At 42.1% G+C, this 41,025-nt stretch carries 40 protein-coding genes, 1 tRNA gene and 3 pseudogenes; 24 read left to right on the top strand and 20 right to left on the bottom strand.

The window, feature by feature from the left end; all coding sequences use genetic code 11:
- Window positions 1-118 (top strand): annotated as a pseudogene (locus RMY32_RS29685) (IS630 family transposase); the annotation flags it as partial.
- A gap of 347 nt (window positions 119-465) precedes the next feature.
- Here RMY32_RS29685 and RMY32_RS29680 read toward each other — a convergent pair.
- From RMY32_RS29680 to aspS, 7 genes and pseudogenes are all read right to left on the bottom strand, one after another.
- A complete protein-coding gene (locus RMY32_RS29680; RefSeq protein WP_322692410.1) occupies window positions 466-1,104 on the bottom strand; it encodes a histidine phosphatase family protein in 639 nt (212 codons plus the stop codon).
- Window positions 1,105-1,234: 130 nt separating this feature from the next.
- Window positions 1,235-2,119 carry a fructosamine kinase family protein gene (locus RMY32_RS29675; RefSeq protein ID WP_322713209.1) on the bottom strand — a complete coding sequence of 295 codons (885 nt, stop codon included), beginning with the start codon at window positions 2,117-2,119 and terminating at the stop codon, window positions 1,235-1,237.
- 122 nt (window positions 2,120-2,241) lie between these two features.
- Window positions 2,242-3,543: a pitrilysin family protein gene (locus RMY32_RS29670; RefSeq protein ID WP_322713208.1), complete on the bottom strand. Its 1,302-nt coding sequence runs from the start codon at window positions 3,541-3,543 to the stop codon at window positions 2,242-2,244.
- 334 nt (window positions 3,544-3,877) lie between these two features.
- Window positions 3,878-4,054, bottom strand: a complete 177-nt coding sequence (locus RMY32_RS29665; RefSeq protein ID WP_322713207.1) for a hypothetical protein — start codon at window positions 4,052-4,054, stop codon at window positions 3,878-3,880.
- A gap of 4 nt (window positions 4,055-4,058) precedes the next feature.
- A pseudogene (locus RMY32_RS29660) lies at window positions 4,059-4,289 on the bottom strand (DUF3011 domain-containing protein); the annotation flags it as partial.
- 576 nt (window positions 4,290-4,865) lie between these two features.
- A pseudogene (locus RMY32_RS29655) lies at window positions 4,866-5,926 on the bottom strand (IS630 family transposase).
- 293 nt (window positions 5,927-6,219) lie between these two features.
- Entirely contained in the window at window positions 6,220-8,007 is a 1,788-nt protein-coding gene (gene aspS / locus RMY32_RS29650; RefSeq protein ID WP_322713206.1) for an aspartate--tRNA ligase, read from the bottom strand.
- Window positions 8,008-8,235: 228 nt separating this feature from the next.
- Here aspS and RMY32_RS29645 point away from each other — a divergent pair, with 228 nt between their 5' ends.
- Window positions 8,236-9,699: an APC family permease gene (locus RMY32_RS29645; protein ID WP_322713205.1), complete on the top strand. Its 1,464-nt coding sequence runs from the start codon at window positions 8,236-8,238 to the stop codon at window positions 9,697-9,699.
- A gap of 319 nt (window positions 9,700-10,018) precedes the next feature.
- Here RMY32_RS29645 and RMY32_RS29640 read toward each other — a convergent pair whose 3' ends face one another.
- The 3 genes from RMY32_RS29640 to RMY32_RS29630 all read right to left on the bottom strand — a co-directional run bounded on the left by RMY32_RS29640 (window position 10,019) and on the right by RMY32_RS29630 (window position 11,898).
- A complete protein-coding gene (locus RMY32_RS29640; protein ID WP_322713204.1) occupies window positions 10,019-10,669 on the bottom strand; it encodes a hypothetical protein in 651 nt (216 codons plus the stop codon).
- Between the two features lie 125 nt (window positions 10,670-10,794).
- The gene (locus RMY32_RS29635) at window positions 10,795-11,553 is read right to left on the bottom strand and encodes an intradiol ring-cleavage dioxygenase (RefSeq protein WP_322713203.1); all 759 of its coding nucleotides are present in this window, start codon (window positions 11,551-11,553) and stop codon (window positions 10,795-10,797) included.
- A gap of 75 nt (window positions 11,554-11,628) precedes the next feature.
- Entirely contained in the window at window positions 11,629-11,898 is a 270-nt protein-coding gene (locus RMY32_RS29630) for a hypothetical protein (protein ID WP_322713202.1), read from the bottom strand.
- 149 nt (window positions 11,899-12,047) lie between these two features.
- Here RMY32_RS29630 and RMY32_RS29625 point away from each other — a divergent pair, with 149 nt between their 5' ends.
- The gene (locus RMY32_RS29625) at window positions 12,048-12,731 is read left to right on the top strand and encodes a response regulator transcription factor (protein WP_322713201.1); all 684 of its coding nucleotides are present in this window, start codon (window positions 12,048-12,050) and stop codon (window positions 12,729-12,731) included.
- A complete protein-coding gene (locus RMY32_RS29620) occupies window positions 12,728-14,242 on the top strand; it encodes an ATP-binding protein (protein WP_322713200.1) in 1,515 nt (504 codons plus the stop codon). Before RMY32_RS29625 ends, RMY32_RS29620 begins: the two co-directional genes overlap by 4 nt.
- A 221-nt stretch (window positions 14,243-14,463) precedes the next feature.
- Here the strand turns inward: RMY32_RS29620 and RMY32_RS29615 are convergent, their stop codons facing one another.
- Both RMY32_RS29615 and pyrE read right to left on the bottom strand, forming a co-directional pair.
- On the bottom strand, window positions 14,464-14,793 hold the full coding sequence (locus RMY32_RS29615) for a hypothetical protein (protein ID WP_322692398.1): 330 nt from the start codon (window positions 14,791-14,793) through the stop codon (window positions 14,464-14,466).
- A 16-nt stretch (window positions 14,794-14,809) separates the two neighbouring features.
- Window positions 14,810-15,433 (bottom strand): orotate phosphoribosyltransferase, encoded by a 624-nt coding sequence (pyrE, locus tag RMY32_RS29610; RefSeq protein WP_322674736.1) that lies wholly within the window; start codon window positions 15,431-15,433, stop codon window positions 14,810-14,812.
- Window positions 15,434-15,539: 106 nt separating this feature from the next.
- Here pyrE and RMY32_RS29605 point away from each other — a divergent pair, with 106 nt between their 5' ends.
- Window positions 15,540-15,974 (top strand): hypothetical protein, encoded by a 435-nt coding sequence (locus tag RMY32_RS29605; protein ID WP_322713199.1) that lies wholly within the window; start codon window positions 15,540-15,542, stop codon window positions 15,972-15,974.
- Between the two features lie 131 nt (window positions 15,975-16,105).
- Here RMY32_RS29605 and RMY32_RS29600 read toward each other — a convergent pair.
- Window positions 16,106-16,178, bottom strand: a tRNA-Ile gene (locus RMY32_RS29600).
- 296 nt (window positions 16,179-16,474) lie between these two features.
- Between RMY32_RS29600 and RMY32_RS29595 the strand changes: the two genes are divergently transcribed.
- Complete coding sequence (locus tag RMY32_RS29595; protein WP_322713198.1) at window positions 16,475-17,176, top strand: hypothetical protein; 702 nt, start codon at window positions 16,475-16,477, stop codon at window positions 17,174-17,176.
- Window positions 17,177-17,337: 161 nt separating this feature from the next.
- Window positions 17,338-18,759, top strand: a complete 1,422-nt coding sequence (locus RMY32_RS29590) for a hemolysin family protein (RefSeq protein WP_322713197.1) — start codon at window positions 17,338-17,340, stop codon at window positions 18,757-18,759.
- A 91-nt stretch (window positions 18,760-18,850) separates the two neighbouring features.
- Here the strand turns inward: RMY32_RS29590 and queC are convergent, their stop codons facing one another.
- Complete coding sequence (gene queC / locus RMY32_RS29585; protein ID WP_322713196.1) at window positions 18,851-19,525, bottom strand: 7-cyano-7-deazaguanine synthase QueC; 675 nt, start codon at window positions 19,523-19,525, stop codon at window positions 18,851-18,853.
- A 338-nt stretch (window positions 19,526-19,863) separates the two neighbouring features.
- On the opposite strand from queC, the gene RMY32_RS29580 reads away from it, so the two are divergent.
- From RMY32_RS29580 to rdgB, 10 genes are all read left to right on the top strand, one after another.
- On the top strand, window positions 19,864-20,946 hold the full coding sequence (locus RMY32_RS29580) for a Gfo/Idh/MocA family protein (protein WP_094347283.1): 1,083 nt from the start codon (window positions 19,864-19,866) through the stop codon (window positions 20,944-20,946).
- Between the two features lie 465 nt (window positions 20,947-21,411).
- Complete coding sequence (locus RMY32_RS29575; RefSeq protein WP_322673702.1) at window positions 21,412-22,044, top strand: DedA family protein; 633 nt, start codon at window positions 21,412-21,414, stop codon at window positions 22,042-22,044.
- 239 nt (window positions 22,045-22,283) lie between these two features.
- On the top strand, window positions 22,284-23,447 hold the full coding sequence (locus tag RMY32_RS29570; protein ID WP_322673703.1) for a ParM/StbA family protein: 1,164 nt from the start codon (window positions 22,284-22,286) through the stop codon (window positions 23,445-23,447).
- Between the two features lie 5 nt (window positions 23,448-23,452).
- Window positions 23,453-23,932 (top strand): plasmid segregation centromere-binding protein ParR, encoded by a 480-nt coding sequence (locus RMY32_RS29565; protein WP_322713195.1) that lies wholly within the window; start codon window positions 23,453-23,455, stop codon window positions 23,930-23,932.
- 97 nt (window positions 23,933-24,029) lie between these two features.
- Entirely contained in the window at window positions 24,030-24,170 is a 141-nt protein-coding gene (locus RMY32_RS29560) for a hypothetical protein (protein ID WP_322713194.1), read from the top strand.
- 231 nt (window positions 24,171-24,401) lie between these two features.
- Window positions 24,402-24,998 (top strand): J domain-containing protein, encoded by a 597-nt coding sequence (locus tag RMY32_RS29555; protein WP_322713193.1) that lies wholly within the window; start codon window positions 24,402-24,404, stop codon window positions 24,996-24,998.
- Window positions 24,986-25,423 carry a hypothetical protein gene (locus RMY32_RS29550; RefSeq protein ID WP_322713192.1) on the top strand — a complete coding sequence of 146 codons (438 nt, stop codon included), beginning with the start codon at window positions 24,986-24,988 and terminating at the stop codon, window positions 25,421-25,423. Before RMY32_RS29555 ends, RMY32_RS29550 begins: the two co-directional genes overlap by 13 nt.
- Window positions 25,393-25,635, top strand: a complete 243-nt coding sequence (locus RMY32_RS29545) for a hypothetical protein (protein ID WP_322713191.1) — start codon at window positions 25,393-25,395, stop codon at window positions 25,633-25,635. Before RMY32_RS29550 ends, RMY32_RS29545 begins: the two co-directional genes overlap by 31 nt.
- 135 nt (window positions 25,636-25,770) lie before the next feature.
- Window positions 25,771-27,207 (top strand): phosphoglucomutase/phosphomannomutase family protein, encoded by a 1,437-nt coding sequence (locus RMY32_RS29540; RefSeq protein WP_322713190.1) that lies wholly within the window; start codon window positions 25,771-25,773, stop codon window positions 27,205-27,207.
- Between the two features lie 86 nt (window positions 27,208-27,293).
- On the top strand, window positions 27,294-27,878 hold the full coding sequence (gene rdgB, locus RMY32_RS29535) for an RdgB/HAM1 family non-canonical purine NTP pyrophosphatase (protein WP_322713189.1): 585 nt from the start codon (window positions 27,294-27,296) through the stop codon (window positions 27,876-27,878).
- A 125-nt stretch (window positions 27,879-28,003) separates the two neighbouring features.
- On the opposite strand, the gene RMY32_RS29530 is transcribed toward rdgB, so the two are convergent.
- The 3 genes from RMY32_RS29530 to thiD form a co-directional block, all read right to left on the bottom strand.
- The gene (locus RMY32_RS29530) at window positions 28,004-28,342 is read right to left on the bottom strand and encodes a P-II family nitrogen regulator (protein WP_012410794.1); all 339 of its coding nucleotides are present in this window, start codon (window positions 28,340-28,342) and stop codon (window positions 28,004-28,006) included.
- A 363-nt stretch (window positions 28,343-28,705) separates the two neighbouring features.
- Window positions 28,706-29,311 (bottom strand): hypothetical protein, encoded by a 606-nt coding sequence (locus RMY32_RS29525; RefSeq protein ID WP_322713188.1) that lies wholly within the window; start codon window positions 29,309-29,311, stop codon window positions 28,706-28,708.
- Window positions 29,312-29,510: 199 nt separating this feature from the next.
- On the bottom strand, window positions 29,511-30,344 hold the full coding sequence (thiD, locus tag RMY32_RS29520; protein WP_322713187.1) for a bifunctional hydroxymethylpyrimidine kinase/phosphomethylpyrimidine kinase: 834 nt from the start codon (window positions 30,342-30,344) through the stop codon (window positions 29,511-29,513).
- A 514-nt stretch (window positions 30,345-30,858) separates the two neighbouring features.
- Between thiD and RMY32_RS29515 the strand changes: the two genes are divergently transcribed.
- Both RMY32_RS29515 and RMY32_RS29510 read left to right on the top strand, forming a co-directional pair.
- Window positions 30,859-31,020 carry a hypothetical protein gene (locus tag RMY32_RS29515; protein WP_322713186.1) on the top strand — a complete coding sequence of 54 codons (162 nt, stop codon included), beginning with the start codon at window positions 30,859-30,861 and terminating at the stop codon, window positions 31,018-31,020.
- A gap of 231 nt (window positions 31,021-31,251) precedes the next feature.
- Entirely contained in the window at window positions 31,252-34,137 is a 2,886-nt protein-coding gene (locus tag RMY32_RS29510) for a choice-of-anchor D domain-containing protein (protein WP_322713185.1), read from the top strand.
- Between the two features lie 336 nt (window positions 34,138-34,473).
- Here RMY32_RS29510 and RMY32_RS29505 read toward each other — a convergent pair whose 3' ends face one another.
- Complete coding sequence (locus RMY32_RS29505; RefSeq protein WP_322713184.1) at window positions 34,474-34,902, bottom strand: hypothetical protein; 429 nt, start codon at window positions 34,900-34,902, stop codon at window positions 34,474-34,476.
- A 119-nt stretch (window positions 34,903-35,021) separates the two neighbouring features.
- Here RMY32_RS29505 and RMY32_RS29500 point away from each other — a divergent pair, with 119 nt between their 5' ends.
- Window positions 35,022-36,872 (top strand): S8 family peptidase, encoded by a 1,851-nt coding sequence (locus RMY32_RS29500; RefSeq protein WP_322713183.1) that lies wholly within the window; start codon window positions 35,022-35,024, stop codon window positions 36,870-36,872.
- Window positions 36,873-36,999: 127 nt separating this feature from the next.
- Window positions 37,000-37,233, top strand: coding sequence for a hypothetical protein (locus RMY32_RS29495; protein ID WP_289796246.1), 234 nt, complete (start codon window positions 37,000-37,002; stop codon window positions 37,231-37,233).
- Here the strand turns inward: RMY32_RS29495 and RMY32_RS29490 are convergent.
- Both RMY32_RS29490 and recA read right to left on the bottom strand, forming a co-directional pair.
- Complete coding sequence (locus tag RMY32_RS29490; protein ID WP_322713182.1) at window positions 37,220-37,543, bottom strand: thioredoxin family protein; 324 nt, start codon at window positions 37,541-37,543, stop codon at window positions 37,220-37,222. The two genes, RMY32_RS29495 and RMY32_RS29490, sit on opposite strands and share 14 nt — an antisense overlap.
- Before the next feature lie 206 nt (window positions 37,544-37,749).
- On the bottom strand, window positions 37,750-38,829 hold the full coding sequence (recA, locus tag RMY32_RS29485) for a recombinase RecA (RefSeq protein WP_322713181.1): 1,080 nt from the start codon (window positions 38,827-38,829) through the stop codon (window positions 37,750-37,752).
- Window positions 38,830-39,319: 490 nt separating this feature from the next.
- Between recA and RMY32_RS29480 the strand changes: the two genes are divergently transcribed.
- The 3 genes from RMY32_RS29480 to RMY32_RS29470 are packed head-to-tail and all read left to right on the top strand — an operon-like array spanning window position 39,320 to window position 40,767.
- Window positions 39,320-39,853 carry a hypothetical protein gene (locus RMY32_RS29480; RefSeq protein ID WP_322713180.1) on the top strand — a complete coding sequence of 178 codons (534 nt, stop codon included), beginning with the start codon at window positions 39,320-39,322 and terminating at the stop codon, window positions 39,851-39,853.
- A gap of 12 nt (window positions 39,854-39,865) precedes the next feature.
- Window positions 39,866-40,306 carry a hypothetical protein gene (locus RMY32_RS29475; protein WP_322713179.1) on the top strand — a complete coding sequence of 147 codons (441 nt, stop codon included), beginning with the start codon at window positions 39,866-39,868 and terminating at the stop codon, window positions 40,304-40,306.
- An 8-nt stretch (window positions 40,307-40,314) separates the two neighbouring features.
- A complete protein-coding gene (locus RMY32_RS29470) occupies window positions 40,315-40,767 on the top strand; it encodes an HNH endonuclease signature motif containing protein (RefSeq protein WP_322713178.1) in 453 nt (150 codons plus the stop codon).
- Window positions 40,768-41,025: the final 258 nt, after the last annotated feature.

Raw genomic sequence — 41,025 nt, 5'->3', positions numbered from 1 at the left:
CGAGCTTAACAAAATTGAGCGATGTTGGTCATGGTTAAAAAGCCGAATTCGTAAGCAAATAATTCAATTTGGCTGTCTGAGAGATGCGATGGAAGCTGTGCTTCACACAGCGGCTTAACCGCCTTGGCGGTTGCTATAGCTGATTGCCATACCCATATCTGATCGCTACAAGCAAGCGTTCATTCCAAAGCTTATGGTGTACTTCAGTTTGCAGATATTGAATACGGAATTTCTCACTTCCATCAAGTTTTGTCGAAGTACTAATTTGTCATCAATTGCAACCAGAAATTATTTATTTTTTATCCCAACGCCTACGGCGGGCGGTTACGCCATCGCTCTGAAGGCGGGCAAAACAGTGCCTTCCAGTTAAAAAAATATCCAATTGTAGGGGTGTAAAACCTTGTGCCCCTACAAATCTAGAAATCATTTGGGATAATTTATTTTTTGCAAATCCCTAAGAGACTATTATGTTCCCGGACGAGAGCGAATACGATCGGGTATATGATGGCGATCGCCTAATATTTCTAATAAGGGACCATTAACGTCAAATTTAACCATACTTACCGAGGCGACCAAAATATTCACCCGATAGCGATAGCGTCCCAAATCAATTCCCAGTAAACTGCAAAGCATAATCCGAATCGTGGCTTTATGAGAAACTACTAAAACATTACCTTGGGGATGTTTTTCTTGAATTTCAGCAATTACAGGCATAGAACGGTTAGCAATATCTACCGCAGTTTCTCCACCTAGTGGTGCATTCCAAGCTGGTTCTGTCACCCATTTTAGATAATTCTCTGCGTAATTCTCTTGAGCAAACGATTTACTCTTAGTTTCCCATTCGCCGTAACTACCTTCTCTAAGTCCGTCACGCAACTGCATATCTATACCGATAGCATCACAAAATGGCTTGGCAGTTGCAATTGTGCGTTTCATTGGGCTAACATAAACCCCTTCCCACTTCAATTGTTGATAAACATCGGCAAAAGCGGATGCCATCTCCATCCCCTCTGTTGTCAACTCCGCATCAGTTTCACCGCAGAAATTACCACTTTGACTAAAAGTAGTTTCTCCATGTCGCAGTAAATATAAATTGAGTGTCATAACTTGTATCGCGATTGGGATAAAGGAGTTTGTGCAAAGATAAACTACCATCATCTCGCAATCGAGTCTGTGACACCAGGACAAAGTAATCAACCCAAAAAAAAAGTCAATCAACCACAATCCCCATCCCTTATCGTAAAATCTGGTCAATCATCCTATTGGCTTGCGAATCGTAACTACCCCCAAATAAATTGAAGTGATTCAAAATGTGATACAGGTTATAAAGTGTTTTTCTCTGCTCATAGCCTAAATCTAACGGAAACACCTCGTTGTAACCTTTATAAAATGCTGCTGGGAACCCACCAAATAATTCTGTCATGGCGATATCAACTTCGCGATCGCCAAAATAAGTTGCTGGATCAAATATCACTGGTTCCCCCGATGCAGTACACCCAGCATTTCCACCCCATAAATCGCCGTGTACTAACGAAGGTTGCACCTGATGATTTGCCAATAGTTCCGGGATAGCTGTTAGTAACTTGTCTTGCTGGGGAAAATTACCTCCCCGCCGCCTTGCCAACTGAAATTGATAACCCAGGCGATGTTTAATATAAAATTCTGTCCAGTCTGCTGTCCAAGTATTGATTTGCGGCGTGGAACCAATAGTATTGTTAATTTTCCAACCAAAACCTTGACTGCTGCTCACTTTATGCATCGCTGCTAACTTGCGCCCCATTTCTTGCCATCGCGGAGCGTCTCGTAGAGAAGAATTGCTGTTACCGCTACCAAGTTCCAACCATTCCAGGACGATGTAGCTAGAATTCTCAGCAGTACCCCAGCAAATTGGTTTGGGGATGCGAATACTAGCTGTTGCGATCATTTGCTCTAAACCCAACGCCTCAGCTTCAAACATTGCAACTTGGGATGCAAGATTTTGTTTGACGAAGTAGGTTATCTCACCATTAGAGACAGCATAACCTTGGTTGATGCACCCGCCACCAACCGATCGCCTTTGCTGACTTTGAAATTTTTCGCCAGTCACCTGGCTAATATGGGTGTCGATTTGAGTCCACATGATTAAATAAAAGTTAGGAGTTATGAGTTATGAGTTAGAAGTAAGAAGCTAAATAAAAGTTAGGAGTCAGGAGTCACAATCATGGCTTTTTACTCATAACTCCTCACTCTTAACTCCTAACTCTAAAAGGGCTTGACAAAAACTACACCATAAGCATCTGGAGATAGATAATCTTTGGCTGCTTGCATCAAGTCTGTTGCATCTTGGCTCTGAATGATCGCTGGGTAGTTAAAGGCGGGTTCCAAATCTCCTACCAAAGATTGATAATAACCATACAACCCAGAGCGATCGCTTGGTGTTTCGTTGCCAAATATAAATTTGTTAGCTACTCGCCGCCGTATACGGGCAATTTCTGATTCTGTTATCAACTCTGTCTGTAGTTTGCTAATGTGTTGAGCGATCGCATTTTCTACAACTGGTAAATTTTCTACTGCGCATTTAGCGGAAATATAAAATACCCCTTGTAGCTCGTTGCTCATGTCGCTCACAGAAATTGAAGAAACTAATCCCCGTTCCTCCCGTAAATCCCTCACTAATCTTGATGTCCGTCCGTGTCCCAAAATTCCGGCTAAAACATCCAATCCATAGGTACGATCTAACTGAGTCATTCCGGGAACCCGCCAAACCATTACTAGTCTTGCTTGTTGCAGACTTTCATCAATAAATTCTTGACGAACAATTTCTGTAAATGGTGATTCAGGATTCAGTGACGAGTGGCTAGAGACGCGATTAATTGCGTCTGTAGTGGGCAATGGAGAGTTGCGAGTAACTTTTGTAAATCCTTCCGCAACTGTTGCAATTAATTCTTCCACGGGCAAATTGCCCACAGCCACAGCCGTAATTGATTGGGGTTGATACCAATTAGCATGAAAATCTCGCATCTGCTGCGGTTTAAGTCCGGCAATCACCGATTCTGGCCCCAATACCGCACGGCGATAGGGTAGATAATCAAAAGCTGTCTCCATTGCCCGCCGATATGTACGCCGCTGGGGATTATCCTCTGAACGCCTAATTTCTTCTAAAACTACCAATCGCTCGCGTTCAAAAGCATCATCAGGAATACTCGCATTTGATACTACATCTATTTGTAGTGGCGCAAGCTCGGCAAAATCTTTGGGGGCAGTAGTTATATAGTAATGAGTATAGTCTTGGCTAGTAGCGGCATTAGTAACAGCACCCCGTTCTTCAATTCGACGTTCAAACTCGCCGCTTGCCAGTCGTTCTGTTCCTTTAAAAATCATGTGTTCTAAAAAGTGAGCCATGCCGTTAATGGCATCAGGTTCGACAGCAGAGCCAACTTTTATCCATAAGTTGAGGTTTACGGCTTCAACTGGCATTTGCTCGGCAATGATTGTCAAACCATTGGGCAATTGGTGCAGCGTCGGAGCATTGAGACGGGGAAGTTTCCGCAGGGTTGAGGTCATTGCTACTTGTGTGTGAGGAGCATGTTACTCTCTTATCTTATCTGCGACTATAAAATAAACACTGCGATCGCTTCTCTACAAAAAAAGAAGCGATCGCATTAGCAAGATACGCAAAGAAGACTTGACAGCTTGTGTACTTCATCAACTTGAAATTAGCTGTATATACCCGAAACATCTATCCAAAGTTTTGAAACGCTAGATAAATGCCAACTAGACACGCACTCGAAAGCAATGTTTGATTAACATACATAGAAATCAATACCCTCTTAGAGTTGATAAGGGCTTTACTTATAAAAGTTAGCAGAAGTAAGTTTCTTAATTTCTGCTTAACTATCTATATTGATGCAATACCCAGTCTCCTATCTGTCATATCTGTCATATCTATCGTTTCGATCGTATCTGTCATATCTATCGTTTCTGCGATCGTATCTGTCATATCTATCATTTCGATCGTATCTGTCATATCTGTCGTTTCTGCGATCGCCAACTGAAAACTCAGCTCGGCAACCATTTTTCACCCAAATACGATTTCTCCGATAGCCCCAATTTCCTCTACAACTGGTGTTAGACAATTGCCTAACAAGCCTCACTCTGCCTCTTGAATTTACCGAACAAGTATTTCTTCGATTATTTTGGCTTGCACAAGTTATTATCTCGTCAGCTGAAGCTGGGGCAGCAAGACTCAAAAGTGTACCTATACTAAGACTGGCCGCGACAAAAGTCGCAGCAATTGTGGGAAGGCGCATAATCATAATAAAATGCTAGATTTATTCCAAATCTTAGAAACAAAAACTATAGTAATTCTAGCAAATTGCATTCAGAGCCAATGAATGAATCAGATTAAATGCAAAAAATATTTGCACTTTTAACTTCATCAAAGACAACAGCTTCTATCAAGCACCTAAGCATTGCAAGGGGTGGAACTATTCTTGTGCTACAATATCTATTTCAATCGTTTATACAAAAATTGATACTATTAATTTTTATAAAGCTTTAAGAGGTAAAAAACTATCTAGTTCAATTGGATATATTACATTTACAATCCATTATGTTGGGGAATTAATTTTAACTTCAGGAAGATTAGTAGCTTGCACTCTACTTGCTTGTTCTGATAGTGAAGCTTTTCAAAAGTCCTTACCAATTGCTAAATATTCTGTTTTATTAATTGTTGCTCTGTTAACTCTGTCACTGAGTTTTGAATATTAAAATAACGTGAGTTCGACGAGTGCTATTTTGATCTCTCCCCCAGCCCCTCTCCTACCGAGAGAGGGAAGCAAAAAGCTTCTAATCTTGTTATATCATGTTCGGTAAATGACTTATGATTAAGCTCCGATTTTAATCCACCAATGAAAACTAGTTAACCCTTGAATCAAATCTTGCTGTTGAAGTAAAGTTTGACAGCGATGAAATACAATTTCTTCCAAATCATTGAGGGTCTCAAATGTTTGATTGGCAATTGGTTCGTTAACTAAAGTCCACAATCTTTCAGCAGGTTGTAATTCGGGTGAATGAGAGGGTAAAAATGTCAAATGAAGCCCTTCGGGAAGCTCTAGGTTTTTACTGGTATGCCACCCAGCCTGATCCACAACTAAAAGAATGCGTTTATCAGCACCTAAACCGAATTCACGAGCAAAATCTGCTAAAACCTGGTTAAATAGTTTGGTATTTACGTAAGGAAGAATCCACCAATAACTTTCTCCGGTTTGGGGATGTAGAAATGCGTACAACCATAACCACTTGTATCTCCAGTTGACATTAGCGATTGGTGTTTCCCCTTCGGGAACATAAATTTGTCGAATGATTGGCTTGAGTCCTAAACGATGCTCATCCTCGCACCAAAGTTGAATTTCTGCATTCGGGTAAGTAGTTTTGAGTTGTTCAACTTCCGTAGCTAGTTTTTTTTCCAGGCTTCTTGCTCAAAGTAGTCACTTTCTGTATGACATGGGCGAGGTACTCTTAACCTAAAAGTCATCTGCCGTAATATCTCCCACCCTCTGTATCTACTAATCTTTGTCCCTGTAACTTCACTCAACCAATCTGCAACTTTTCGTCCATTCCATAATCCCCCATCTGGTGCTTTTGACTGCAAAACTTGCCATAGCTGCGCTTGATAGATGTCATCTATTAACGTTTTTGCTCCTTGATTTTGACTACGGCGATCGCCTATTCCACAGATGCCGAATTCGTTATACCTTTTCACCAATGCGTATATCCATGTTCTGCTATGGCCTGTAACTTCCTCAACCTCGTCAGTTTTTTTCCCCTGCGCTAATAACCATAAAACTTGATATTGACGACTTTCTAACGCATTTTTTGCCTGTCGATAAAGCTGTTCTAACTCCGAAATATTTAAATGCGTGGCTATGCTAATCCGTTTCGGCATATTTCATAATTTTTCTACCTACTTTTATCATAAGTGATTATACGAACATGATATTACTCCTCGCTCTCCCAAAAGGCGAGAGAGGCTGTCCGGGAGAGGTCTGTCGAACTCACGTTAAAATAATCAAATTGCAGTTGGATTATACAAGTAGTACTCCAACTCAAAGAGCGCAAAAGGTTTGTTTTGCTTCCAAAACACTGGGTGATAGAGCGCACCTTGGGTTGGCTTGTTTGGTATCGGCAACGAAACAAACGATATTGCTGTGTATGCCGCCTAATTTGGATAAAGTCGAGTTAAGACTTTGGTTTATAAGTCGAAGCAACGTGTAATTCTTTCAACTGTTTAGCATCTACACTCGAAGGCGCATCTGTTAACAAACAACGTGCTTGTTGTGTCTTCGGAAAAGCAATGACATCCCGAATCGATTCTTCGCCAGCTAGCAACATTACTAAACGATCTAAACCGTAGGCGATGCCACCATGCGGCGGTGTACCATATTCAAATGCTTCTAAGAGAAAGCCAAATTTACTTTGTGCTTCTTCAGGAGATAAACCGATCGCTTCAAACACTTGCTGTTGAATTTCTCGCTGATAAATCCGCAGACTTCCGCCACCAATTTCTACACCGTTGAGTATCAAGTCGTAAGCTTGGGCGCGTGCAGTTTTTAAGTCGCTCAAATCATCAGGATGTGGTGCTGTAAACGGATGATGTAGTGCTTCTAGGCGCTTTTCGTCAGCATTCCACTCAAACATCGGGAAATCTGTAATCCACAGTAAGTTAATTTTTTCGGGATCGATTAAGTTAAATTCTCTAGCGATCGCTTGTCGTAATCTATCTAAAGTTTTATTAACTGTAGCAGTTTCCCCTGCCCCAAACAACAGCAAATGTCCAGCTTTTGCACCTGTACGGCGCAAAATTTCTTGTTTTTGTTCTTCGCTTAAGTTGTCTTTAATCGCCCCAATGGTGTCAATTTCGTTATCATCTCTGACGCGGATAAAAGCTAAACCTTTAGCACCGGCTTCGCTAGCTTCTTTAAATAAATCGCCACCTGGTTTAATACGGACATTAGAAATTACATCGTTACCATTGGGAATGGGGAGGATTTTGACGATACCACCATTGGTAACAGTATCCCGAAAGACTTTGAAACCAGAGTCTTTGACGATATCTGAGACATCAACTAATTCCAAACCATAGCGTGTATCTGGTTTATCACTACCGTAGCGTTCCATCCCCTCAACATAAGTGAGACGGGGGAAAGGGCGCTGTAACTCAATGCCTTTAACTGTTTTGTAGATATGGCAAATTAAATTCTCATTTAGTTCGATAATTTCTTCTTGGGACATGAAGCTCATTTCCATGTCCAACTGCGTGAATTCTGGTTGTCTGTCGGCGCGTAAGTCTTCGTCACGAAAGCAACGGGCAATCTGATAATATCTATCTAAACCGGATACCATCAGCAATTGTTTAAATAACTGGGGTGATTGCGGCAAAGCATACCACTCACCAGGATTGACGCGACTGGGTAGAACATAATCCCGCGCTCCTTCTGGGGTAGAACGGGTAAGAATTGGGGTTTCGACTTCGATAAAACCTTCCAAATCTTCTAGATAACGACGCATGGCTTTGACAATTTGATGACGCAGTTGCAAATTTTGCGCCATACGTTCGCGTCGCAAATCCAAATAACGATATTTCAGCCGTAAGTCTTCCCGCACTGTTTCGGTGTCAGCTATAGAAACTTGGAAAGGTAACTGTTTACGAACAGCATTGAGTAGTTCAATGTTATCAGCGTAAATTTCCACCTCGCCTGTGGGGATGCGGGTATTTAACGATTCTTCAGGACGTTGTGTTACCCTACCAGTGATTTCGACAACATATTCATTTCGCAGGGCGTTCGCATATTCGTAAGAATCTGGGGTGCGTTGAGGATCGCTGACGATTTGGACAGTTCCAGAGCGATCGCGTAAATCTAAAAATATCACACCACCGTGATCGCGGCGACGGTCTATCCATCCGTAAAAGGTAACAGTTTCTCCAATATGTTCTTTTCGGAGTTCGCCGCAATAGTGAGTTCGCATAAGTCTTAGTTATTGTTTCCGGGCTAGATTAGCAAGAAAATGTCAAAGCCTTCCCATTATCTAGCATCAATAGTAATTGTAGTAGTTCTGGTGAAAGAAAAAATCAAATAATCTCACACTATATTAGGACTTACGGATTCACAGACTCACAGGATTTGGAGAATAAGTTGCGCTCATTTTTCCATTCATGGATGATAACCAGTATTAGCAAATAAACCACCCTTGGATATGACACCTGCAAAAAATTCTTCAAACGAATCCCCAAAGCTGCAACGCAATACACTGCAATTGCGCCATGCGCTCGTCATGGCAGTTGCTGCGATGTCTCCTGTGGGTGCCATCTTTTTTAATACCATTCCCCAAGCGGGACTCGTCGGTGCAGCAATGCCGTTGTGCTACATCATTGGTTTTGGGGTGGCTCTGCTGGTTGCTCATCAAATCAGCATACTTGCAGCCGAGTTCCCCACAAGTGGCTCATTGTATACCTTTGTGACTCAAGGATTAGGAGTACACTGGGGCTTTCTCGCTGGCTGGTTGAGTTTAATTTCCTTTGGTGTAGCTATTGCCTTTGTCTTTCTAGTAATGAGTGCGAATTTTCAAGATTTGTTGCTGCACTGGTTTGGCGTACACCTAAACTGGACATTATGGTATTGCTTGTTTGCTTTGATCGTCGGGGCAGTGTGTTATCGCGGCATTCGCTTCTCGCTGCAATTGGATCTGACGCTATTGATGTTTGAACTCGGCGTTTGTCTGTTGCTCGCGCTCATCGTGTTCATCCAAGCTGGCAAAACTGGACAACTGACGCTCGTACCCTTGACGCTGACAGGATTACCACAGCAGAGCAACCTGGTTGCGGGTGTTATTTTGTCCATCCTCAGTTTCGTCGGGTTTGAATCTGCAACCACGTTGGGTGAAGAAATTCAAAACCCTCGCCAGTCAATTCCAAAAGCGACGACGATCACCCTAGTCTTAGTCGGCGTGTTCTATGTGCTGATGTCATATGTGGCAACGGTGGGATATGGCATTCATAACATGGCAGCCTTTGCTCAAGATGCTGCCCCCTTCGATACGATTGCGCGTCACGTTTGGGGGAATGGGTTTGCCTTATTGATTGATTTTGCCGGAATTCTGGCTGGATATGCCTGTGCCGTTGCCTTTCTCAACGCTGCTGCTCGGATTGTCTATGCCATAAGTCGAGAAGAACTATTTCCCCGTTGGTTGATGCACATTCATCCTACCTATCACACACCGACAAATGCCATTCTCGCATTGTGTGGCAGTTCTGCGGTGGGGCTGGGGTTGGGAATGCTGTGGACACCGATTCAGGCGTTTGCCTTTCTGGGTACAGTTTTAACGCTCGCTGCCCTGGCGATCTATGGATTGACTAGTTTGGCGTGTTTTCGATATTTTTCGACAAAACGCCGCGCTCGGTTGGAGCGAAACTCTACGATTCGCTTTGGTTGGTTGCGTTATGTTCTGCTACCTTGGCTCTCGATAATCGTGATTACTGGTGTTATAGTTGGCACTCTTTATCCCCCTCCACCAGCGCCGCTTCACTTAGCACCAGTTGTCGTTTTAATTTGGCTATTCCTGGGCATTGGAATGTTAAGGTTCCTGCAAACTCACAAACCCGAAGCTATTCGTCAGGCAGGTAGACTATTTGTCGTTGATGAGACTGAAACCCTCAGTTGAAGAATGTACTACAGCCTCTTAATAAAAAGTAAAGACTTAGTACAATTTTGCGTAAAAGCGTAACGTTTTTAATGCAGAGGGATGCATTAACAATGCGGCCGACGCATTAACATTGTATCGGGATGCAATGGCATTGCAGGGGCACGCATTAACATTGTATCGGGATGCAATGGCATTGCAAGGGCACGCATTAACATTGTATTGGGATGCATTGGCATTGCAAGGTATCGCCAAATTTAATTCGCTACGAATTAATAAAATGCTGTGAATACTATAGGATTAACTTTTTGTCAATGCGTAAGTCCTAGATAATATTCAGTTATTTTGGTTGATTAGGACGGTTTTCTTGAGAAGAGGCTCCGCCATCGCCAGGAGGATGAGGTGGAACACCTAATGCGTCGATCAACTGTTGTTCAGTGACACCCAACTTTGTCGCTGCGGCTTTCAAATCAGGTCTGGGTGGGCGCTGAGTGCGATCGCCTGGATTTGGCGGATTGGCAGGAACTCCTAACGCATCCTTTAACTGTGTTTCTGTAACTCCTAACTTTGTCGCTGCGGCTTTCAAATCAGGTCTGGGTGGGCGTTGATTGCGATCGCCTGGATTTGGTGGATTAGCTGGGACTCCTAACGCCGCCTTTAACTGGGCTTCTGTAACTCCTAATTTGGTTGCTGTGGCTGCAAAATCAGGTCTGGGTGGGCGTTGATTGCGATCGCCTGGATTTGGTGGATTGGCTGGAACTCCTAACGCCGCCTTTAATTGGGCTTCTGTAACTCCTAATTTGGTTGCTGCGGCTGCAAAATCAGGTCTGGGTGGACGCGGCCGTTCGTTTGATGGTTCGTTGGGCGGTTGTTGCGCCTGTGCAATTCGCTCGAATTGATTAGCAGCATTTGCTTGATTGAGTGAAATCAAACCAAATGTGCCAACCAGAACAGGAATCGCTGTTACTACTAATACTCTACGAATATTCATTATCAACACTCAAAAGATAAATTGTTTACATTTCTGATTCAACTAACCCAAAATTACACTTCACCCTGGTTCTGAATTACAATTGTGTAATTTTTGTCATTTAAGCCCTAAGTCTTGTACTAAAATCATGTAATTCTCAGCCCAACATTAAAAGTTGCTGCGTAACCTTGTCCATTCTTGGTGAGCTTGAGCACCATTTGTTCGCCATCACCTTGAAAAATTCCGTCTTCAGCATTCTTCAGCGTGCGCTGTCCCTTGCTGGCATAAGGTGTCTGGGTATGTACCCGATCGGTGATCGAATCATCAAAATATAGCTGCGATGTAAACTCATAACGCTGCTTTGATGTTGCATCAGTGCGAACCTTAAAGTGAATATGGACGGTTCTGCCTTGATACCAACCAGGGTAAATGGTTGTGAACTGGACAGTTCCATTCACGTTGCTTACTTGATAGCCGCGCAAGAACTTTTGACCGACGGTACTAAAACTTTGGTCTGTCACATCTGAATAAACACCAAGTGCGTCACAGTGCCAAACATCTACGATCGCACCTGCAACTGGTGTACAGCCAGTAGTGCCAATTTGAGAAACTTGCAGTGTCAGAAGGAGTGGCACACCGTCTTTCACCGAACCATCCGCCGGATTGGAACGGATATCGGAGCGGTTAAGCTTCTCATCCACAAAATAAGGGCCTTCGGTCTGTTCTAGACTGACGACACAGGCAGGCAACGTAGCAGAATTGCTTGCAGATGAACTTGGGACGGCTAAACTAGACTTTCTTGGTATGCATCCAACTACAAGTATTGCCGTTCCGGCTGCCCTCAATAGAGCAAGTACATCTCTTCGACTGAAAATCAGATTTAATTGGCGATTTTTGTTGTTCATGATCGCAGTCCACCCTGCTTTTTAATTAATTGCGATCGCAGTAGTTTGGTAAGGCGAAATACAAAGGCGCTTCAATTAACGATTATTGTGTTCTACCCGGTTTTGAACTGCTTCTTGATTATGAGGTTGGGGACGTTGGGGAGTACGCTTTTTCTGATGTGGACGAAGTTTAGAATGTCTGATTTGTGGTTTTTCATCAGATATTTGCCGTTTGTTGGGCTGTTGTGAAATCTCGGCGTTCCGATGAGGTGGATTAGCGGCATTTGCCTGATTGGGTGCAACAAAACCGAATGTACCAATCAAAAAAGGAATTGCGGCTACAGCTAAGACTCGACGGATATTCATAAAAATCAACCTTCAAAAGCTGGGGTGTTCATATTTCTAATTGAGCCACCTCAAAATTACAGCTTTCCTATTTTCTAAATTACAGTTTTGTAATTTGAATAAAAAATAATTAATTTAGAATAGAAGAATATATGAATTAATAAAAGCTTGTGAACGTTCTGTTTGTCGAAGATGAAGCGAAAATTGCTAACTTTGTCCGGGCTGGATTAAAGGAGCAAGGATTTGTTGTAGACTACTGCGATAACGGTGATGACGGATATCTGCGGGCATTAGACAACGAATATGATGCGATCGTACTCGACATTATGATGCCGGGAAAAGATGGACTAGCGATTCTAAAACTGTTACGGCGGCAAGGTCGGAATGCTCCGGTGATTTTGTTGACGGCTCGGAATGAATTAGACGATCGCTTGCAAGGGCTAAATTTGGGAGCGGATGACTATATCGCTAAACCGTTTTTTGTGGAAGAATTAGCAGCTAGAATTCATGCCGTTGTGCGCCGGAGTGTGAGCGATCGCCAAAATCTACTTTGCGTTGGGCCGATCAAACTCGATCGCATCACTAGGGAAGTCACTTGCGATCGCCAAGCGATAGAACTCACCACCCGCGAGTTTAATCTTCTAGAATATATTATGCGTTCTCCCGGACGGGTTTTCACTCGTACCCAAATCCTAGAACACGTTTGGGGCTACGACTTTAACCCTAACACCAACGTTGTAGATGTTTGTATCCAACGAATTCGTAAAAAGATTGATCCCCTTGATGAAGCAGTCTGGATTGAAAGCATTCGAGGGGTTGGATATCGATTTCGCAAGCCAGATTCTCGATCGTGAAACTTCCTTCATTTCGACTCCGCATTGCTCTGTTGTCTGCGGCTCTAGCTGGCAGCACATTAGTCGGATTTGGCGCGGTTTCCTGGTTTCAGATTTACAATGCTAAGATTAGCCGCCTGGATGCAGAACTATTAAATCACTTGATGCGGGCAACTCCGAACTTCCCTCCACCAGAGGAACCTCCCGCTGGCGCAGCATCTTCTAGAAGAGAAAACTCGCGCGAGCGATCGCGATGGCAGTTTTACGAAGATTCCTTATCTTATGCTTTCGGAACCAATACAAAAACCCCTGTCGCCCTGGTGGTGCTGGACGCAAATAACAACATCCTTTATCAATCCAACTCCCTACCTACCGACCTTGAGGTAAATCGTCTGTTGCTGAAGCGTCTTGAGTTGACACCTCAACCACCGCCCCCGAAGAGAGAACCACCACCTTTACCCTCCACTACCAATCCATCCTTTGAGCGGCCACCACTGATTCGTCCACGCCCACCTCAATTTGTCACAGAGCGGACAACAACCGCAGTCTGGCGGATTGGGGCAGCTAAATTTCCCAATGCTCAGATTGCCATTGCCGTTAGCTTGCAAGCCGTAGATCGAGATATGGCTACCATTCGCAATATCTTCCTGGTTTCAATTCCGGGAGCGCTGCTGTTGGTTGCAGTGGGAGCATGGTTAGTTTCTGGTGGTGCTTTACGTCCCATCCGGCAATTAACAAGCGTAATTCAACAGGTAACTGTCAAAGGGCTAGATCAGCGAATTCCCATTGGGACAACTGATGTTGAATTTGTCGAACTGATTCAGGTGTTTAACCTGATGTTGTCACGCTTGGAACGTAGTTTTACCCAAGCTTCCCGTTTTAGTGGTGACGCGGCTCATGAACTGAAAACCCCACTGACTATTTTGCAAGGCGAACTAGAACGAACACTCCAACAAGTCGATCCCGGTAGTGAAGTACAACAGCGCTTAAGCAACCTGTTAGATGAGGTGCGCCGCCTGAGTGGAATTATGCGAAAACTCTTGCTGCTATCTCTGGCAGATGCCGGAAAAATGAGCTTGTATCTGGTTGAAGTGGATATGTCTGAGTTGCTAATGGAGATGCTAGAAGATGTGGAAATGCTAGCTCCCCATTTGACTGTGGAAACTGACTTTACTGATAAATTGCGGGTAAAAGGCGATCGCGATCTTTTAATTCAAATTTTGCAAAACCTATTTAGCAATGCAATTAAATACAATCTCGCCAACGGCTGGATACAAATTCGCGCTCATCAAACTCCAACAACTCTTCACGTCACCATTGTCAATACATCAAAAGATATTCCACTCAGCGATCGCGATCGCATTTTTGACCGATTTTATCGCGGCGATCCCTCACGTAACCGCAAGGTAGAAGGAATCGGACTAGGACTGAGCCTAGCCCGAGAAATTGCCAGGGCACATCGTGGCAACCTTACCCTTGATTTAACACCTTCTGGTCAAACAGCATTCACCCTCACCTTACCGATGAAGTAATCCCTCTTTTGTTACTACAATAAGCCGGAAAAAGTAATACCAATTTGAAAAAAGAATGCAACAAACACACCATTTGTAGAGACGCGATTCATCGCGTCTTTACCCAAGAATGTGTTGCAATCATTAATTGAATCGGTATAAGTACACAAACCCCCTTGAAAAGTTTTCCAGGAGGGTTTTTTTGATTTATTTAGAGCGATCGCACAAGCTCATTGCATTGATTAATTCAAAGCATCAGCAATCTTAATCCCAAGATGCTGCAATGCTTTTTCTTTGACAAATTCAGCTGCACTACGAGCCGATTCCGCCAAAATAGTATCAGTGTTTGGAGTCAACTTCAGCGCTCCTCCCAGATATCCCAAAGCTTTACAATAATCATCAGTCAAGTTAGTAGATGCCAGTCTCTTTACAGTTTGATAATCGCCACTCTGAAAAGCTGTTAACGCTTTGTGGTGTAAATCATTTTCTGGCTTTCCTAGTACTTCAAGAATTGCGCTCACAGCTTTATCAACTTTTTCTTGTGTTAGTTCTGTGGATACTGTTGCTTGCATATTTATCTCCTTTTGTTTATGAATTTGCAAGTTGTCGGTAGCGTTCTTGAACTTCCTGAATCGAAAACAAAGTTTCAAACTTCAACCCCGCTGACTGGTACAACTCACCTCCCCCTTGTTGTCGATCTACCAGTGAAATTACTTGATTTACGGTATAACCTGCATCCTTAAGACGCTCAACCGCTTTTAGAGCAGATTGCCCAGTTGTGACTACATCTTCCAAAACTACTACTTTTGCGCCCTCTGGTAAACTGGGGCCTTCTATATAAGCTTTTGTTCCATAACCCTTGGCTTCCTTGCGAATAATCAGCGCTGGTATTGGGCGGTTTTCATAAACAGAAACTATACTCACTGCTGTCACAATTGGATCGGCTCCCATTGTTAAACCACCTACAGCCTGTGTATCTACAGGTAATAAAGGAAATAGTAATCTTCCGACTGCTAAAGCACCTTGAGGATGGAGTGTTACCTGTGTCTTATTGACGTAATAAGAACTACGCAGCCCAGAAGATAAGAGAAAATCACCCTCTTGATAAGCAAGTTGGCAAAATAAATCTAGTAACTTGTGGCGTAAAGTGGTCAAATCCGAAGTGGTTGCCCAAATATCTGAATGGGTAAGAGTTTCAGTAGGATACGTCATTACAAAACATTAAAAGTTGTGCTACACCAAAGGTTGAACTCATCAGAGTTCTGAACTTCAGCATAAATTAAGATTTGCCTAAAGCAAAAGTTGAGGAGTCAAAAACGTGCGTATAAAATGTAAAACCTTTAGTGGTTTATTGGTGCTACTTGCTGCTGGTATTGCTTTTCCGTCTATTGCATCTGCCCAAACGGCAACACCCAATTCTGAAACTATGAATGATGTATTTGAACGAGCTTATTTTCGTCACGATCGCAATTTCTACGAAAATACTAGCAGCCTCAAGCGTCAGCTAGACTCATTTTTCGGATCTGGTTCTAGTTTTGGTGGTTCCTTCCCAGAAAATGAAATTGCCCGCGACGCTAACTTGATTAATACTTTATATCATGATGCCCTGACTCAGCAAGTTGGCAACGATCCTTATATTCGTACTCCTGATTTACCAAATCCTTATGACACATCGTTGCTCGTGTCTCCTCGCTATAGCAACAAACTCAAAGTAGGAACAGAATTCAGGTTTGAAACATTACCATCTCGGTAAGATTGGGGAGTGAGGAAGGGAATAGGGTACAGCTTACAGGGTACAGATTATTCTCTATCACCTGTCACCTGTCACCTGTCACCTCTCCCCTGTCACCTAATTCCGTCTATTACTATTTTTTAATGATTCAGTGCGCCCTGCTGGAATCGAACCAGCCTGAAGACGAATTATGAGTTCGTTGCCTCCCCAATCGGCCAAAGGCGCTTGTTTTTTGGGTTGTGGGTTGCTACGAGAAAATTACTTCAACTCTTAGGTCAACCTGATTTACTAATTTTAGAGCGAGCAAAATACCTCGCACACTGAGTTTAGCCAATTCCATGAATATAGCACAAATTTACCACGTGTGAATACTGGACAATAGTTTATTAGATTTTTATACTACATAATTTGATCATAGATATAGTGCAAACTAATATTGATTAAGTTCCTTTCAGAATTGAGGTCAAAAGCTTCACTATTCTTAAATAGACCAGCATTCTTATTGTGATAGCTTGTCAGCGATGAAAATAAATTCTACTGTATTTCTTACTTTGATTTTGTTAATTCTGATGATGGGAGCAGGTTCTGTGAGCGCGTTTTTGGGCTTTGAACTGGGGAGTTCAGCACTTAAAGGCGTGACTGCACCAGATGGGCGTCCTACAACAAAATTTGCCAGCAATAAGGCAAATAGCTCTCAACAGGGAGGGCTAGTGCTATTAAAAGAGGAAGAAATTCTGAAAATAGTCAAGGCGCGAATTGAGGGTAAGACCAAAGCCGCTAAATCGGAAAAGCCCGAAGAAGATGATGAAGAAACTAATAGCAGCAAGCAGAAGCCAGAGGAAAAACCCCCAGAAGTAGTTGAAGAAAAGCCCCTACCAGGTTTTCCGGTTACAGCCCAAAGTCAGGGTGTAACAATGACTGTGCAATCTGCTCGCTACTCTGGTGGTGATTTACTACTGAAAGTGAAAATGCAGAACAAAGGTAAGGATTCTGTGCGCTTCTTGTATAGTTTTTTAGATGTTACTGATGACAAAGGACGAACCCTGAGTGCAAGTACAGAGGGTTTACCAACAGAATTGCCTGTAAATGGGCCAGCATTTTCAGGTACAGTGAGCATTCCTACAGCTTTACTTGATGATGTCAAGAAAATATCACTTGCTCTCACTGATTATCCCGCTCAACAATTGAAGCTTGAGGCATCGAATATTCCTGTAGAAAGGTAGGAGAGGACTGGGGACTGGGGACTGGGGACTGGGGGCTGGGGATTGGGGACTGGGGACTGGGGACTGGGGGCTGGGGACTGGATAATAAGAAATAAATATTTAGGAATACTTTTTCATTACCTAATACCCAATACCCAATACCCAGTCCCCAATCCCCCTAAATGGAGGGCGTGAGTTTTACACGAGCTTTGGTGGTGAGTGGTTTTCCTAATTTAAGTTTGATAGAAGTGGCGCTGCGGTTGTTGTCAGTGTTACTACTGATTGCCATAAATGCCTTTTTTGTAACGGCGGAGTTTTCGATGGTGAGCGTGCGGCGATCGCGTATTCACCAGCTAGTTAAGGCTGGGGATATTCCCGCGATCGCTGTAGAAATGTTACAACGCAGTATTGACCGACTGCTATCTACCACCCAGTTAGGCATTACCCTCTCTAGTTTGGCACTGGGATGGATTGGCGAAAGTACGATTGTTGTGCTGGTGAAGGCCTGGTTGAGATCCTGGCCTTTACCCAGTGGGATGACTACCTTCCTCGCCCATTCCCTATCAATTCCGATCGCCTTTTTCTTAATTGCCTATTTGCAAATTGTGATCGGAGAACTATGTCCCAAATCCTTAGCCATGCTGTACTCAGAACAGCTAGCGAGGTTTTTGGGGCCTTTGGTAAAAGCGATCGTGCGTTTTTTTGGCCCCTTCATCTGGATTCTTAACCAATCAACTCGTTTTTTATTACGGATTTTTGGCATCCAATACACAGGCCAAGGCTGGCGACCGCCTGTAACTCCCGAAGAATTACAACTGATTATCTCTACAGAATGGGGGTCTACTGGTTTACAGCGTGCAGAGCGAGAATTGCTCAATAATGTCTTTGAGTTTGGGGATGTCATGGCGCAAGATGTGATGATCCCGCGCACCAGTATTATCACACTGCCAAAAGATGCTAGCTTCCAGACATTACTCAGGGAAATGGCTTCTACTGGTTACTCTCGCTATCCGGTGATTGGTGAATCTTTAGACGATGTTCGCGGTATTGTTTATTTTAAAGATTTGGCACAACCTTTGGCAGTCGGAAACCTCAGTTTAGAGACACAGATCCAACCTTGGATGCGTCCCGCCCGGTTTGTTCCAGAACACACGCCCTTGAGTGAACTTTTGCCCATGATGCAGCAAGAGAAACCCGCTATGGTGATGGTAGTGAATGAATTTGGCTCTACTGTAGGACTAGTGACAATCAAAGATGTGATTGCCGAAATTATTGGCGATTCCAGCGAACCTGAGAGCAACGACGACTTGCTGATTCAGATGTTAGATGAGCATAAATTTTTAGTGCAAGCACAAATCAGCCTTGAAGACCTCAACGAAGTTTTGCATCTCAATTTGCCCCTGACCAGAGAATATCAAACACTAGGGGGCTTTTTGCTGTATGAGTTACAGAAAATTCCGGCCAAAGGCGAAATCTTTTGTTATCAAAATCTCGAATTTACCGTGATATCAATTGTTGGCCCGCGCCTGCATCAAATTCAACTGCGACGGTTAGAGGAAGAGGGGAGAGCAGAGGAGCAGGGGAGCAGAGGGGCAGGGGAGTAAGAATTTTAGATTTTAGAATTTGGATTTTAGATTGAAATTTAATCCAAAATTGTCAATCCAAAATCTAAAATTGAATTGTCCAATGCCTCTACTATGCATACGCCACTGGATCGACAAGTCCCAATTCGGCAAAAGCTGCTAGCCGTAAGCGACAAGAATCACACACACCACAGGCAACATCTCCACCTGTATAGCAAGACCAAGTTAATTCCCAAGGAACTCCCAATTGATTCCCCAGTTGGATGATTTCGGTTTTTTTCAGGTTGATTAGGGGTGCAACAATCTTAATTGGTTGTCCCTCACGCCCTTGTTTAGTTCCCAAGCGAAAAACTTCTTGCATTGCTTGGATATAGTCGGGGCGACAATCAGGATATCCTGAGTAATCAAGGGCATTAACGCCGATATAGACGCGCTCTGCGGCGATCGCTTCGGCGTAACTAAGAGCAAAGCTTAAAAAGATGGTATTACGAGCCGGAACATAAGTGACAGGAATATTTTGAGACATTTCATCCAGCGATCGCTCTTGGGGTAAATCAATGGCATTATCGGTAAGGGCCGAACCGCCCCATTGTCGTAAGTCAAAGTTAACTACCTGATGTTTTGCGATCGCTGCTTTTTGAGCGACACTGAACGCTGACTGTAACTCTCGTCGATGTCGCTGCTGGTAATCAAAGGAAATAGCATGACATTCACAGCCATCAGCTTGAGCTTTGTACAGAATTGTGGAAGAGTCCAATCCCCCAGATAACAAAATTACAGCTTTCATCTCGGTTGCAAATTTTGGATTTCAAATCACTGCATCAAACCTTAACAAGACGCCAGAAAGCGATGCCAAGGATAATTTATACTTAAGTTGTACTGAAACGTTTAAAGTTAATAAAAATACATATATTTTTGGAGAAAGTGCAAAATCCAAAGCAAACTCGAAATATCTATACAAAAGATATTTAGATTACGGGAACCGATCGCAAACTTTGAAATTCTTCATAAACATAGGCTCTATGTTACCATCTGGATGGTTTTAGACGGATCGTAACCGGCTTTCGAGTATAAACGCCAACGGCCGTAGCGTCTCTAAATTTGGTGGTTGAGGAGAGAATAATAGTGCAAAATAGCATGTCAGTGGCAGAACCGAATCCATATACACAGCGCAACCAGCCACGACCAATCCGCATAGGCGTGATTGGAGTGGGTAACATGGGACAACACCACGCTCGCGTGCTGAGTTCAATGAAAGATGTTGAACTAGTCGGAGTGGCAGATATTAACGTCGAGCGAGGATTAGAAACTGCCAGCAAGTACAAGGTGCGTTTTTTTGAAGATTATTGCGATCTGCTACCCCTTGTGGAAGCAGTTTGTGTAGCTGTTCCCACCCGTCTGCACTATGCCGTGGGCATCAACTGTCTGTTAGCGGGAATTCATGTTTTGATTGAAAAACCGATCGCAGCCAGTATTTCTGAGGCAGAGTCTTTAGTAAATGCCGCAGCTGAGTCTGGATGTATCCTGCAAGTAGGTCATATTGAGCGTTTTAACCCAGCTTTTAAAGAACTGAGCCAAGTTCTAAAAACAGAGGAATTGCTGGCGCTAGAAGCCCACAGAATGAGTCCTTACTCAGATCGGGCAAACGATGTTTCAGTTGTGCTGGATTTAATGATCCATGACATCGATCTACTTTTGGAATTAGCTGCTTCCCCAGTCACAAAATTGACTGCTAGTGGCACTCGCTCCCTAGACTCTGGTTATTTAGATTACGTAACCGCCACCTTGGGGTTTGCCAATGGTATTGTTGCTACTCTGACTGCTAGTAAAGTCACTCACCGCAAAATTCGCCGAATTGTCGCCCATTGCAAAAATTCATTTACTGAGGCAGATTTTCTCAAGAATGAAATTTTGATTCACCGACAAACGGCTGCCAATTCTCTCACCGACCACCGACAAGTACTTTACAGGCAAGATGGTGTAATTGAAAAAGTCTACACCAGCAATATTCAACCCCTAAGTGCAGAATTAGAACATTTTGTCAACTGCGTACACGGTGGCAATCAACCTTCAGTAGGTGGCGAACAAGCTCTTAAAGCCTTGAGACTTGCAAGTTTAATTGAGCAGATGGCGCTGGAAGATCGAGTTTGGAATCCCTTAGACTGGCAATCGGAACCAAGGGTACAATCTTTGACTCCCACAGCCTAGAAGAATAGGAGACAAGGGGGACAAGGGGGACAAGGTGAAATTTTCTCCCTTCTCTCCCGGTGCTACCCCACAGTCTCAACTTCAGCAGAAAACCTAGAATATGTTTTTAAATTTGCCATCAAATCTTTAGATCCTTCCTAGTCCCTTTAAAAAAGCAGGCTAAGGGGGATCTAAAAAATTAGAAAACAAAACCTAGTAGTTCGTTTGATTAATTTTGTGAGGTTTGTAGTGAGCGATAAATCGTTCAATCTCAAAGGTAGAGCTACTTACGAACTTTTATAACTCTCAACATTAATGAAACAGACACCTAGCTTCTACTTGTCTGACTCTGTTTTTCAGTTGTGATGGCAATTTTTAGTGCAGCCAAATTCCCTTGACTGTAGCAAGCGAGAATAATTACCCTTTAAAAAAGCTAAAGCTGAATTTAGCAACAAGACTAGTCCAGCAATTTCAGGAATTGACTCAATGCTTGAATGGATAACTAATACTATCAACTATTTTGGCTATTGGGGAATCGCCTTACTAATGTTTTTAGAGAACCTTTTTCCCCCCATTCCTTCAGAATTGATTATGCCACTGGCTGGATTTACAGCAAGTCCATATCAACCAGGAGAGGCAAAGCTGAATATTATTGGTGTATTTTTCGCAGGACTTTTGGGTTCTGTATTGGGCGCACTTATTTGGTACTATCCGGGTAAGTTTTTGGGTGAAATCCGTTTGAAAGCTTGGGCTGACAAGTATGGCAAATGGCTAGCTATATCCAGTAAAGATATTACCAAGGCCAAAGAGTGGTTTGACCGACAAGGTAGAACAGCAGTATTAATTGGTCGTCTTGTGCCAGGAATCCGCACCTTGATTTCTGTTCCCGCAGGTATTAGCAATATGCCTTTGCTACCATTTTTGGTTTACACAACATTAGGTAGCGCTGCTTGGGTGGGTTTGTTAACATACTCAGGATACATATTGGGTAGTCAGTATGAACTTGTGGACAAGTACCTTGCTCCTGTATCTAAAATCGTGCTTGGCGGTTTGGTTCTAGCATTTGTTTTCTGGATATTCAAGCGCCAGTTAAGACGCACTAGACGCACTAGAAGATGAAACACGGACGCTTTTGGTTTGAAAGCAGTGAAAGCAGGGGTTACATCTGGCCAAAATTCGCCTACACTATGCCAAATAATACTAGATGTGCGTTGGCAGAGCTTACCAGAGGTATCGCCGGAATTAATTTTTGGCGTATTTCTAGCTACACTTGACGCAACCTAGAATTTCTGGTTGCTCGCATTTTTGTAAGATGAGCATGACAACTTTTTACAGTTAAGTTTGAACTAGGAGCTTTCATGACAGACCAACCTTCCGCCGCTACCCCTATAAATGCTGCTGCTATACCCATGAATAGGCAGCCTTTAGCATCGACTCCCATAAATGCTGTTAATAATAATCCTCCCACTAGCAAACCAGCCGGTGGTTCTGGGAAAACCATTCTCAGTGTTGATTTAGGCAGAACTTCCACAAAAACTTGTGTGAGTCGCGAACCAGGCAGTGTGGTATTCGTACCTGCCAACGTCAAGCAGATGTCAATCGAACAAGTACGCGGTGGTGTTTTTGAAGCCAGGGCTACTGACCCCTTAATGGATTTGTGGCTGGAGTATCAAGGAAATGGATATGCTGTTGGTCAACTGGCAGCCGATTTTGGGGCAAATCTAGGAGTCGGACAATCTAAGGTAGAAGCTGCACTGGTAAAAGTTTTAGCAAGTGCTGGCTACTTCAAACTCAGAGACGATATCTCAGTTGTACTGGGTCTACCTTTTCTTTCTTTAGAGCAATTTGAAAAAGAAAAAGCACAATTGATTAGCCAAGTAGGTGGGCCTCATGTGTTGAACTTCCGAGGCGAATCTGTGTCGCTGAACGTCAGTAAGGTATGGGTAATGCCAGAAGGCTACGGTAGCCTGTTATGGTCTGAAGCTCAACCCAAGAAAAACCCTGGCAGTCCCGATTTTACAAAAATATCGGTGGCGATCGTCGATATTGGTCATCAAACCGTCGATCTTTTGATGGTAGATAACTTCCGTTTTGCTAGAGGTGCTTCTAAGAGCGAAGACTTCGGAATGAATAAGTTTTATGAATTGGTGTCTGCCGAAATCGAAGGAGCAGATAGTCAATCTCTAGCACTGATTTCCGCTGTCAACAAACCCAGAGGTGAACGCTTTTACCGTCCTAAAGGCGCTAGCAAGCCCACCAACCTAGATGATTTTCTTCCCAACCTCACAGAGATGTTTTCGCGCGAAATCTGTAGCCGTGTGCTAGCCTGGTTGCCAGAACGCGTCACCGATGTGATTCTTACTGGCGGCGGTGGTGAGTTCTTCTGGGACGACGTTCAACGTCTGCTCAAAGAAGCAAAGATTAATGCTCATTTAGCAGCACCTTCCCGTCAGGCGAATGCTTTGGGGCAGTATATTTATGGAGAGGCACAATTATCCTCCAATCGCGCTGCTAGGGCATAAAGCTGATGTTCCAATGGTCAAAAAAGGTAGTTAAATCCGTCACGTTCAACCCAGAGCTTGCTGATGAAAGCTTGTTAGCGCAAGTAGAAAGTTATTTGGAAAAACAACCAGACAAGACTTTCAGCGATCTCTGTAAAGAAGCCTTGTGGCAATCTTTATGTGTACCGGAAACTGTACAACCTGCTCCACAAACTGCAGTAACCACACCGATCGATCAACAAATCGGTGAACTGCAACGTCAAGTGGCTGGACTTGAGGAACGTTTTTTTGCCAAGGGATCTAATCGTTTGGAGGCGATGGAACATCATCTACTGCAACTTTCTCAACAAGTCGCACAACTGGCGCTCATAGTCAACGATCGCTCGTTCGTTCCGTCTCCAACTCAATTAGAAGTAGTAAATAATACTTCTTATACTGTTGCTACCCCTCCTCAAGAGGTTGACCCCGTAATCAGTCGCCTTAGTCAGTTTCTCGATGATTTTTAAGGAAAAATCAAGTTTGTGAGCAGTTTTTGCTCATGTTAACAATCCTTAATAGTTAATACTATTAAGGATTATTAATGTTTATTGATATTTTTTAGAAGTGGAATTTCTGGCGGGAAGCGCCCTTGAGTTTTTGCAACTAATTAAGTTTGGTAAAAAAGCGATCGCGCATAGAGATTTCGTGCTGATTTACATTATTGCAGCTGGGCGATCGCTCTTATTAGGGAACTCCAAGAAATAAATTATTCAATTTTGTAGGGTGGGCATCTTGCCCGCCCTATTTACTGGGCGGGCGAGACGCCCACCTTACAATAGTTAATTGGATATTTTTGTATCTGCAAGTCCCTTAGCAAGCAGATTTTACTCAACACTAACTGTGAGTAATAACCTCAAAATAACTTACATTCTCTACATAATGTATGATTTTATCAGAATTAAGGACAGTATGTTTAATTAGTAAGAGGGTTTATCTGTGGATAATCTAGAGCAGTGTTATCAGATTTTAGGTGTTTCATCTGATGCTTCTGTTGATGAGATTAAGCAAGCTTACAAAGATTTAGTTCAAGTTTGGCATCCAGATCGTTATGCTCATAATCCTCGCTTACAAAGAAAAGCCGAAGCTAAGTTGAAAGCAATTAATTCAGCATACGAAATAATAATGGAGTCTTTAGCTTCTGGTCGTAATGTCAGAAAAACAACTAATGTTTACAAAAATGAGTCTTCTAGTACACAGGTTTCTGAACCGGAACCAGTGCTAGAAGTTAAAACAAACTTACAATCAAAGGTTAAATCTTGGATAAATAAAAATAAATTGATTTTGATAACTGGTACTGGCGCTAGTATCTTAATATCTCTAATATCTCTTCAAATATATGCATACACTAAATATAAAGATTTTGCATTTTCCAATCCGATACTGCTTATTCAGCAAATTTATAGTAGTTCCTTTCTGGAGAGGAATATATTAGGGGATGAACGTCTTGGCTCTAGCTCAATAAAATTTAGTAGTAATGGAGCTATTTTTAGTTCTCAATCAAATAACACTGAGATTGAAATTTGGGATTTCTAGAATGGAAAAAAATTAACTCTTTTTCTGTAAAGAATCTTCGTCCTCCAACATCTAGAGAAGATGCGATTATCGCTATTAATTTAGAATTTAAATATTTAGTGAGTAGCCACGACGAAGAAATTAAAGTTTGGAATATAGATAATAATAAGTTACTAAGGACAGTAAATCTTGCCAAGTATGAAATCAATGATGTATTGATGACGAAAAATCTTCTTCTAGCATTACCACACCCACAGATGAAATTATATGACTTAAAAAATGGTAAATTAATTCGCTCTTTCGTTGATATGTCTGGTTCCTTAAAATTGCTTCATGTGAGCGCCGATGGAAAAATAATGATTGGGGTAGAGGAATATAATTCATTTTTTGAGCATCGGGAAGAAAAGCTTAAAATATGGAATATAAAAACTGGGCAAGAGCGCTAAATGTAGAATTTAGTCCTGATAGCAAAATTCTTGCTATTAGCTGTAGTGATAGTCAGAATCAGACGATTGAGCTATATAATTTAGAAACAGGAAAAATTGACCAGTCTTTTATTGATGCTCCCACATGGAATCAAACTCTTGCTTTCACCCCTGATGGTCGATTTTTACTCACTGGAAGTAAGAATGGTATGAGGATTTGGCGGATACGTTAGGTACTCAAATCCAAAAATTCGATCGCTTTTGTGTTGAAACTGTCGAATACTACTACACGTTAATACTATATTCTTTTTTTACTTTATACACTGTATAAATGCTAGAATCCTCAAGTAGACAGTTAGGATACTTAGATGCCAGTTGTAGCTAACTCAATCAAGTTTGGTACAGACGGCTGGCGGGGCGTTATTGGTGACGAGTTCACCTTTGAACGCCTAGCCCTGGTCGCGCCAGTTGCCGCAAAAGTTTTATATGATACATACTTTTCTACAGTGGGTAGCCGGACAATAATTGTCGGTTACGATCGCCGATTCATGGCCGAAGACTTTGCTCGTGCTGTCGCCGATTCTGTCACATCTGTCGGCTTTGATGTGCTACTGAGCGAAACTTATGCGCCAACCCCAGCTTATAGTTGGGCAGCAAAACAACTCAATGCTTTAGGGGCGCTAGTAATTACAGCTAGTCATAATCCTGGGTCGTATTTGGGTTTAAAAGTCAAGGGTTATTTTGGTGGATCGGTACCGCCAGAAGTCACAAAAGAGATCGAAGCGCAGTTGTCGGTGGGAGTACCACTAGCAGCAACTCCAGGCAAGCAAGAGAAATTCGATCCTTGGCCAAGTTATACCCAAGCACTAGAAGGTAAAGTTGATATCGCCAAACTTAGAGAAGCGATCGCATCTGGCAAATTGACGTTATTTGCTGATGTCATGCATGGTGCTGCGGCTGGCGGATTGGCAAGACTACTAGGCAATCAAGTCAAAGAAATCAATAGCGATCGCGATCCCCTCTTTGGTGGCGGTGCGCCGGAACCATTGCCGAAATACCTTTCAAAGCTATTTGAAGTCATCAAGACTCACCGAGAAACCGATAAATCAGGTTTAACAGTGGGGTTAGTATTTGATGGAGACTGCGATCGCATTGCAGCAGTCGATGGAGAAGCCAACTTCCTAAGTTCCCAAGTATTAATCCCAATATTAATCGACCATTTAACCCTGCGGCGCGACTTTAAGGGTGAAATAGTTAAAACTGTTAGTGGTTCCGACTTGATGCCCCTTGTAGCAGCACTACATAACCTGTCAGTATTTGAGACAGCAGTTGGTTATAAATATATCGCCGACAGAATGTTAGTCGCAAAAGTGTTACTGGGTGGTGAAGAATCAGGAGGAATTGGCTATGGTAGCCATATTCCCGAACGCGATGCATTGCTGTCAGCATTGTACGTACTAGAGGCGATTGTAGAATCTGGTTTGGATTTAGGTGAATATTATCGCTACTTGCAGAAACAAACAGGGTTTACCTCAGCATACGATCGCATTGATTTACCCTTAGCAAATATGGAAGTGCGATCGCGTCTTTTGCAACAATTGCAAACCCAACCCTTAACGGAAATTGCAGGGAAAGCAGTGATTGATTGCCAAACAATTGACGGCTACAAGTATCGTTTAGCTGATAAAAGCTGGTTAATGATTCGCTTTAGCGGGACTGAGCCAGTTTTACGCCTCTACTGCGAAGCCTCAACAATTGAGCAAGTGCATCAAACTCTTGCTTGGGCGAAACAGTGGGCGGAGTAAAATTCATTATTAGTCATTAGTCATTTGTCCTTTGTCCTTGGTAAATGACCAATGACCAATAACCAATGACCAATGATCAATGACCAATGACTAAATTACTCGTAGTAGCCACAGGAAATCCAGGTAAGTTGCGGGAAATGCAAGCTTACCTGGAAAATTCTGGTTGGGAATTAACCCTCAAACCTGAAGAATTGGAAATTGAAGAGACGGGCGAAACTTTTGCCGCTAATGCTTGTCTAAAAGCGTCACAAATTGCTAAAGCTACAGGAAACTGGGCAATTGCTGATGATTCGGGCTTGCAAGTAGATGCCCTAAATGGCGCACCAGGCGTGTATTCTGCACGTTACGCCAAAACCGACTCAGAACGCATTGCCAGGGTACTCAAAGAATTAGGCAACGAGGTAAATCGGCAAGCTCAATTTGTTTGTGCAGTAGCGATCGCTCGTCCTGATGGTGCGATCGTATTAGAATCTGAAGGTGTTTGTCGCGGCGAAATTCTCCACGCACCTCGTGGTGATAGTGGTTTCGGCTACGATCCAATTTTTTATGTGCAAGAGTTGCAATTAACTTTTGCTGAAATGACACGGGAGTTGAAGAGGTCAATTAGCCATCGAGGCAAGGCTTTTACAGCTTTACTTCCGCAACTGGAGAGAATTAAGAGACGCGATTAATCGCGTCTGTACAAAAGTTAAGAGTAGAGACGCGATTAATCGCGTCTGTTAGAAGTTATGAATTCTGCTAAATCTTCGTTCATTAGTCTTGACTCATAACTCTTAACTCTTAACTCATAACTTTTTTAAACTGCTTCTGTGTTCTTTTCGCCAGTGCGAATCCGAATCACTTGCTCAACAGGGGAGATGAAAATTTTACCATCGCCGATTTCACCAGTGCGGGCAGCAGCAATAATTTTGTCTACCACCATATCAACCTGATTGTCGTCAACGACGATTTCCACTTTGAGTTTTTGGAGAAACTCAACGGTGTACTCAGAACCACGATACCGTTCAGTTTGACCTTTTTGCCGTCCGAACCCCCGGACTTCAGAAACAGTCATGCCAACAATACCAGCGTTAACTAAAGCAATTTTCACCTCATCTAGCTTAAATGGGCGGATAATAGCTTCTACTTTTTTCATCTTCTTGACTCCTGACTTCTACTAGCTTCGTTTATATATCTAACCAGATCCGCTGTCCGAAGCTGTAACTAGCAGTGCTTTTCCTAAAAAATATGTAATAATTACAACTTTTTTAAAGTGTAAGTGCTTTACTTGAGGGTTTATGACATAACAAGCGGCAAGGATTTATTAATTGGATAATCTTTGAGGTTCTAACATCAAGAAGTTGCTGTCAATTTAGCATTTTATGTAGCTTTTATAACCTAAAAATAGATTGTTTCCACCATTTAGCAGATTTGTTCAGATATTTAGAGAGCGATCGCAGCCAAATTATTATACGCTAGCCCGAAAGCCTGCTACTGCTGCTGACTGTGGGAATGTCAACTAACGTTTCTGGTGTTCAAACAAGGGACGCACAACGAAATATCCAGCACTAAAGGCAGTCAGCATGATTAACAAGATGGTAATAATTAACCACCAGCCATTGAGTCCCTTAACATCTGGATCAGTAGTGGAATAATAACTGACTTGTTGCTCTTCTATAAAAACTGGTTCTGATATCGGAAAATTCATTGCCATTACAGGTGCAGAAAAGTCTTGGCGGCTTTTTTTAGCTGGTTGTTTGGACACAACAGATGAACGCGAACGAGAAACCTGCTGAGGTGAACGCGCTTGTGTTACTGGCTGTTTGGCAACACTTTTAACGTCACCAGAAGCTTGGTTAGCTTGGGGATAATTAGCTGTAGTATGGGAATCGACAAAATTTTGCAAACGAGAAAAAGACTCAACGACTTTGGTAATTTCTTGGCGTAATAGTTGATTTTCTTGTACTAGTTGCTGATTTTGGGTGGTGAGTGCATTTAACCTCGCCTGTGCTGCTTGCAACTCTGTTGACAATTCCCTGTATACAGATAGTGGTACAGAGGGAGGGTAGGCTTGAGTAGTCGGTGTTGGCGAATTTCTGTGAACAGAACCTATGGTTGTTCGCATCGGGGGCTTGGTATTAAAAATCAAAGTAATTAGATCGTACAGAGATGCTAACAGAGATAGTCACCCCTGAAACTATGCCCAAGAATAATAGAAAAATACCGAAAGGGCAAAGATTTTTTATTTGGGCAATGGAGATGAGGTACTGAGAAAACTTTTCTCTAGTCCCCATCCCCAATGCCCAGTCTCCAATCTCTAATCCCTAGTCTCTAGTCCCTAGTTTCCACAATGGGAAGAAGTGTCCCACAGGGCCTTGTCCTTCGCCAATATCTAGGGCGTAAGTGAGTGCGGTAGTCACATACTCCTTTGCCTGTTGCACTGCCTGCCACAAATCTTTTCCTTTAGCTAGATTAGCAGCGATCGCAGCCGATAGTGTACAACCAGTACCGTGGGTATTTTTTGTCTCTACTTGCTGGCAAGTCAAAACTTCCAACTTCTCCCCATCAAACCAGATATCAACGCTACGCAAATCTCCCTGCATACCTCCGCCTTTGACTAAAACAACCTTTGTCTTTAAAGTCTTGTAAATAATTTCAGCAGCAGCTTGCATATCCTCTAAAGAATTAATTTGCAAACCGCTCAAAATCTGGGCTTCATAGCGATTGGGCGTAATCATAACCGCTTTGGGAATCAAGGCATGGCATAAAGTCTTTACAGCATCATCATCAATCAATTGTGCTCCTGTGCGTGACACCATTACTGGATCGACTACTAGATTATTGATTTGTAAAGCTTCTACTTGCTGGGCAACAGCAAAGATAATTTCCTGATTGAGCAACATTCCCGTTTTGGCAGCTTGTACGCCAATATCCTCAACTACTGCCTGAATTTGCGCCACAACAGCCTCTGTTGGCATAGCATCAACCCTCTTCACTCCTAGAGTGTTTTGTGCCGTGACGCAGGTTATAGCACTAGTACCGTGGACACAGTGAAAAGCAAAGGTACGTAAATCAGCTTGAATTCCTGCACCGCCACCGCTATCTGAACCAGCAATGGTTAAAGCAACAGGTATTTTGGAGTTTATTTCAGCGTTCATATTATGAAGATTAAGTAAGTTGGTATCATCACAAACTATCTCAAAGATTGACGAACTAGGCTAAAATCCTCTTTCTCCTGTGCAATCGCCACCACAACCTGACTTGAGAGTTCTGAATTATTTAGAGAAAGTTCATCAAATCCTTGCACAAAGCGCTTTTTATGCTCATATCATTCTGGAAATTAATAGAACCCCACCAGACATATCCATAATTTTTTTAATTTTGTTGTAAAAAAACTTACCACATTACGGGCTTTTACTGATATCAAGTGCTATTTGTAAAGGTTAGTTTTAACTAAGTTCACAACGCTCAGTTACACCGCTTAAAACAGGTTCAACTCAGTTGTTACATTAGTCCCCTTAAGTTAAAGGGTCAACCTAACTAAAGTTTCAACCAATTTAACTTTGATCGCTTTAAATTTAAGTCCTCAGTTATCAGCTTAGGGTGAATTTTACCATGCAGATTTGGCAACCTCCTGACCTAAAACAACGCATAAAGTTCAGAGGAATTACTATGCCAAATACGATCGTTTTATTGAAAAAAACAGATGTTAAAGCTGGTTTACAAACAACAGCAATGTCTACAATGGGCTACGCCTACGCAGCTGCTAAAGATCAAGTCTGGAGTAGAAGGATCTACGCGCTAATCGTCCAATTAATCTCAACAAAACTCTGACGATTGACGGTATTGATATTCCTGATTTAACCATTAACGGTTGATAGGAGAAAAGTTTTTCAGGTTTATAACAGCGTTTCTACAATCGACGCGATTTGAAGTCGCGATCGGATAACTGTGACTGTCCTTAACAGTGCCGATAGACGACTCATTCAAATAACTACTTAGCAACTGAAGAAAGTTGCTGAGATTGTACTACCAATTTCCCCTACACATATTCGGAGTAAACAAATGGCTGGCAATACATATTATGTTTCTGCAACAGGCAGTGATAAAAATAATGGCTTAGACGAAGAATCTGCATTTCTCAGCTTGGGTAGAGCTGTGTATGAGATGAAAGCAGGCGACACCCTCTACGTCATGAATGGAAATTATCAAATGAAAGGGGTTACGCTTTTCAACTTGAATGGCTCACCAGATAACTGGACAACAATAAAAGCTTATCCAGGGGCTAAACCTACGATCACAACAACGGGAAATGGGATTAATATATTCAGTTCATCCTACGTGCGGATTGAAGGACTTGATATAAAAGGCAATCGAGAAAATATCACTCTCGAATATGCCTTACAAGAGAAGGATAACCTGAATAACCCCTTAACCAATAGTAATGGTATTGCTGTTAATGCATGGAAGAACGCTGATGGTGTAGGTGGTACTAATCCCCATCATATTGTCATTACTGGTAACACAATCCGTAACTTTCCAGGTGGAGGTATAGCATTCAGTAATTCAGACTATATAACTGTTGAGAAAAATATTGTGTCTGGAAACGCTTGGTATTCACCTCACGGCAATCAGGGAATAACTTCTCTCAACAGTTTCAATTTTGATAACAATACCACTGACTACAGAATGATTTTTCGAGACAACATTGCCTACGATAACCAAAGTTTAGTTCCGTGGAAAAATGGAGGCGTTGACAAAATAACTGAGGGACATGGGATTATGCTTGATACTACCGATATCAGCAAAGATAATGTACCCTATACAGGTAAAGCATTAATTGCAAATAACATTACTTACAACAATGGAGGTGCAGGCATTAATATTTTCAAAGCTACCAATGTTGATGTTATTAATAACACAGCTTACAAGAATGCCCAAGTTCTTCCAGATTCTGGAGAGATTGGTGTTACTTACTCGGAAAATGTACGTGCCTACAACAACATTTTGTATGCAAACGAAAATCAATATGCTAACAGAATTAAGTACGACACAAATGTAATTTTTGATCGCAATCTTGTTTATAACTCGAACCTATTCCAAGCTTCAGATAATTTAAACGCTACAGGGTTACAGAATCTTTTAGGTCAAGATCCTCAATTTGTTGATGCAGACAATGGGAATTTTGCACTCAAACCTGGAAGTGTGGCGATTGATGGTGGTTCTAATGCCTTCAATAGCATCACTAAGAAGACTCCTCAGGATGGTGATGGTAATGGCAGTACAGTCATTGATATTGGTGCATACGAAGCTCCCCGTAGCTCCAGCAAAACCCCAGAAATTCAAGTTCTCAATGGCAATATTGACATTATTGATGGCAACACCGCCATTAACTTTGGCGAGACTCTTGTTGGTGAACCCTTGACTAAAACCTTTACTATCAAGAATACCGGTATAGCTGCACTCAACCTAAGTAATCTTAAACTTCCCAACGGATTTAGTTTGGTTGGAACTCTTCCAACGAGTGTGGCAGTTAATGCTTCCACCACCATATCAGTGGCACTCAATCCTACTGCACCCGGTGTCTATAGTGGCAGCCTCAGTTTAAACAACAACGACATTAATGAAAACCCCTTTGACTTTGCCATTAGTGGCACAGTTTATACGCCGGAAATTCAAGTTCTCAATAACACTGTTGACATTACAGATGGTGACACCACCGCCATTAACTTTGGTGAAACGACTGTTGGTGATACCTTGACCAAAACCTTTACTATCAAGAACACCGGTACAGGCGCACTCAAGCTGAGTAATCTTAAACTTCCCGACGGATTTAGTTTGGTCGGAACTCTTCCAACGAGCGTGGCAGTTAATGCTTCTACTACCATATCGGTGGCACTCAATCCCACTACAGCCGGTAGTTATAGTGGCAACTTCAGTTTAAAAAACAACGATATTGATGAAAGCTCTTTTGACTTTGCCATTAGTGGCACAGTCAGACCCGCTCCTGTCCAGGGAATTCAAGTTCTCAATGGCACTAACTCCAATGACACCTTTACTATCCGACGAGGCGATGGCAATTACAGCATCACTGACTTTGGTGGTGTAGGTACTAGTTCAAACCCTTCGGCTACTGTGATTGCCAAGATAGACACCTTGCAATTTATTGGGACTGAATTGACTGCGAGAAATCTGCAATTAACTCAAAATGGCAGCAATTTAGAAGTCAGCTTTGGAAATGTGGCTAATACTAAAGTCACTCTGCAAAACTTTAAGTTAGAAAACCTAGACAACTTAGCCGCATCGACAACAAGACCTGCTATCGGCAATATCATCTTTGACGGAGAAGACAGTGTTAGCAAAAGCTTTGATGTAATTAATGCCAACTCTACTCAAACGTATATTTCTACAGCAAACACTGTCACTTTCCTCAATGACTTGAACAATAACATCAGCGGTTTTTACGCTTCCAACGATGTGATTAATGGTCAAGGGGGTAATGATACCATCAATGGCAGCGGTGGTGACGACCTACTGCGGGGTGGTACTGGCAACGATCTTCTCATTGGTGGACAAGGCAACGATACTCTTGTGGGTGGTATCGGTGCTGACTCTTTCCTCTACGACACCAATTCCATCTTTAATAGTGCGGTTGTGGGTATTGATACTATCGCTGACTTCAATCGCTCCCAAGGTGATAAGATTATCCTCGATAAGACTACCTTTACTGCTATTACTTCTGTTGTGGGAACGGGTTTTAGTAACGCCAGTGATTTTCAAATCACCAGTTCAGGGGCACTAAGCAATGCTGTAATTGTCTATGACCGTATGACTGGGCAGTTATTTTACAATCAAAATGGCAGTGCTGCTGGTTTCGGCAGTGGTGGTCAATTTGCACAACTTACTGGTGCGCCCTATGTTACTGCCTCTGACTTTATCATTCAAGCATAGCTAGGTCGGGTCAACTGAGTAAAAGTGTAATCCAAATATGAATCGAGTTTTAAGGCGGCTTTCAATTAGATAGACCACATCCATAGGAGCACAATAAACATAGGAGTGAAAAAGAATGTAGAGATGTAGCCGTGCTACATCTCTATAAGGGTTTTGGATAACGTAGATTGAATTTATGGAGATGTTTAATAAATGGTAGTCAAGTAAAAGCCATTCTAAAAAACATCTTTCCAATAAAAATGTCGTTGTCCATGAATAATATCACCATTAGCGATCTAACTTTTTGATCAGAAATAACCGTATTATTTGGAACTTATAGTTTTAATATAACTACTGCTATGGTTGCGATCGCAAGTCTTGTAATACCCCCTGCAAAAACTTACCCCATTCTGCTGCCAAAGGAATTTCTGTAAACGGAACCCGCACTGAGTTAGTAGATTCAGAAAATAGAAATTCTAATTCTATGGAACGACCTTTCTCAGGTGGATTGTTTACATCTACTGATTTTTCATCTACTAAAACCTGGATTTGTTTGATATCAAGCAAGGAGAATGTTTCTAGTTTAATAGGCCCTTGAGGCGTGGGTTTTCCCCAAGTGATATTGTTGTCTTTTTGACCTAATACAGCATAAATATCATACTTGGCTCGTTCAAATTGCTCTGCCCAAGTGCGATAGGCTTCGACTTTTTGATACTCCTTCGAGCCTTGCCAAGCCAACCAGAAAAACATTACTAACAGCGGCAACCACAAAAGACCACGTTCCATCGTTTAAAAAAATCCTCAGTTTTGAATGAAACTTGTAACTAAAAGTGCAAAATCTACCAACAAGGGGTCGAGATAAGTTATGGTATGAGCAAACTGGCAAAAAGCGGTGATGAGTTAATATGAGAAAACTTATATTATGGTGCTTGTTTGTCATTGGGCTGGGATCTGCCATATTTGGTTTCCTGAATTTCCAGGGATTGGCAGCTAAAGGAGAGTTTGAGACGATTTTGCTTGATTTTCGGGAAGATATTCCATCACTTGTAGTGGAACAGAATTTGCAAGCGATCGCCAAACAATACAACGTTACACCCCAATTAGACAACAAGTTTTCCAAAAAAGATAATGTGTATATTATCAAGGGCGATCGCCAACGGCTTCAAGAACTGAAAAAATCTCAGTTTGCCCAAGCGACAGAATTCATTGAACCAAACTATATCTACAACAAGATTCCCCAACCAGGTAAAACCGCTTGGCTAGGTGAATTTTTAACACCCCAAGAAGATGAAGAAGCAAGTCCTTCATTGACTGGCCCTAATGACCAATATTACAGCAAGCAATGGAACTTGCACAAAATCGGTATTGAAGGCGCATGGAGTCAAACCAAAGGCAGTGGCATCACAGTTGCAGTTATCGACACCGGAATTACCAAGGTGCGGGACTTGTATGAGACAAAATTCGTCAAAGGCTATGATTTTGTTAACGATCGAGAAGAAGCCACAGACGATAATGGTCACGGTACCCATGTTGCCGGAACTATTGCCCAAGCCACAAATAACAAATATGGCGTTGCTGGAATTGCCTACGAAGCCAGTCTGATGCCGTTGAAGGTACTCAGTTCTTATGGTGGCGGTACTGTTGCCGATATTGCCGAAGCGATTAAATTTGCTGCTGATAAAGGCGCAGATGTGATTAATATGAGCTTGGGTGGTGGCGGTGAAAGCCAGTTGATGAAACAAGCGATCGAGTATGCCCATAGAAAAGGTGTTGTTATTATTGCCGCAGCTGGTAATGAAAACGCCAATGGAGCAAGTTATCCAGCTCGCTATCCCTACGTCATCGGTGTTTCGGCAATTGGGCCTGATGGCGAAAGAGCGCCCTATTCTAACTTTGGTGCCGGGGTAGATATCTCTGCTCCTGGTGGTAGTGAAGCTGGTAAGATTCTCCAAGAAACCATCGATGAAAAGGGCGAAGGCGTATTTCTCGGTTTTCAGGGTACAAGCATGGCTGCTCCTCACGTTGCTGGTGTTGCGGCATTAATCAAAGCTGCTGGTATCACAGAACCAGATGAAGTTTTAAAAGTCCTCAAGCAGTCCGCACGAGTGATTCAGGATGATGGTTTGAACTATTATGGCGCTGGACAACTCAATGCAGAAGCAGCAGTCAAACTAGCCTTTAGCGGACAAATTAGTTTCCCAGATTTCTTCCGGTGGTTACGGGATAGCGGCTATCTTAACCCCGGCTTTTGGATTGATGGTGGTGCGGTAGCACTGTTACCCAAGATTTTAATGGTAGTTGGTTCCTATCTGCTGGCTTGGTTTTTACGCGTTTACTTCCCCTTCACTTGGAGTTGGTCTTTATCCAGTGGACTAATCGCTGGCAGTTCTGGGTTATTCTTCCTCAAGGGAATCTATATTTTTGATCTTCCCCAATGGCCTTTCCGGGTTTTGGGCAGTTCAATTCCCGAATTAGGTAATACTCTTCAGGGAACTGATGCATTAAATCCCCTATTTGCCAGTGTACTGATTCCCATTGCGTTAATGGCATTGCTGCTGGGACATCCTAGTTGGAAATGGTTTGCCATTGGTTCAACTTTAGGTGTAGCAGCGTGCTTAACTACAAGTGCGTTTTTCGAGCCGACAGTTTGGGGATTGGGAAGTGGTAACTTAGCACGCCTCTTCCTCATTGCTAATGCCCTAGTCTGTTATGGACTTGTTCGTTTAGCATTAAAAAACGAAGAGAAAATAGCATAAATGGGAAATAGGGAATGGGGCATTGGGCATAGCGCATGGAGAATCAATTTTTTTAACTCCTAACTCTTAACTCCTATACTCCTAATTCCCTATTCTCCTTACTCAGCACTCAGCACTCAAAACTTTTATGAGCATTACACTTACAGGTACAGTCGAACGTCGTGATATTGGTACAGGCGCATGGGCGTTAGTTACAGAAGAGGGCGTTACTTACGAAATCCTCAGAGGGGCTGACAAAGACCTACTCAAAGCCGGACAAAAAGCAAAAGTTAAAGGGCAGGTGCGTGAAGATATCATGACAACTGCCATGATTGGCCCTGCCTTAGAGGTCAAATCTTTTGAGGTAATTAGTTCTGATTAGCTGTGGAATTTAGAACCTCTTGCAGACGACTTCTAAACTCCCCTTTGGGATGACCTCCTTTTACTTCACCAACAATCTGAAATTCCGCCTCTGGAGAATTGCAGATGATGTAAGTAGGCCATCCCATTTCTGATTTATCGGGATATTGAGTCAATAAAATCTTGCGATACTTGCGGTAAGCAGTCGTATCTTGCATTTTTACATCGATAAATTCTAAACCCAGTTCTTCAGCCACCTTTTTGTCATAAAAAGACATTTTGTGGCAAATGCCGCACTCTTCTGAAGAGAACTTAATTACAGCTAAACTCATGGGTTGGCTACTCTTTGATTATAAACAAAGTTTTTGAGCATAATGCCATGAAATATTACCATATAGCTGGTCATTAGTGTCAATCTAAAGCTGAAACCCCGATCTAGTATTTTTTCCTTATCCAAATCTCGATAAAAATAAGGTGCGTTAGCTTTCTTTGTAACGCACCATCTATTAGCAATTGCAGATTAATAAATCCGCATTCTTTACTCTTCTGGCTCTAAATCGATTTCTTCCTCTTCATCTTCGTCACTGGCTTTAGCGACAGAGTTAGCAGAAACAACAGCGCCTTTATCTAGCTTTTCACGCACTAGTTTCTTAATTTCTTCAGCAAATTCAGGCTTTTCTTCTAGATACTTAATAGCGTTATCTCGTCCTTGGGAGATATTATCGCCGTTGTAACTATACCAAGCTCCTTTGCGGACAATAATGCCAGTTTCTTCTGCTAAGTCAACAAGACAACCCAAGGTAGAAATACCTTTACCAAAAATAATGTCAAATTCCGCTATTCTAAAAGGCGGCGCTACTTTATTTTTGGCGACTTTGACTTTAACGCGATTACCAAATTCATCAGTACCTTTTTTTAAGGTTTGAATTCGCCGAATATCCAAGCGCACCGAAGCGTAAAATTTCAATGCGTTACCGCCAGTAGTAGTTTCTGGGCTACCGTAAGTAACACCGATTTTTTGTCGCAACTGGTTGATGAAAATTACTGTACAACCAGATTTACCAATGTTGCCAGTAATTTTACGTAGGGCTTGGCTCATTAACCGCGCTTGCAGACCAACGTGAGCATCGCCCATATCGCCTTCAATTTCAGCACGGGGAACCAATGCTGCTACTGAGTCTATAACTACAATATCAACCGCAGCAGAGCGAACAAGTTGATCGACAATTTCCAAAGCTGATTCGCCAGTGTCAGGTTGGGAAATCAACAAATTGTCAATATCTACACCCAATGCAGCAGCATAAGTAGGGTCTAGGGCGTGTTCAGCATCAACGAAGGCAGCAATACCGCCATTTCTTTGCACTTCGGCGAGCGCGTGTAGCGCTACTGTAGTTTTACCAGAACTTTCCGGCCCATAAATTTCAATTACCCGCCCCTTGGGTAAACCACCACCCAATGCTAAATCTAGGGTAAGCGCTCCACTGGAAATCGTTTCCACCCGCATCCGGGTAGCATCGCCCAGGCGCATGATTGCTCCTTTACCAAAGCTGCGCTCAATCTGGTTGAGCACCATAGTCAGTGCTTTTTGCTTGCCAGAAGTATCGGTGTTGATAGCCATTCCTGCCTCTAATGCCTCTTAATATATGGTTTTAAGGAGTGTTGGTGTCGGAGTTTGAGTAGAACAGATATACTATTTTAACCAGAAAATTCTGGAATAGGACTTCTCAAATCAAAAAAGGGGTGTGACAAGATCGTAACTCGATCGCTACCAAATTAGGGTAGCTCTGCACAATGATACCAACTTACATTCAGAGATAGCTTCTTTTTGGCTGGGTAAGCAAGGGTTTTCAAAGAAAAAATTACCTAAACAACTGACCTGACGCAATGTACATAGTTAGACTGCTTGATTTTGGAGAGATAAAAGCTTAGTACAACGCGACGCGATCGATAAACCATTGAATTTTGCTGACTTACAACATAAATCGCAGTAGTCTCCGACATCGATAAGTTTAGTAAAGTTAGCGTTTTTATTAAATCTAGACTGTTGGCATAGGAATTTTATACCGATAAAATGGTGATATAAATCACATTTATTATTCTAAGCAAACGTGAATAAGTCACAGGCTATTAAGCTACTTGAAAGTGAGGCATGGACAAAAGCAGATGCTATGCGTGCTTTGGAAGTAATTGACTTTAGTACCAATCCTGATGAGATTACCATTCGTAGAGCTATTTCGCGTTTTGCTGGTTCTGAATTAATTAAGCGTCAGCGTCTTCAGGCTGCTCAGAAAGGACTGGTAACGAAGAAAACTAAAGAGATTGAGTTAAAAGAGCAAGAATATGCTGCCAAAATTGACCAAGTTAAAAAGTATCCGAAACAGGAAAGAGAAAAATACGAAGCTGAAATTAAAAGCTTGTCTCAGATAAATAATATTTTAGAAGTTGAACTCAAGACAATATATTCTCAAAATAAAAACTTAACAAAAGTTAATGAACAACTCAAAAAAGACAATAAATCTCTAAAAAATTTAGTCGATCAAATTAAACTTAAACTAGCTATGAATACTAAAGAAATTCTCAAATATGAAGACAGTGAAATTCGGAAAGCAGTAATTACTTTTTTTAAATGGACTTTAGGATAAAGTACTGAATATATGAGCGATCAAAAAGGTAAAAAAAGAAATTTTAGAGGAATGAGTTATCGGGCTGTTCAACTCGCTAACTCAAAAAATCGGAGTAAGCTTCATGAAAAAGACCAGATTTGGCTGAAAGAAAACTTTTACAAAAATATTGGCTGGGATAATGTTGTTAATTCTTATCAAAAAGTAGAGGAATTTATAGATAATTATTATATTGAAGAATTGACACTTGAAGAATTATTTATCGAGGCTGATAGGATTGGTAATAAATATCTCACTAATCAAGAAATAAACGAGTATAACCAAAGATTATCTAAAGAAGTTAATGAGGTCGCAGAAGAAATAGATAAGCAGTTTCCTGAGACGGAAATGGAATTTATTGATTTCAGTCAAAATACTAATATAAAATATACAAAAAAGCATAATCAAAAGACATATAGAACAGTAAAGCTTTAGCAGAAAATATGGTTAACATTGAAGATAAAGACCTTAAAGAATTATTTGAGCTTGCGGACATAATCGGCAACAAGCGATATCACAGGCTAACTCATGAAGATTTTGAAACTTATAGAAAATTCGATTATTGGCGCTATATTAATGGTGATTTTGAGTGTGGAACAACTCAAGAAAGTAAAGATTGGGTGAGAGAAAATTCTAACTGGTATTGTCCAATTTGTGGATCTCACTACTCTGACAAAGGTGGTAAGACAATAGATCACAAACTACCTCGGTCACAGTATCCTTGGTTATCAATGGAATTCAGGAATTTATGGGTTATTTGCCAGGTTTGTAACAAAGAAAAGGCTGAAATACATTGGTATAAATATGAACACTATATATTTGTTCGCTATCCGAATCTTTATCCTGCTGTGAAAATGGCACGCCCTAGCCAGTTACTCCAGTCTCTAAAAGATTAAACCAAAATGATTGGTACAGATGCTTTTACATCTGCATTAGAGCATTCAGCTAATGGCGAAACTTGATGGCACTTCATACATCACCATTGTTGCTATAAACGCCAGTTATCTAGCTTTATACCAATTTAATGTGAAGTTACACATATCTAGATCCCCCTAAATCCCCCTTAAAAAGGGGGACTTTGATATGTTTTTCTGGTTCCTCCCTTTATAAGGGGGGCTAGGGGGGATCGAATTCTATGCAGCTTTATAAAAAAT

The organism is Nostoc sp. ChiSLP03a, from assembly GCF_034531215.2.
Taxonomy (GTDB): Bacteria; Cyanobacteriota; Cyanobacteriia; order Cyanobacteriales; family Nostocaceae; genus Nostoc.
This window is presented reverse-complemented; position numbering and strand designations above follow the sequence as displayed.

Excerpts from the sequence above, each read along its gene's own strand:
- RMY32_RS29615 (WP_322692398.1), bottom strand. The coding sequence starts at position 14,793 with ATGCAAGCAACAGTATCCACAGAACTAACACAAGAAAAAGTTGATAAA.
- queC (WP_322713196.1), bottom strand. The coding sequence starts at position 19,525 with ATGAAAGCTGTAATTTTGTTATCTGGGGGATTGGACTCTTCCACAATT.
- RMY32_RS29545 (WP_322713191.1), top strand. The coding sequence starts at position 25,393 with ATGGAATATAAAAACTGGGCAAGAGCGCTAAATGTAGAATTTAGTCCT.
- RMY32_RS29575 (WP_322673702.1), top strand. The coding sequence starts at position 21,412 with ATGCTTGAATGGATAACTAATACTATCAACTATTTTGGCTATTGGGGA.
- RMY32_RS29640 (WP_322713204.1), bottom strand. The coding sequence starts at position 10,669 with ATGAATATTCGTAGAGTATTAGTAGTAACAGCGATTCCTGTTCTGGTT.
- RMY32_RS29675 (WP_322713209.1), bottom strand. The coding sequence starts at position 2,119 with ATGTGGACTCAAATCGACACCCATATTAGCCAGGTGACTGGCGAAAAA.
- RMY32_RS29500 (WP_322713183.1), top strand. The coding sequence starts at position 35,022 with ATGAGAAAACTTATATTATGGTGCTTGTTTGTCATTGGGCTGGGATCT.
- RMY32_RS29515 (WP_322713186.1), top strand. The coding sequence starts at position 30,859 with ATGCCAAATACGATCGTTTTATTGAAAAAAACAGATGTTAAAGCTGGT.
- aspS (WP_322713206.1), bottom strand. The coding sequence starts at position 8,007 with ATGCGAACTCACTATTGCGGCGAACTCCGAAAAGAACATATTGGAGAA.
- pyrE (WP_322674736.1), bottom strand. The coding sequence starts at position 15,433 with ATGACGTATCCTACTGAAACTCTTACCCATTCAGATATTTGGGCAACC.
- RMY32_RS29645 (WP_322713205.1), top strand. The coding sequence starts at position 8,236 with ATGACACCTGCAAAAAATTCTTCAAACGAATCCCCAAAGCTGCAACGC.
- RMY32_RS29510 (WP_322713185.1), top strand. The coding sequence starts at position 31,252 with ATGGCTGGCAATACATATTATGTTTCTGCAACAGGCAGTGATAAAAAT.
- RMY32_RS29570 (WP_322673703.1), top strand. The coding sequence starts at position 22,284 with ATGACAGACCAACCTTCCGCCGCTACCCCTATAAATGCTGCTGCTATA.
- RMY32_RS29590 (WP_322713197.1), top strand. The coding sequence starts at position 17,338 with ATGGAGGGCGTGAGTTTTACACGAGCTTTGGTGGTGAGTGGTTTTCCT.
- RMY32_RS29490 (WP_322713182.1), bottom strand. The coding sequence starts at position 37,543 with ATGAGTTTAGCTGTAATTAAGTTCTCTTCAGAAGAGTGCGGCATTTGC.
- RMY32_RS29470 (WP_322713178.1), top strand. The coding sequence starts at position 40,315 with ATGGTTAACATTGAAGATAAAGACCTTAAAGAATTATTTGAGCTTGCG.
- RMY32_RS29530 (WP_012410794.1), bottom strand. The coding sequence starts at position 28,342 with ATGAAAAAAGTAGAAGCTATTATCCGCCCATTTAAGCTAGATGAGGTG.
- RMY32_RS29665 (WP_322713207.1), bottom strand. The coding sequence starts at position 4,054 with ATGGTTGCCGAGCTGAGTTTTCAGTTGGCGATCGCAGAAACGACAGAT.
- RMY32_RS29635 (WP_322713203.1), bottom strand. The coding sequence starts at position 11,553 with ATGAACAACAAAAATCGCCAATTAAATCTGATTTTCAGTCGAAGAGAT.
- RMY32_RS29495 (WP_289796246.1), top strand. The coding sequence starts at position 37,000 with ATGAGCATTACACTTACAGGTACAGTCGAACGTCGTGATATTGGTACA.
- RMY32_RS29565 (WP_322713195.1), top strand. The coding sequence starts at position 23,453 with ATGTTCCAATGGTCAAAAAAGGTAGTTAAATCCGTCACGTTCAACCCA.
- RMY32_RS29505 (WP_322713184.1), bottom strand. The coding sequence starts at position 34,902 with ATGGAACGTGGTCTTTTGTGGTTGCCGCTGTTAGTAATGTTTTTCTGG.
- RMY32_RS29475 (WP_322713179.1), top strand. The coding sequence starts at position 39,866 with ATGAGCGATCAAAAAGGTAAAAAAAGAAATTTTAGAGGAATGAGTTAT.
- RMY32_RS29680 (WP_322692410.1), bottom strand. The coding sequence starts at position 1,104 with ATGACACTCAATTTATATTTACTGCGACATGGAGAAACTACTTTTAGT.
- rdgB (WP_322713189.1), top strand. The coding sequence starts at position 27,294 with ATGACTAAATTACTCGTAGTAGCCACAGGAAATCCAGGTAAGTTGCGG.
- RMY32_RS29595 (WP_322713198.1), top strand. The coding sequence starts at position 16,475 with ATGAAAATAAATTCTACTGTATTTCTTACTTTGATTTTGTTAATTCTG.
- thiD (WP_322713187.1), bottom strand. The coding sequence starts at position 30,344 with ATGAACGCTGAAATAAACTCCAAAATACCTGTTGCTTTAACCATTGCT.
- RMY32_RS29670 (WP_322713208.1), bottom strand. The coding sequence starts at position 3,543 with ATGACCTCAACCCTGCGGAAACTTCCCCGTCTCAATGCTCCGACGCTG.
- recA (WP_322713181.1), bottom strand. The coding sequence starts at position 38,829 with ATGGCTATCAACACCGATACTTCTGGCAAGCAAAAAGCACTGACTATG.
- RMY32_RS29525 (WP_322713188.1), bottom strand. The coding sequence starts at position 29,311 with ATGCGAACAACCATAGGTTCTGTTCACAGAAATTCGCCAACACCGACT.
- RMY32_RS29540 (WP_322713190.1), top strand. The coding sequence starts at position 25,771 with ATGCCAGTTGTAGCTAACTCAATCAAGTTTGGTACAGACGGCTGGCGG.
- RMY32_RS29630 (WP_322713202.1), bottom strand. The coding sequence starts at position 11,898 with ATGAATATCCGTCGAGTCTTAGCTGTAGCCGCAATTCCTTTTTTGATT.